This is a genomic window from Shimazuella sp. NTD248 (assembly GCF_059510395.1).
Map to the genome: position 1 here is coordinate 230,687 of NZ_JCAJZT010000003.1, position 57,671 is coordinate 288,357.

General features: G+C 37.6%; 58 protein-coding genes and 2 riboswitches (2 of these 60 running past the window's edge). Of the genes, 18 read left to right on the forward strand and 40 right to left on the reverse strand.

Annotated elements, in window-relative coordinates:
* The 12 genes from aroA to aroC form a co-directional block, all read right to left on the reverse strand.
* On the reverse strand, positions 1-658 hold the 5' portion of the coding sequence (gene aroA, locus AC5WOE_RS08405; RefSeq protein WP_496052348.1) for a 3-phosphoshikimate 1-carboxyvinyltransferase. The gene continues 626 nt to the left of window position 1, outside the view; the window shows 658 of its 1,284 coding nt (coding positions 1-658); it begins with the start codon at positions 656-658; the stop codon falls past the left edge of the window.
* Entirely contained in the window at positions 639-1,775 is a 1,137-nt protein-coding gene (locus AC5WOE_RS08410; protein WP_496052349.1) for a prephenate dehydrogenase, read from the reverse strand. The genes aroA and AC5WOE_RS08410 overlap by 20 nt, the downstream gene beginning before the upstream one ends.
* A complete protein-coding gene (hisC, locus tag AC5WOE_RS08415; RefSeq protein ID WP_496052495.1) occupies positions 1,772-2,878 on the reverse strand; it encodes a histidinol-phosphate transaminase in 1,107 nt (368 codons plus the stop codon). The genes AC5WOE_RS08410 and hisC overlap by 4 nt, the downstream gene beginning before the upstream one ends.
* A gap of 314 nt (positions 2,879-3,192) precedes the next feature.
* Positions 3,193-3,990, reverse strand: coding sequence for a tryptophan synthase subunit alpha (gene trpA / locus AC5WOE_RS08420; protein ID WP_496052350.1), 798 nt, complete (start codon positions 3,988-3,990; stop codon positions 3,193-3,195).
* Entirely contained in the window at positions 3,987-5,174 is a 1,188-nt protein-coding gene (gene trpB / locus AC5WOE_RS08425; RefSeq protein WP_496050557.1) for a tryptophan synthase subunit beta, read from the reverse strand. Before trpB ends, trpA begins: the two co-directional genes overlap by 4 nt.
* Entirely contained in the window at positions 5,155-5,778 is a 624-nt protein-coding gene (locus AC5WOE_RS08430) for a phosphoribosylanthranilate isomerase (RefSeq protein ID WP_496052351.1), read from the reverse strand. The genes trpB and AC5WOE_RS08430 overlap by 20 nt, the downstream gene beginning before the upstream one ends.
* Entirely contained in the window at positions 5,775-6,575 is an 801-nt protein-coding gene (trpC, locus tag AC5WOE_RS08435; protein WP_496052352.1) for an indole-3-glycerol phosphate synthase TrpC, read from the reverse strand. The genes AC5WOE_RS08430 and trpC overlap by 4 nt, the downstream gene beginning before the upstream one ends.
* Positions 6,565-7,593, reverse strand: coding sequence for an anthranilate phosphoribosyltransferase (gene trpD / locus AC5WOE_RS08440; protein WP_496052353.1), 1,029 nt, complete (start codon positions 7,591-7,593; stop codon positions 6,565-6,567). Before trpD ends, trpC begins: the two co-directional genes overlap by 11 nt.
* Before the next feature lie 21 nt (positions 7,594-7,614).
* Entirely contained in the window at positions 7,615-9,111 is a 1,497-nt protein-coding gene (gene trpE / locus AC5WOE_RS08445; protein ID WP_496052354.1) for an anthranilate synthase component I, read from the reverse strand.
* Between the two features lie 231 nt (positions 9,112-9,342).
* On the reverse strand, positions 9,343-9,705 hold the full coding sequence (gene aroH, locus AC5WOE_RS08450) for a chorismate mutase (RefSeq protein WP_496050562.1): 363 nt from the start codon (positions 9,703-9,705) through the stop codon (positions 9,343-9,345).
* Positions 9,706-10,806, reverse strand: a complete 1,101-nt coding sequence (gene aroB / locus AC5WOE_RS08455; RefSeq protein ID WP_496052355.1) for a 3-dehydroquinate synthase — start codon at positions 10,804-10,806, stop codon at positions 9,706-9,708. It lies immediately after the preceding gene.
* 3 nt (positions 10,807-10,809) lie between these two features.
* Positions 10,810-11,970, reverse strand: coding sequence for a chorismate synthase (aroC, locus tag AC5WOE_RS08460; RefSeq protein ID WP_496052356.1), 1,161 nt, complete (start codon positions 11,968-11,970; stop codon positions 10,810-10,812).
* A gap of 385 nt (positions 11,971-12,355) precedes the next feature.
* Between aroC and AC5WOE_RS08465 the strand changes: the two genes are divergently transcribed.
* From AC5WOE_RS08465 to AC5WOE_RS08485, 5 genes are read left to right on the forward strand one after another with little or no spacing between them, the layout of a single operon-like run.
* Positions 12,356-14,416: a carbon starvation CstA family protein gene (locus tag AC5WOE_RS08465; protein ID WP_496050565.1), complete on the forward strand. Its 2,061-nt coding sequence runs from the start codon at positions 12,356-12,358 to the stop codon at positions 14,414-14,416.
* Between the two features lie 2 nt (positions 14,417-14,418).
* Complete coding sequence (locus AC5WOE_RS08470; protein ID WP_496050566.1) at positions 14,419-14,601, forward strand: YbdD/YjiX family protein; 183 nt, start codon at positions 14,419-14,421, stop codon at positions 14,599-14,601.
* A gap of 34 nt (positions 14,602-14,635) precedes the next feature.
* A complete protein-coding gene (locus AC5WOE_RS08475) occupies positions 14,636-15,019 on the forward strand; it encodes a VOC family protein (RefSeq protein WP_496050567.1) in 384 nt (127 codons plus the stop codon).
* A gap of 57 nt (positions 15,020-15,076) precedes the next feature.
* Positions 15,077-15,994, forward strand: coding sequence for a L,D-transpeptidase family protein (locus tag AC5WOE_RS08480; RefSeq protein WP_496052357.1), 918 nt, complete (start codon positions 15,077-15,079; stop codon positions 15,992-15,994).
* Between the two features lie 11 nt (positions 15,995-16,005).
* Positions 16,006-16,395 (forward strand): VOC family protein, encoded by a 390-nt coding sequence (locus AC5WOE_RS08485; RefSeq protein ID WP_496050569.1) that lies wholly within the window; start codon positions 16,006-16,008, stop codon positions 16,393-16,395.
* A gap of 48 nt (positions 16,396-16,443) precedes the next feature.
* On the opposite strand, the gene AC5WOE_RS08490 is transcribed toward AC5WOE_RS08485, so the two are convergent.
* On the reverse strand, positions 16,444-17,223 hold the full coding sequence (locus tag AC5WOE_RS08490; RefSeq protein WP_496050570.1) for an alpha/beta fold hydrolase: 780 nt from the start codon (positions 17,221-17,223) through the stop codon (positions 16,444-16,446).
* A gap of 163 nt (positions 17,224-17,386) precedes the next feature.
* On the opposite strand from AC5WOE_RS08490, the gene panB reads away from it, so the two are divergent.
* On the forward strand, positions 17,387-18,229 hold the full coding sequence (gene panB, locus AC5WOE_RS08495) for a 3-methyl-2-oxobutanoate hydroxymethyltransferase (RefSeq protein WP_496052358.1): 843 nt from the start codon (positions 17,387-17,389) through the stop codon (positions 18,227-18,229).
* Positions 18,230-18,411: 182 nt separating this feature from the next.
* Here panB and AC5WOE_RS08500 read toward each other — a convergent pair whose 3' ends face one another.
* Together AC5WOE_RS08500 and AC5WOE_RS08505 are read right to left on the reverse strand one after the other, a co-directional pair.
* Complete coding sequence (locus tag AC5WOE_RS08500; RefSeq protein ID WP_496050572.1) at positions 18,412-18,933, reverse strand: contact-dependent growth inhibition system immunity protein; 522 nt, start codon at positions 18,931-18,933, stop codon at positions 18,412-18,414.
* Between the two features lie 148 nt (positions 18,934-19,081).
* A complete protein-coding gene (locus tag AC5WOE_RS08505; protein WP_496050573.1) occupies positions 19,082-20,308 on the reverse strand; it encodes an MFS transporter in 1,227 nt (408 codons plus the stop codon).
* A gap of 275 nt (positions 20,309-20,583) precedes the next feature.
* On the opposite strand from AC5WOE_RS08505, the gene AC5WOE_RS08510 reads away from it, so the two are divergent.
* Positions 20,584-21,411, forward strand: a complete 828-nt coding sequence (locus AC5WOE_RS08510) for a squalene/phytoene synthase family protein (RefSeq protein ID WP_496050574.1) — start codon at positions 20,584-20,586, stop codon at positions 21,409-21,411.
* Between the two features lie 29 nt (positions 21,412-21,440).
* Here AC5WOE_RS08510 and AC5WOE_RS08515 read toward each other — a convergent pair whose 3' ends face one another.
* The 3 genes from AC5WOE_RS08515 to AC5WOE_RS08525 form a co-directional block, all read right to left on the reverse strand.
* The gene (locus AC5WOE_RS08515; RefSeq protein ID WP_496050575.1) at positions 21,441-21,899 is read right to left on the reverse strand and encodes an SgcJ/EcaC family oxidoreductase; all 459 of its coding nucleotides are present in this window, start codon (positions 21,897-21,899) and stop codon (positions 21,441-21,443) included.
* Positions 21,900-22,071: 172 nt separating this feature from the next.
* Entirely contained in the window at positions 22,072-23,202 is a 1,131-nt protein-coding gene (locus tag AC5WOE_RS08520) for a P-loop nucleotide/nucleoside kinase family protein (protein ID WP_496050576.1), read from the reverse strand.
* A 143-nt stretch (positions 23,203-23,345) separates the two neighbouring features.
* Positions 23,346-24,506 (reverse strand): aminotransferase class I/II-fold pyridoxal phosphate-dependent enzyme, encoded by a 1,161-nt coding sequence (locus tag AC5WOE_RS08525; protein ID WP_496050577.1) that lies wholly within the window; start codon positions 24,504-24,506, stop codon positions 23,346-23,348.
* Positions 24,507-24,637: 131 nt separating this feature from the next.
* A riboswitch (SAM riboswitch) is annotated at positions 24,638-24,745 on the reverse strand.
* A 339-nt stretch (positions 24,746-25,084) separates the two neighbouring features.
* A riboswitch (SAM riboswitch) is annotated at positions 25,085-25,195 on the forward strand.
* A 75-nt stretch (positions 25,196-25,270) separates the two neighbouring features.
* Here AC5WOE_RS08525 and metH point away from each other — a divergent pair.
* Both metH and AC5WOE_RS08535 read left to right on the forward strand, forming a co-directional pair.
* Positions 25,271-28,723, forward strand: coding sequence for a methionine synthase (gene metH, locus AC5WOE_RS08530; RefSeq protein ID WP_496052359.1), 3,453 nt, complete (start codon positions 25,271-25,273; stop codon positions 28,721-28,723).
* Positions 28,724-28,759: 36 nt separating this feature from the next.
* A complete protein-coding gene (locus AC5WOE_RS08535) occupies positions 28,760-30,592 on the forward strand; it encodes a bifunctional homocysteine S-methyltransferase/methylenetetrahydrofolate reductase (protein WP_496052496.1) in 1,833 nt (610 codons plus the stop codon).
* A 70-nt stretch (positions 30,593-30,662) separates the two neighbouring features.
* On the opposite strand, the gene AC5WOE_RS08540 is transcribed toward AC5WOE_RS08535, so the two are convergent.
* From AC5WOE_RS08540 to AC5WOE_RS08560, 5 genes are all read right to left on the reverse strand, one after another.
* On the reverse strand, positions 30,663-31,553 hold the full coding sequence (locus AC5WOE_RS08540) for a L,D-transpeptidase family protein (protein WP_496050579.1): 891 nt from the start codon (positions 31,551-31,553) through the stop codon (positions 30,663-30,665).
* 165 nt (positions 31,554-31,718) lie between these two features.
* Positions 31,719-32,228, reverse strand: a complete 510-nt coding sequence (locus tag AC5WOE_RS08545) for a hypothetical protein (protein ID WP_496050580.1) — start codon at positions 32,226-32,228, stop codon at positions 31,719-31,721.
* 110 nt (positions 32,229-32,338) lie between these two features.
* Positions 32,339-33,169 carry an aldo/keto reductase gene (locus tag AC5WOE_RS08550; RefSeq protein ID WP_496050581.1) on the reverse strand — a complete coding sequence of 277 codons (831 nt, stop codon included), beginning with the start codon at positions 33,167-33,169 and terminating at the stop codon, positions 32,339-32,341.
* A gap of 83 nt (positions 33,170-33,252) precedes the next feature.
* Positions 33,253-33,906: a YdcF family protein gene (locus AC5WOE_RS08555; RefSeq protein ID WP_496050582.1), complete on the reverse strand. Its 654-nt coding sequence runs from the start codon at positions 33,904-33,906 to the stop codon at positions 33,253-33,255.
* Positions 33,907-34,031: 125 nt separating this feature from the next.
* Complete coding sequence (locus tag AC5WOE_RS08560; RefSeq protein WP_496050583.1) at positions 34,032-34,304, reverse strand: hypothetical protein; 273 nt, start codon at positions 34,302-34,304, stop codon at positions 34,032-34,034.
* Positions 34,305-34,464: 160 nt separating this feature from the next.
* Here AC5WOE_RS08560 and AC5WOE_RS08565 point away from each other — a divergent pair, with 160 nt between their 5' ends.
* The gene (locus AC5WOE_RS08565) at positions 34,465-34,614 is read left to right on the forward strand and encodes an SOS response-associated peptidase family protein (RefSeq protein ID WP_496050584.1); all 150 of its coding nucleotides are present in this window, start codon (positions 34,465-34,467) and stop codon (positions 34,612-34,614) included.
* A 34-nt stretch (positions 34,615-34,648) separates the two neighbouring features.
* Here AC5WOE_RS08565 and AC5WOE_RS08570 read toward each other — a convergent pair whose 3' ends face one another.
* Positions 34,649-35,278, reverse strand: a complete 630-nt coding sequence (locus AC5WOE_RS08570) for a YIP1 family protein (RefSeq protein ID WP_496052360.1) — start codon at positions 35,276-35,278, stop codon at positions 34,649-34,651.
* Positions 35,279-35,423: 145 nt separating this feature from the next.
* Between AC5WOE_RS08570 and AC5WOE_RS08575 the strand changes: the two genes are divergently transcribed.
* Positions 35,424-35,918: a DinB family protein gene (locus AC5WOE_RS08575; protein WP_496050586.1), complete on the forward strand. Its 495-nt coding sequence runs from the start codon at positions 35,424-35,426 to the stop codon at positions 35,916-35,918.
* 40 nt (positions 35,919-35,958) lie between these two features.
* Here the strand turns inward: AC5WOE_RS08575 and AC5WOE_RS08580 are convergent, their stop codons facing one another.
* The 8 genes from AC5WOE_RS08580 to AC5WOE_RS08615 all read right to left on the reverse strand — a co-directional run bounded on the left by AC5WOE_RS08580 (position 35,959) and on the right by AC5WOE_RS08615 (position 45,149).
* On the reverse strand, positions 35,959-36,717 hold the full coding sequence (locus AC5WOE_RS08580; protein ID WP_496052361.1) for a MerR family transcriptional regulator: 759 nt from the start codon (positions 36,715-36,717) through the stop codon (positions 35,959-35,961).
* 125 nt (positions 36,718-36,842) lie between these two features.
* The gene (locus AC5WOE_RS08585; protein WP_496050588.1) at positions 36,843-37,208 is read right to left on the reverse strand and encodes an MmcQ/YjbR family DNA-binding protein; all 366 of its coding nucleotides are present in this window, start codon (positions 37,206-37,208) and stop codon (positions 36,843-36,845) included.
* A gap of 27 nt (positions 37,209-37,235) precedes the next feature.
* Positions 37,236-37,457 (reverse strand): YdbC family protein, encoded by a 222-nt coding sequence (locus AC5WOE_RS08590; protein ID WP_496050589.1) that lies wholly within the window; start codon positions 37,455-37,457, stop codon positions 37,236-37,238.
* 22 nt (positions 37,458-37,479) lie between these two features.
* Entirely contained in the window at positions 37,480-37,878 is a 399-nt protein-coding gene (locus AC5WOE_RS08595; protein WP_496050590.1) for a GNAT family N-acetyltransferase, read from the reverse strand.
* A gap of 121 nt (positions 37,879-37,999) precedes the next feature.
* The gene (locus AC5WOE_RS08600) at positions 38,000-40,159 is read right to left on the reverse strand and encodes a DNA gyrase subunit A (protein WP_496052362.1); all 2,160 of its coding nucleotides are present in this window, start codon (positions 40,157-40,159) and stop codon (positions 38,000-38,002) included.
* A gap of 23 nt (positions 40,160-40,182) precedes the next feature.
* Entirely contained in the window at positions 40,183-42,138 is a 1,956-nt protein-coding gene (locus AC5WOE_RS08605) for a toprim domain-containing protein (RefSeq protein WP_496052363.1), read from the reverse strand.
* Positions 42,139-42,330: 192 nt separating this feature from the next.
* A complete protein-coding gene (locus tag AC5WOE_RS08610) occupies positions 42,331-42,831 on the reverse strand; it encodes an RrF2 family transcriptional regulator (protein WP_496052364.1) in 501 nt (166 codons plus the stop codon).
* A 485-nt stretch (positions 42,832-43,316) separates the two neighbouring features.
* Entirely contained in the window at positions 43,317-45,149 is a 1,833-nt protein-coding gene (locus tag AC5WOE_RS08615) for an ankyrin repeat domain-containing protein (RefSeq protein WP_496052365.1), read from the reverse strand.
* A 147-nt stretch (positions 45,150-45,296) separates the two neighbouring features.
* On the opposite strand from AC5WOE_RS08615, the gene AC5WOE_RS08620 reads away from it, so the two are divergent.
* The gene (locus AC5WOE_RS08620; protein WP_496052366.1) at positions 45,297-45,683 is read left to right on the forward strand and encodes a VOC family protein; all 387 of its coding nucleotides are present in this window, start codon (positions 45,297-45,299) and stop codon (positions 45,681-45,683) included.
* A gap of 40 nt (positions 45,684-45,723) precedes the next feature.
* On the opposite strand, the gene fabV is transcribed toward AC5WOE_RS08620, so the two are convergent.
* Entirely contained in the window at positions 45,724-46,914 is a 1,191-nt protein-coding gene (gene fabV / locus AC5WOE_RS08625; RefSeq protein ID WP_496052367.1) for an enoyl-ACP reductase FabV, read from the reverse strand.
* 281 nt (positions 46,915-47,195) lie between these two features.
* On the opposite strand from fabV, the gene AC5WOE_RS08630 reads away from it, so the two are divergent.
* Complete coding sequence (locus tag AC5WOE_RS08630; protein WP_496052368.1) at positions 47,196-48,353, forward strand: MFS transporter; 1,158 nt, start codon at positions 47,196-47,198, stop codon at positions 48,351-48,353.
* A 129-nt stretch (positions 48,354-48,482) separates the two neighbouring features.
* Here AC5WOE_RS08630 and AC5WOE_RS08635 read toward each other — a convergent pair whose 3' ends face one another.
* Positions 48,483-49,151, reverse strand: coding sequence for a serine/threonine protein kinase (locus tag AC5WOE_RS08635; protein WP_496052369.1), 669 nt, complete (start codon positions 49,149-49,151; stop codon positions 48,483-48,485).
* Positions 49,152-49,284: 133 nt separating this feature from the next.
* On the opposite strand from AC5WOE_RS08635, the gene AC5WOE_RS08640 reads away from it, so the two are divergent.
* Together AC5WOE_RS08640 and AC5WOE_RS08645 are read left to right on the forward strand one after the other, a co-directional pair.
* Positions 49,285-49,824 (forward strand): ribonuclease FAU-1 family protein, encoded by a 540-nt coding sequence (locus tag AC5WOE_RS08640; protein WP_496052370.1) that lies wholly within the window; start codon positions 49,285-49,287, stop codon positions 49,822-49,824.
* A 24-nt stretch (positions 49,825-49,848) separates the two neighbouring features.
* On the forward strand, positions 49,849-50,412 hold the full coding sequence (locus tag AC5WOE_RS08645) for a class I SAM-dependent methyltransferase (protein WP_496052371.1): 564 nt from the start codon (positions 49,849-49,851) through the stop codon (positions 50,410-50,412).
* Here the strand turns inward: AC5WOE_RS08645 and AC5WOE_RS08650 are convergent.
* Positions 50,402-51,163 carry an MBL fold metallo-hydrolase gene (locus AC5WOE_RS08650; protein ID WP_496052372.1) on the reverse strand — a complete coding sequence of 254 codons (762 nt, stop codon included), beginning with the start codon at positions 51,161-51,163 and terminating at the stop codon, positions 50,402-50,404. The two genes, AC5WOE_RS08645 and AC5WOE_RS08650, sit on opposite strands and share 11 nt — an antisense overlap.
* An 84-nt stretch (positions 51,164-51,247) precedes the next feature.
* Between AC5WOE_RS08650 and AC5WOE_RS08655 the strand changes: the two genes are divergently transcribed.
* Complete coding sequence (locus AC5WOE_RS08655) at positions 51,248-51,442, forward strand: helix-hairpin-helix domain-containing protein (protein WP_496050601.1); 195 nt, start codon at positions 51,248-51,250, stop codon at positions 51,440-51,442.
* Here AC5WOE_RS08655 and AC5WOE_RS08660 read toward each other — a convergent pair.
* The gene (locus AC5WOE_RS08660) at positions 51,439-51,966 is read right to left on the reverse strand and encodes an HAD-IIIA family hydrolase (RefSeq protein WP_496052373.1); all 528 of its coding nucleotides are present in this window, start codon (positions 51,964-51,966) and stop codon (positions 51,439-51,441) included. The two genes, AC5WOE_RS08655 and AC5WOE_RS08660, sit on opposite strands and share 4 nt — an antisense overlap.
* Before the next feature lie 437 nt (positions 51,967-52,403).
* Between AC5WOE_RS08660 and AC5WOE_RS08665 the strand changes: the two genes are divergently transcribed.
* Positions 52,404-52,619, forward strand: coding sequence for a helix-turn-helix domain-containing protein (locus AC5WOE_RS08665; protein ID WP_496050603.1), 216 nt, complete (start codon positions 52,404-52,406; stop codon positions 52,617-52,619).
* Positions 52,620-53,207: 588 nt separating this feature from the next.
* On the opposite strand, the gene AC5WOE_RS08670 is transcribed toward AC5WOE_RS08665, so the two are convergent.
* The 3 genes from AC5WOE_RS08670 to AC5WOE_RS08680 all read right to left on the reverse strand — a co-directional run bounded on the left by AC5WOE_RS08670 (position 53,208) and on the right by AC5WOE_RS08680 (position 55,792).
* On the reverse strand, positions 53,208-53,678 hold the full coding sequence (locus tag AC5WOE_RS08670) for a Cif family virulence factor (RefSeq protein ID WP_496050604.1): 471 nt from the start codon (positions 53,676-53,678) through the stop codon (positions 53,208-53,210).
* Between the two features lie 142 nt (positions 53,679-53,820).
* Complete coding sequence (locus AC5WOE_RS08675; RefSeq protein WP_496052374.1) at positions 53,821-55,188, reverse strand: MFS transporter; 1,368 nt, start codon at positions 55,186-55,188, stop codon at positions 53,821-53,823.
* Between the two features lie 172 nt (positions 55,189-55,360).
* Entirely contained in the window at positions 55,361-55,792 is a 432-nt protein-coding gene (locus AC5WOE_RS08680) for a MarR family winged helix-turn-helix transcriptional regulator (RefSeq protein ID WP_496050606.1), read from the reverse strand.
* A gap of 165 nt (positions 55,793-55,957) precedes the next feature.
* Here AC5WOE_RS08680 and AC5WOE_RS08685 point away from each other — a divergent pair, with 165 nt between their 5' ends.
* Positions 55,958-57,286: a hemolysin family protein gene (locus AC5WOE_RS08685; RefSeq protein WP_496052375.1), complete on the forward strand. Its 1,329-nt coding sequence runs from the start codon at positions 55,958-55,960 to the stop codon at positions 57,284-57,286.
* A gap of 371 nt (positions 57,287-57,657) precedes the next feature.
* On the opposite strand, the gene AC5WOE_RS08690 is transcribed toward AC5WOE_RS08685, so the two are convergent.
* Positions 57,658-57,671, reverse strand: the 3' portion of a protein-coding gene (locus AC5WOE_RS08690) for an SDR family NAD(P)-dependent oxidoreductase (protein WP_496052376.1). Its footprint extends 769 nt past the window's final position; only the last 14 of its 783 coding nucleotides appear in the window; its start codon lies beyond the right edge, outside the window; its stop codon occupies positions 57,658-57,660.

Below are 57,671 nucleotides of genomic sequence, written 5' to 3' on the forward strand. Positions count from 1 at the left end.
CTTCGATACTTGCACCATTATCGAAGCGATCTACTTTCACCCCAAAAGCACCTAACATTCTCTCGGTATGATCGCGGGAAGTCGCAGGTTCCAACACTGTTGTTTTTCCAGATGCTGATAAACCAGCTAACAAAATTGCTGATTTTACTTGAGCACTAGAAACAGGGCTTTCATATGTAATTCCTTGGAGTGATGTACCTTCAATCGTCAGAGGCGTAAACTTTCCATTATCTTTTCCACTAATTTTTGCCCCCATCATACGCAATGGTTTGGCAACTCGATCCATTGGTCGTTTTCCAATCGAGGCATCCCCTTCAAGTGTGCTCGTAAAAGAGGTACCAGCTAATATCCCCATCATGAGACGGATCGTTGTACCAGAGTTACCAACATCGAGTGTAGATATTGGTGCTTGTAAACCATCGATTGATTTTCCTATGACTCTTACACTAGTAGCAGAAATTTTCTCTACCTGTACTCCTAGCTTTTTAAAACAAGCAATGGTTGAGAGGCAGTCTGCTCCAGGAAGAAAACCTTCGACTGTAGTAATACCTTTTGCTAATGAACCGAACATGATAGCCCGATGTGAAATAGACTTATCACCAGGAACGGTAATCACCTTTCGAAACGGTTTGATTCGATTACTTGTTAAGGTTGACATGCTGAGCCTCCTTTTCATTTTCCGTATACGTGGCATACCCTGCTTCATCTAAAACCGGAAGTGCTCGTTCATAGTCATCCAAACGGCGAAAAGTCAACCGAAGAATACCGTGCACTTCTTCTCTATTTTCCATGATACTAATATTACTCAAATTTATTTGATGTGCTCCGAGTAATGTAGCTATTTTTCCAATCAATCCTGGTTCATCGGGAATATTAATATAACATTCATAGATCGGAGCAAGTAAACCACGTTTCTTTTCCGGAAGCCTTTGACGGAGGTCACGAGAGCGAGCAAAAATTTTTTCAATCCACTTTGCATCCTCTTTTTCGATCGCATGTTGAAAATCAGTCATTTGTTTAATCCAATCCTTTAACAGCATAGACATCTCTTTTCGATTGCTTAGAAGAATATCTCTCCACATGATGGGATGACTCGCGGCAATCCGTGTTAAATCGCGAAATCCACCTGCTGCTAAGCGATGAAACCAACCATTTTCATCATTATAATTTCCTACTTGAGCAACAAGTCCAGTTGCGATGACATGAGGCAAATGGCTGATAGCTCCAACGACTTTATCATGATATTCAGCGTCCATTATCACTAATTGAGCATGAGTTGCACGCTCGAGCAGATGACTCAATCGCTCTACATCTGTAAGTGATGTATCTGGTTCTGGAGTCAATACATAATAAGCATTTTCAAACAAAAGAGAATGTGCGGCTTGTACTCCGGATCGGTGCGACCCCGCCATTGGATGTCCACCGATAAAGGTGTAACCCTGTTCCTTAAGAATTTTGCCATATGTTGTGATCTCTGCTTTTGTACTGCCTACATCGCTAATAATTACCCCAGGTTTTAATTTCAAGTTTGCAAGCTGATTGATATAAATTCCGATCTGACCTACAGGCACAGCAATGAAAATATAATCTGCATTTATAACTGCATGAGAAAGTGTGGTAACTCCTTCATCGATAACTCCCAAGTTTAAAGCTTGTTGTACAATATCAATATGTGAATCAAAACCGATTACATGATGATTGGTTCTTTCTTTAAAAGACAAGGCGAGAGATCCTCCAATTAATCCGACGCCTAAGACAGCTACTTGCTTTCTCATTGTGACACCCTACTCTTTTTTTCCTGTAAAAAATTACTTAATCCAGAGAGAAATGCTTCATTTTCTTCCTTTTTTCCTATTGTAACTCGTAAATAAGTCGGAAAACCTAGTGCCCTTCCTGAACGAACAATAACTCCTTGCTTCAGCAAGTAAGAAAAGGCTTCATCTCCATCGATTCCAGTATCAATCAACAGAAAGTTGGCTTGAGATGGATAGTACGCAATCCCCCACTCGTCCAAACGTTCCATTATTTGCTTCATACCCATTCGATTTTGATTTCGACAATAAAGTACAAAAGTTTCATCCGAAACAGCAGCTAATGTAGCCGCTTGTGCTAGACGATTTAAATTAAATGGTTCACGAACTCGAGATAATTGCTGCACTATTTCTGGATGAGCAATTCCATATCCAGCACGAAAAGAAGCTAATCCATAAATCTTAGAAAAAGTACGTAGAACAATAATTCTTGGATTGTAATCTATCAGAGAAAGAGAATCTGGAAATGTATCGTCTGTTACATACTCTACATAAGCTTCATCCAAAACCACAAGGACATGTTCCGGTAACTGATCAAGGAAGTTGCTCAATGTCTCATGATCAACAAATGTTCCAGAAGGATTATTAGGATTGCAAACCCAAACCAATTTTGTATTTTCATTAACTGCTTCTAACATTGCATCTAAATCATGTTTCCCTTCTCGCAATGGAACCTCTACAGGAACTGCTCCTTCGATTTTCGTCGCTGTTTCATATCGGGGAAAAGTAGGAGTAGCCATCATAGATTCTGTACCTGGTTCTAAGTATGCACGTGCTATCATTTGGATGACTTCATCCGAGCCATTTCCAAATATTAATCTGCGCTCATCAACTTCTAATGACTCTGCTAATTTTTGACGTAATAAAGGAGCATCGTCCTCTGGGTATAAATGAAATTGATCTTTTATTTGAGTGAGAGATTCCCATACTTTAGGTGAACAACCAAATGGATTCTCATTCGATGCTAATTTGATAACTTGTCCTAATCCAAGCTCCCGTTTCACTGCTTCCAACGATTTACCTGGTTGATAAATTGGTAAGCCTTGGATAGATTTTTTGGCTGATATCATAATAATCCCCCAACATTTTTACTTTCTATCTTACAACAATTATCGGCTGAAAGCCCACAATTTAGACGATATTGCTCGAAAAACCCCAAAAAAAAAGGGTGGCAAATGGATACGCCTTCCACCGAATAAAACCTTTAGAGGTAGGAAAAGAACTAGAACGCTGGTAAAAGGCGTTCGCCCATGTTCGTACACTTCTAACTGCATGGGACGGGGGTGATGGCACACCCCTTAACTTAAGCGTTATTCAAAACGGAAACGGATTTCGGACGCTAACGACTCAAGAATCCCACTGGCTTTAGCCTTGTGGAGTTTCAATAGCTCAATAGCCCCTTGATAAATATGCGGATCTGATCAAGTGATTTTTGTTTCTCTTCTTCCTTGCAAAGCCCTTGCTCCAACTCCATCACTTGTTTTACTAGTGCACTGCCAACGATGACGCCATCTGCTTTTTTCTGTAATTCTTGTACTTGAGATGCCTTGGAAACACCAAATCCAACCGCTGTTGGTACAGGGCTGTTCGATCGAACTTGCTGTAGAAATGAATCTAGATTTGAAGCAAATGACTGTCTAACTCCTGTTGTACCTAATGAGGATACGCAATATACAAATCCTTTTGCTGTAGCAGCAATCTTTGCTACCCGTTCTTCAGAAGTAGGTGCTACTAATGGTACTAGATCAATATTCAGTTGTTCCAATTGATTACGAAGTTCACCACTTTCTTCATAAGGCAAATCCGGGACAATAAATCCCGCAAAACCTGCTTTAGCTGCATCGCGAGCTACTTGATCCAATCCATAAGAAAGCAACGGGTTGTAATAAGAAAATAAGACTAGCGGAATATGATTTCCTTGCTCACGTACAGTTTGGGCAATCGAAAAAACATCTGCTAAAGTGACACCATTAGCCAAAGCCTTTTCGGCAGCTTGTTGGATGACAGGCCCATCTGCTACAGGGTCAGAAAATGGAACACCTAACTCAATAGCTGTAACACCTTCTTCGGAGAGAAGATGAATAAGATCAATAGTCGCTTGCTTTGATGGATATCCTGCGACTAAATAAGGAATTAAATTCGTTTTATTAGACTGAAAAGACTTTGCTAATGTAGTCACTCGGATACCCCCTGAAAATATTCTCGGATTGTGTCCATATCTTTATCTCCACGACCAGAAAGGCATACCAGTATTTTCTCTGCTGCGCTACCGTTTGAAGCTAAACGGATGGCTTCTGAAAGGGCATGTGCTGATTCAATAGCTGGAATAATTCCTTCTAATTCACATAGTTGCTTCACTGCTACCATCGCTTCTTCGTCCGTAACTGCGGTATACCGCACTCGTCCAATTTCTTTTAGATGAGCATGTTCGGGTCCCACACCTGGGTAATCCAGACCTGCTGAAATCGAGTGCGCAGGAATAATCTGACCATGCTCATCATGAAGAATATAACTATAAGATCCATGCAATACCCCAGGTCTTCCTAAACTAAGACTCGCAGCGTGTTCTTTCGTATCCAACCCTTTTCCTGCTGCTTCTACCCCATGAATTTTTACAGCTTGATCATCGATAAATGCAGTAAACATCCCTATTGCATTGCTTCCACCGCCGACACAAGCGACTACATCTGTTGGCAGACTACCTGTTCGTTCTAACATTTGCGCACGTGCTTCATCACCGATGACACGTTGAAAATATTTAACCATTTGCGGATAGGGATGTGGTCCAACAGCAGATCCAATAAGATAAAAGGAGTCTTCCACAGCAGCAACCCATGCACGCATCGCTTCGTTTGTTGCATCTTTTAGTGTTCGAGAGCCAGATGTAACAGGAATAACCTCTGCTCCTAGTAATTCCATTCGAAAGACATTTGGTGCTTGTCGACGTACATCTTCTTCCCCCATATAAACTTTGCACTCCATACCAAGTAAAGCTGCAATCGTGGCAGAAGCGACACCATGCTGACCTGCGCCAGTCTCTGCAATCAATTTTCTTTTGCCCATTCGTTTTGCTAATAGAGCTTGACCAATCGTATTGTTAATTTTGTGTGCTCCAGTATGATTTAAATCTTCTCTTTTTAGATAAATCTCTGCTCCTCCAGCATACTCAGTCAATCTCTTTGCAAACGTAAGCGGTGTAGGTCTTCCTGAATAATTCACTAAAAGATCACGCATCTCTAGCTCAAAAGTTGGGTCATCTAAAATTGCTTCAAATCCTTTTTCCAGTTCTAGTACAGCATTCATCAACGTTTCTGGTACAAATCTACCACCAAAAGAACCAAATCTACCATTCGACTTTGTCATGCTTTTTCATCCTCTCTACTAAACTGATCATCTTCTGATTATCTTTTCTTCCATTACTTTCTATTCCTGAAGAGAGGTCCACTCCATCTAATTCATAACTACTGCACAGGCTATCAATATTGGATTCATTCAAGCCACCTGCGATCCACAAAGGAAGATGAAGAGATTCTGTTATCTGTTTTGCCTGAGGGATATAGCTCCAATCGATTGGCTCACCCATCCCACCAGCAGCATGATCCAATAAAACGATATCTATTACATCTTTATAAGATGGTACCTCTTGTAACTGAGTTTCCGAAAATACTTTGATAATGGGGATCTGCCAACTTTCCTTTATTTGTTTGCAAAACGCTGGCGATTCATGTCCATGTAGTTGTACCATGGATAAACCTAGAGATACAGCATTACCTACTTCCTCCAGGCTAGGATTTTGAAAAACGCCAACCCGCCAAATAGAATCAGGAATAATAGGTAATAGGGATGCCAATTGCTCCAATGAAACTGTCCGCTTACGGTTCGGAACAAGAATAAAACCAATTGCTTGTATAGGTAAAGTAGAAGCGAACTTCACTTCTTCTATCGCTTTAAATCCACAAAATTTCATTGCGATTTGGTTAATTGTTGTTCACCTACCCTCTTTAATTCGGCGACTGCTTTCGCTGGTTCCGGATGACGCATGAGAAATTCACCCACTAACACACCATTGATGCTTGCATCTGCCATTACTTTCGCATCTTCTAAAGTGAGTATCCCACTTTCACCAATTACAGGAACAGGAGAGGTTATCATGGGCCTTAACTTGGCTGTAGTTTCTAAATCTACTGCTAAAGTGTGGAGGTTACGATTGTTTATTCCAATAACATCAGCATTTACCTGTAAAGCTGCTTCCACCTCGGATTCTTCATGAACCTCAACCAAAACTTCCATCCCCAATTGGTGAGCTAAGTTGGAAAGTTGTGTACATCTTTCCTGATCCAGAAAAGCAACAATAAGCAAAATTACATCAGCACCTAGAAATTTGCTTTCTAATACTTGTAGAGGATGTAAAATGAAATCTTTTCGCAAAACTGGGATAGACACTGCTTTTTTGACCTTTATGAGAGACTCAGGACTTCCATGAAAGTATTCTGTCTCCGTCAAAACCGATATGACATTTGCCCCGCCTTTTTCATAATTTAAACCTTGTTCAACCGGATTTACATTACTTGCAATAACACCTTTTGATGGGGAAGCCGGCTTTACTTCCGCTATCACAGCAAACGGTGATGATTCAACAGCAGCACGAAATGTACGACCTTTTGGCATAGAAGTAGCAGAATCCCAGTAAGAAACATTGTTGTACTTTTGTTCTAAAAGGGCAATTTCTTTTTCCTTAATAGCCTTCATTTTTTCAAGAAACATTTGCTTTCACCTCTTGGGAACTTTTCGCTACTTGTTCTAATTTTTGCAGTGCCAAACCAGTATCAATAACCTCTGAAGCCAGTTGAACTCCCGTTTGCAAGCTGTCTGTTTTTCCAGCAACATAGAGAACAGCTGCGGCATTTATTTCCACAATAGAACGTTTTGCACTTTTCTTCCCTTGTAAAATATCTCGAATAATAGCTGCATTTTCTTTTGGTGATCCACCTTCTAAATCTTCGATCGTGCAAGGGGATAATCCAAAATCTTGAGGAGAGATAGTGTAAGTATTGACCTGTCCAGCCTTTAGTTCGCTTACTTGTGTTGGTGAAGTGAGGGAGATTTCATCCAATCCATCTAGTCCAGAAACAATAAGTGCATGATTGCTACCTAGAGCCTGTAATACTTTTGCCATCTTCTCTGTGTACTTAGGTGAGAATACCCCTATCAATTGACGTTTTACACCTGCAGGGCTAGCCAATGGACCTAGTAAATTAAAACAAGTACGAAATCCTAAAGCTTTACGTGTTGGATTGACATATTTCATCGCAGGATGATACTGAGGGGCGAACAAAAAACAAACTCCTGTATCATGCAGCTGTTTGCTAGATTCATCTGGAGTTAAATCCAGGGTTATACCAAGTTCCTCTAATACATCCACACTCCCGCTTTTGCTAGATATAGCCCGATTTCCATGTTTGGCAACGGATACCCCCGCTGCTGCGGCAACAAAAGTCGTAGCAGTAGAGATATTAAATGTTTTCCCTCCATCTCCACCTGTTCCACACGTATCCACACTGTCCACTACTACATGAGGCAGAGGAGTTGCATGTGCTCTCATCCCCTCTACTAATCCAATCAATTCTTCCACTGTTTCTCCCTTAATACGCAGTGCCGTGAGTAGGGACGCAATCTGTACATCATTGAGTGAACCACTCATCATCTGTTCCATTAAATAAAAGGTGTCTTTTTGCGTCAGGTCTTTCCCCTCTAGTAATTGATTGAGTAAAGTTAAAAACATCTGTTTACTCCTCCCCTTCCCCTAATTCTTTTTCTGAGGTGATTTGGCTAATTGGATCGCAAGTAACATCGCACTTGCTTTATGACGTGTTTCTTCATATTCCTTATTCGGATCAGAATCATAGACAATCCCTGCGCCTGCTTGCACAAATGCCTTATTATCTCGAAAATAGATCGTTCGAATAGCAATACATGTATCTATGTTCCCAGCAAAATCAAAATAACCTACTGCTCCCGCATAAATCCCACGTGCTTCAGGCTCTAATTCTGCTATGATTTCCATCGCTCTAATTTTCGGTGAACCAGACACAGTTCCTGCTGGAAAACATGCTCGAAATGCATCCAATGGTGTATGTTCTTTTGATAATTCTCCCGTTACTTGCGAGACCAAATGCATGACATGGGAATATCGCTCAACGTTTTTAAATGCTGTTACTTGAACAGTCCCATAGGTAGATACACGACCAACATCGTTTCTTCCTAAATCCACCAACATGAGATGCTCGGCATTTTCTTTTGGATCTGCAAGCAATTCCTTTGCTAACTCCTCATCCTCTACAGCGTCTTGACTTCTCGGCCTAGAACCTGCTATCGGCCTTGTCTCAACTAAGCGATCTTGAACCCGAACCAGAATTTCCGGAGATGTACCAACAATCTGCTCTTCACCCATTTGTAAATAATACATATAAGGAGAAGGATTTAAATATCGTAAAATGCGATAAACCATCATGGGATCCGCAGTGCCCTCAACGGTATACTTTTGAGAAGGAACCACTTGAAAAATATCACCTGCACGGATATAATCCTTCGCATTTTCCACTGCCCTGCAAAAAGTATCACGTGTAAAATTAGAGGTAATATGGCTGAAATCCACTTCTTCACGAACTAAATTGGGCAATGGCTCAATGAGGGGATGTGTCTTTTGCAGACGATCCTTCCATTTATCCAATTGATCAACTACTTTATCGTAATCCATCACTTTCCCATTTTTTGCTTTCACATGCATAACCAAGTATAAGACTTGTTCTAGGTGATCAAATACGATCAGACGATCGTAAAAAGCAAGATGTGTATCATATGCTTTCGTCTTACCTGCCGAATTGACAAGTAAAGCGTTTGGTTCGAATGCTTGAACCAATTCATAACTAAAGTATCCTACAGCTCCCCCAAGAAAAGGTGGAAAACCATCATATTTAGGAGAAGTACTTTCATCCATTAAATCTTGTAGAAAAGGCAATGAATCATCTGCTGGGAAAACTTTAATTTTATCGGCAGCAGTGACGGTAAGCATACCTTCTTTACCAGTTAATATACGATAAGGCTGAGATCCCATAAAGGAATAACGAGAAAATTTTTGATTTCCTTCTACACTTTCCAATAAAAAAGAGTACTCATCTTTATCTAACGCATGGAATAACTGAATTGGTGTTACAGTATCTATTTGGATTTTTTTACAAATGGGAATATGGGAATATTGTTTGGCTAAAGCCTCTACTTCTATTTTGGTTGGATAGATCAATTGACTTTTTCCCTCCTAATGAGGTAGGAGAGAGAAGGATATAGAGGGATAATAAATATAAAAAACCAAAGCACCGGATGCTTTGGCTGTGGTTTGTCATCTGTAAACTCAGCTCTACTCCGCTAACTATATCCTTATCTCTACTCTACTCATCTACTCATTCTCAATCTCGCTAAAATAACTACTAATTCATACTCTATATGAGGACAATCTTCCCTGTCAATGATAACTTTATGATTCCAAATCTGGTCGTAACTTTACCGCTTCATTCAAATAAACATGTCGAATCTTATTTGCTGATTTATCGGTATTTACGAGGAGCATCATACGAATGCAAAGGGCTAATCCATTTGGGACATCTACTTCACTAGCCCCCATCAAAGGTACCAATTCCCAACCTTTCAGAGCACGTATGGCGGCAGCAGGAAAAGCAGCATTTAAGTCAGGCGTACTTGTTATCAAAATACTGGCAACATCATCTGCTTGTAAATCATTACGTTCGATAAGAGCTAAAGATAGCTCTTTTGTCGCTGCTAATATTTCCTCTTTTGTGTTTGTTGAAACTGTCGTAGCCCCACGAATCCCTCGAACCACTTAAGTACTCACCTCTTTAAGCTTTTTTAATACTTTTCTGATCTTTGCTTCTGGAATCTCATTTACTACTTCCACGTGTCCCAGTCCTCTACTCAATACAAAGGTGTAGTTCCCCTGTTTGGCCTTCTTATCTCGCTTCATTATTTGCAGCAAAGTTTCATCTGACCAAGACTCTTCTATTCGAATCGGCAAAGAAAAACTTTGCAGCAAAGACTCCGTATCTTGGATTAATTGAGCAGGAGCATCCAACATCTCTACACTTAGCATAGCTGCCCCCACCATACCAATCGATATCGCTTCTCCATGGGTATAATGGGTGTAATTCGAAATAGACTCTAGGGCATGGCCGATAGTATGACCATAATTTAAAATAGCACGCTTTCCTTTTTCCGTTTCATCCTCGGAAACCACATTAATTTTCACTTTACAACCACGGTAGATCGCTTCTTCCAAGATAGGAAGAGTTCTCGCTATTAATGCCTGATTATTTTCCACTAACCAAGAAACAAATGCTTTGTCCCAAATCAATGCATGTTTCACTACCTCAGCAAATCCAGAAGTAAGTTCTCTAACAGGCAAAGAAGATAAAAGACTGACATCAAATAAAACAAACAACGGCTGGTGGAAAGCACCCATATAATTTTTGCCCAATCTATGATTGATACCAACTTTCCCACCAATACTGCTATCATGAGCTAATAAAGTTGTTGGCAGTTGAATAAATGAGATGCCTCTCATGAAACTAGCAGCAAAAAAACCAGCTAGGTCTCCTACTACCCCTCCCCCGAGTGCTAGTACTACACTCGATCGATCTAAACCAGCTTTAATCCCTTCTTCATAAAGCTGATCAAGGGTCTCCAAAGATTTACTGCTCTCTCCAGCTGGAATGACCGCGAGTGTAACATCATATCCAGTCGAACGAAGCGATTCTAATAATGGCTTGGCATATAAGGCAGAGACACAGCTATCTGTTACCAGAAACAGCTTTTGAGTTGTTTCGATCTTATGTTGAATAAGTAACGATGGTAATTTAGTTAATAACTCAACTCCGACATAAACCGAATAAGTTCGAGTTTTCGTTTGAACTTGTAGTTCTCTCATTACTTAAAACCTCTTCGTTTTTTCTCTGTATTGAGTAACTTGTTCGATCAATTCGTCAATCGTATCAGCTGGAAACTTCTCCAGTAATGCTTGTGCTACTTCCCACGCTACTACATTTTCAGCTACTACGCTTGCAGCTGGCACCGCACAACTATCGGAACGTTCTATGCTTGCAGCAAAAGGTTCTTTGGTGTCTATATCCACACTCATCAATGGTTTGTACAATGTGGGAATTGGTTTCATCACTCCGCGAATAACAAGCGGTTGTCCTGTTGTCATCCCACCTTCAAAGCCACCTAAACGATTAGTTGCTCGACCGAACCCTTGTTTTTCGGACCAAGTAATTTCGTCATGTACCAGAGAACCGGGACGTTTGGCTGCTTCAAAACCGATTCCGAACTCTACACCTTTAAAAGCATTGATGCTGACTATCGCTCCAGCAATTCGCGAGTCTAACTTGCGATCCCAATGCACATAGCTTCCAAGTCCAATAGGAACGCCTTCGACAATTACCTCAACAATACCACCTAAAGAATCTCCTTCTTTCTTTGCTCGATCAATCAAATCTTTCATTGGCTGCTCTGCATTTGGATCAACACAGCGAACCGAAGATTGCTCTGAACGGGTTATTAATTCATCTAAACTGAGATCTATTCTCTCTGCTTCAACTTCTCCAATCCGAACCACATGACCACCAATACGAATTCCACATAGCTCTAAAATCTGCTTCGCTACTGCACCAACTGCTACCCGTGATGCTGTCTCTCTTGCACTCGAACGTTCCAAAACATCACGCATATCATGATGATTGTATTTGATTGCTCCATTTAAGTCTGCATGACCTGGACGTGGACGGGAAATCCGACGTTTACCGGCCTCCTCAGGATCAGCTAGTGGATTCATGATTTTTTGCCAATGAGTCCAGTCTTTGTTTTCAATTACTAGGGTAACTGGAGCTCCAGTTGTTTTGCCAAAACGAACACCAGCTAGGATTTGAGCTTGATCTGTCTCAATTTGCATCCTTCGACCACGACCGTGTCCTAACTGCCTTCTATGTAATTCATTGTCCAATTTTTCTTTGGAAAATGGTAATTGACTTGGTAAGCCTTCAATAATAATTGTCAATTGGGGTCCATGTGACTCTCCCGCTGTTAAATACCTCATCCTATACTCTCCTCATCTATACATATAAAAAATCGTTACCTGTAAGTGTAACAAATAAACTGCTGTTTGGGCTAGAGCTGAAACAAAAAAGAGTTTCCTAACTTTTTAGTACAGAGGAAATCAATATTAATAAGAGGATTGGCGGCTTTTAATGCTCTTTCTTCTTATTCTTTCCCTTCTAAATCATTTTTTCTTTCTGTTTTTCCTCCCAATAATGTACTCATCATAGACATTACTATGAATGTAATGGATTGATATTACATCTCATGATAAGTGCAAAAAGCTTTTCCTCATTTGTATATGTATCCAAAAATGAATAATTTGTATTAAAATAGGATTTCATAAATAATTTTTTGAATAATGGTAATAAGAAAGGAATGAAATGATGAAAAAACACTGGAAATCTTATCTTATTTGGACTTTCATTTCTATACTCGGTGCAGGATGTTTTGCAGTCCTTGCCTTAAATCGAGGAGAAACCGTCAATTCCATCTGGCTTTTAACTGCTGCTGTATGTACATATGCAATCGCTTATCGATTTTATAGTCTGTATATAGCCAAAAGAGTACTACATCTTGATGATCAACGGAAAACACCTGCTGAAGTCTATAATGATGGAAAAGACTTTGTGCCTACTAATAAATGGGTTTTATTTGGTCACCATTTTGCTGCAATTGCCGGTGCAGGTCCTTTAGTTGGTCCAATCCTTGCCTCACAAATGGGGTATTTACCCGGAACACTCTGGATTATTATTGGAGTAGTGATTGGTGGAGCAGTCCAAGATTTTATTATCTTATTTGGCTCCATACGGAGAAACGGAAAATCGCTTGGTGATATCGCTCGTGAAGAAATAGGTCCTGTTGCGGGATTTACTTCTCTTATTGCAATTATTGGAATTATGACCATTTTACTTGCAGTTTTAGGATTAGTTGTAGTCAAGGCGCTCGCAGAAAGTCCTTGGGGAATGTTTACGATTGTATCGACTATTCCAATTGCTTTATTCATGGGAATCTATATGCGTTATCTTCGTCCCGGAAAAATACTCGAGTCATCTCTAATCGGATTTTTTCTTCTCTGTATCTGCCTTTGGAGCGGTTCATTCATTGCAAATCATCCAGCATTAGGTCCCTTGTTCACTTTTGAAGGAACATCCATCGCTTGGATGTTGATTTTATATGGATTTATTGCTTCCGTCATTCCTGTATGGCTACTCCTTGCTCCTCGCGATTATTTGAGTACTTTTCTTAAGATCGGTACTATTTTAGGATTAGCAATCGGGATTTTACTGGTAATGCCGGAACTGCAAATGCCTGCTCTAACCAAATTCATCAATGGGACAGGCCCAGTATTTTCAGGAAATCTATTTCCTTTTGTTTTTATTACTATCGCCTGCGGATCTATTTCTGGTTTCCATGCACTCGTATCTTCTGGAACAACCCCAAAAATGATCATGCGTGAGTCGCAAGCACGATTGATCGGTTATGGTGGTATGATTACAGAATCCTTCGTTGCCATCATGGCGCTGATCGCTGCCTGCATTATTACGCCCGGAACATACTTTGCCATCAACAGTCCTGCTGCCATAATTGGTACAGATGTGAACAGTGCAGCGAAAGTTGTGTCTGAGTTAGGCTTTTCCATAACTCCTCATGATCTATCGAATCTAGCAAATCAAATTGGTGAGAAATCCATTTTATCACGGACAGGTGGAGCACCAACTCTTGCAATTGGAATGGCTACTATATTTTCATCTGTCATAGGTGGAAAAACGTGGATGTCTTTATGGTATCACTTTGCCATCCTATTTGAAGCAGTCTTTATTTTAACAACAATCGATGCTGGAACAAGGGTGGGTCGATTTGTATTGCAAGGTTTACTTGGCAGAATATCTCCAAAACTAGGGAAAACAGATTGGTACCCTGCCAATATTTTAACAAGTGCAATTATAGTTGGAATGTGGGGCTATTTTCTCTATCAAGGGGTAGTAGACCCACTTGGGGGAATTAACACGCTATGGCCTTTGTTTGGAATTGCCAACCAAATGTTAGCGGTTATCGCTTTAGCTGTAGGAACAACGATATTGATCAAAATGGGAAAAGCCATTTATGCTTGGATTACTACTGTGCCTCTCATTTGGTTAACTATCATCACCATGACTGCAGGTTGGCAAAAAATATTTGATCCAAGCCCAGCAATTGGCTTTTTGGCAGCAGCCGACAAATATCAGACTGCCGTGTACAGCGGTAAACTTCTAGGCCTTGCCAAAAATATGGATCAAATGAAACAAATTGTTTTCAACAACAGAATTGATGCAGTGTTAACAGGCATCTTTATTCTCTTTATCTTGATTATTCTGTTTGATTCTCTACGTGTATGGTACATCGTACTAATCAAGCGAGAGTCCCTTCAGCTCCACGAATCAAAGTATATAAAAAATGAGGTGTAACCATGAAATGGCTGAAAGTAATTGCAAATTACCTAAATGAAATAGCGGGTGTACCGAATTATAAACGCTATCTGGTTCATTTTCAAAAACACCATCCTGATGGAACACCTCTTCCTGAAAAGAAATTTTACCAAAAAGCAATAGATGAAAAATATGGGAATGGTAGTATCCGGCGTTGTTGCTAGTCTATATCAATTCACTCAGAAAGGAAGGCATGAGATGAAAGGCTTTAATCACCTTACCTTACGTATTAGCGATCTTCAAAAAAGTCTTCCTTTTTATTGCGATGTACTCGGAATGACATTGATCCATCTAGCTCGTACCGATGCTTACCTTGAATGGGGAACGGCTTGGATATGTCTATTGGAAAAGAGAGATCAAAAATCCCCTAATGAAGGCTGGGGAATGGATCATGTCGCATTTACCGTAGAGGAACCTGATTTTCATCGATTAGTAGATCATATTAAAAATAAAGGAATCCCTATTATAAGAGAACCTATAAATCGCGGAGGTGGACTATCCTTTCAATTCCAAGATCCAGATGGTATTGTATTAGAAATTTTTACTGGCTCACTAAAAGAGCGAATGAAAAATTGGCAATAACAGTACTTTTCCCTTTTCCGTATGGATAATTCACATAATTAACTATATAGTGAATAAATGGAAAGGGGTGTTACTATTAAATTTTTACTTTCTTTATCTTTATTATTGACAACTTGGCTAACTTTGTCTTCGAACGACTCCTATGCAACTCAAGAAGAACCTATCTACTATCAAATTGAAATAAACAAAGAGACGAACAAACTTTATTTGTACGCTGATGGAAAAGTAAAAAAAACGTATCCCATTGCAACAGGACGATCAAATGATTTAACCCCAGAGGGAACTTTTCCTTTGGTAGTGAAAATAGTTGATCCTAAATGGAAGGATACTCCAGGCGGTGATCCAAAAAATCCCTTAGGACCAAGATGGCATGGCCTAGAAGTAAATGGAGATCGCGGCCGCACCTATGGTATTCATGGAACTAACGATCCAGATTCCATCGGTAAACATGCATCGAGTGGATGTGTTCGTATGCATAATGAGGATGTCAAAGAACTCTATCAAATTGTGAACGAAGGCACTGCTGTATGGATACATAGCGGAAAAAGTGATAATCATTGGCGAGGCGATGCATCGGTGGGGTTACAAAAAGAAACAGGAACGGTGACCATACCTCGAACCAAAGTGATGCTATGGACAGGTCCTAATATTGGTTCGTTTATCACTACGACAAAAAACAAATCTACTACACTTGAAAAAACAGGAATATCCGGAGATTGGATGCAGGTAAAACTAGGGAATAACAAATACGCTTTTATTCAAAAAAACTTCCTTAGTCCAGCAGAGAAGTCTACTATTATTGTAGATGTTGACTTGGCAAACATCCGCACAGAACCAAATACCTCATCTACAGTTCTACAGAAAGTAAAATATGGGACTATTTTAACTTACAAAAGTCTGAAGGACGATTTCTATCAACTGCAATTAAAAGACCGAAAAACAGGATATATCAGTAAAACTACTGTACAAGAATAGGGGCAGATATAATGGCTATTCAAAAAATAGAACATGTAGGGATTATGGTTCGAGATCTAGAACACTCTATTGCATTTTATCGTGATGTGATCGGAATGGAACTTCGAGGCACATTGGTGCATACTGATCCAAGCATCACACTGGCATTCTTTTCTTTTCCAGGTTCTTTGGAAACAGAAGTAGAGCTTATACATGGCTTTAGAAGTGATCTCCCAAAAGAAGGAGTCGTAAATCATCTAGCATTTGCAGTTGACAACATAGAGAAAGAAATAGAGCGTTTAAAACAACTTAAAGTACCTTTTGCCGATGAAGAAATTACGATTCTACCTAATGGAGCAAAATATATCTTTTTTTATGGACCTGATAAGGAATCCCTTGAGTTATTCGAATCCCCTAAATAAAGTCGTATGCCCCCTTTATATATACAAGGGGGCAATTTTTAAACGAAATTATCCTAGAAACTCTTGTAACTCACGGATTAATTCCTCAGGAGCCTCATACATACTCATATGACCTACTGATGGAATAACTACTTGTTTAATATGATCTCCTTTTATTGCAAATGCTCGTTCAGCTGGAACCACTTTATCATCACTTCCAGCCACAATAAGAACAGGAACAGTTGCGGTTGCTAACACAGCTGATAAATCCGGTCTGTTGCGCATTGCTTCCAAAGCTACTATTGCACCTTCTGTTGAAGTTTGATAACCAATCTTTTTCGTAATTTGTTCGTGTTCCATAAGATGATTAGGAGCAAATAATTTAGGAACAAGACCATCGACAAATATTCGCAAACCATCTGATTTGATTTTTTCCATTCCAGCAAGTCTACCTGCTTTTGCTTCTTCCGTATCTGGAAGAGCAGTAGAATGAACAAGTGCAAAACGATCTAACAAAGAAGCATACTTTTTGGCAAAAGCCACAGTAATATACCCACCTAATGAGTGTCCAATTAACGATATTTTCGTAAGGTTCAGTTGCTGAACAAGGCTTGCAACCTCGTCGGCATAATCTTCTGTAGTAAAAGTTTCATCAGATAAAGAAGAACTCCCATGTCCGGGTAAATCTATTACGATTACTCGATAATGTTGTGAGAGTGGCTCTATCACATGATCCCAGTAATGCAGATCCCCTACAAAACCATGAATCAAAACTACTGGCTTTCCCTGTCCTTTATCTGTAAAGGAAATCGTTGTCTCTTTATTGGTTTTTATTGTTTTTATCGTCATATATATACCTCCCATTAATAGAATCAAACACTCTTAATAAAATACGCTATAATTAACTATAAGGGGATATCCAAAATGGAATCTCACTTATTTTTTGTTTCTCATAATGTAAGTACACCACAACACTTGGATCCTTTTAAGGACTGAGATGGAGGAATGAATTATGGTGAAGGATTTAAAATATTTACAAGCACAAAAATCAAAAAGAAAGATTTCAATGCTAACTTGTTATGACTATCCCACAGCAGTTTTGCTCGATCAAGCAGATATTGATGCTGTATTGATTGGGGACAGTGTAGGTACCAACGTGTTAGGATATTACAGTGAAAAAGAAGTTACGATTGAGGACATTCTTCATCATGTGAAAGCAGTCCGTCGTGGTATTTCCAAAGCATATGTTGTTGCTGACCTACCTTATCAAACCTACCAAAACCCAGAAATAGCACTTAAGAATGCAAAAAAATTGCAATCAGCAGGGGCTGATGGCATTAAATTAGAAGGAGCTCACGAAGAAATTATTCGCCATCTAACTTCAAATGGAGTAGAAGTATGGGCTCATCTTGGATATAATGCACAATTTCAGCCAAAAGCAGCAATTCAAGGAAAAATATTTTCCGAAGCTAAACAATTGATATTAGACTCCATACGAGTGCAACAAGCAGGTGCTAAAACATTAGTTTTGGAATTAGTTCCTGAAGAAGTTTCAACCGAAATAACGAAAAAACTAAGGATTCCTACTATTGGCATTGGTGCTGGACGTTATACGGATGGTCAAGTTTTGGTCGTACATGATTTATTGGGCATAACTCCGCACTCATTCCGACATGCAAAAAAATACGCCAATTTGCGAATAGATATATTCGGGTCCTTTCAACGATACATCCAAGATCTTCAGATTGAAAAATTTCCTACAGAAGCAAATTTTAAACATATGCATCCTGATGAGCTACAACAATTTAAGATGTGGCTTGAAGAAGGGATAGAGCTTGACCAATTTAAAAAATAACTAAGACTTGAAAACCTATTGAGACTCCACATGGCTCAGGTACTGGGATGACTATCGCTCATGCGTTCTAAGATGCAAAATATTTGTTGCTCTTTCAACACTTTTTTGGAGTTTCGAGCAATGCCACCTTTCAGCCCACGATTCAAATCGTGGGCTTTCAGTCAGCAAAAATCTGTAAACTATCACCTCCATAATCTCATCCGCAATCCTTTTTTCCTAGGCTCTTCCATGATCTTATTCCCTAGTTCCAATTCTTGAATCAAAGGATACAACGAATCCAATATGTATTTGTAATCATTTGAAGTTATTTTGTTAGATTTTAAAGCCTTTAAAAGGAGCTTTTTTTGAAAAGTTTTAGAAAGTAACTTCTTCACTTCTTCTTTTAATGCTAGATCTTGTTCCCAATGTTTTTGTAACAAACCAATCCCGGTTAATAACTCTCCATTTCGAAAATAACCTAACAAGATATCGTTATCCAATCGATAAAGTATTTCCCAGCCTATGTAGTCCAAAAAAATATCTTGTCTTAACCCTCTGGACAAGTCAGAAACCGTTAATTCAGCCAATGTTTTATTTCTAATTCGGTTATACCATTGTGGTAAAGGATATTTATTTGATTCTTCATTATTGAATTCATCATAGTTAAATCCTTTAATTTTTTCTATTTCTTCAAGTGTTAATCGACATATTTCTTCTCTTGTCATCTTTTCACCCCCTTGACCCATAAGAACATTTATATACTAATAGAAATTATACAAGAATCATCTTCTCATAGGTTATAAAAAGGGAATAAATATAATAATCTGATTTTTTAACCGTTCCATGTTAAAAAGGATGCTATGTGCATCCTTTTTAATGTTTGTGTACTTCCGCTAATTTTTTTTCAGAAGGTAGAAAGAATCCTAGAACACCTAATATAGGCAAAAATCCAACGATCGTTATGGTTTTCGTTATACCGATCAAGTCTGCTAGATTTCCAAATAAAACTGAACCGATTGCACCTAATCCAAAAATAAAACCAACTGTTAATCCTGACATGGTTCCAATCTTACTTGGAACTAATTCTTGTGCATAGACAACAGATACAGAAAAACTGGTCATCATAATAAATCCTATTAAAAGCAATAAAATAAAACTACTGATAGGTCCAGCATAAGGAAGTAAAACAGTAAAAGGCGTACTTCCTAAAAGAGAATACAAAATTACATTTTTCTTCCCAAAACGATCTCCAAGTGGTCCACCAAAAAATGTTCCTACTGCACCACTGATGAGAAACGCAAATAGATATGCTTGTGCAGTAGTAATGGAAAAGTGATACGTTTTTATAATATAAAAACTGTAATAATTGGTCATACAAACAATGTACAACGAACGAGCCAATAAAATAAACATCGTCAATATAAGGGCAATCCATACCGTTTTACTTAAATTAGTTGATCCTATTGTCACTTTTTTCTTTGTCATCACACGTACTTGAAGTTCTTTTCGATACCATCTTGCAATATATGCTAATAATAAGACAGCCAATGCAGCTGCAAAAGTAAACCAGATAGCACCAAACTGCCCAAATGGAACTAAAATAAGAGCTGTAATCAAAGGGGCTAAAGCTTGGCCTGAGTTTCCTCCCACTTGATATATGGATTGAGCCAGACCTTTTTTGGAACCAGCTGCTAAATGTGCTACTCGGGAACCTTCAGGATGGAATACAGCAGATCCCATGCCTACAAGTGCCACACTAAAAATAATCCAGCCATATTGGGGGATAAGTGCCAGCATCAACATTCCTAACAAAGAACACGCTAGTCCGAGCGGTAATGCATAGGGTCTTGGTTTCTTATCAGAAAACCAACCAATCACAGGTTGAAATAAGGAGGAAACGATATTTAAAACTGCTGCAATCACCCCTAATTGGGTAAAAGTAAGGCCCATCTCCTTTTCTAAAATAGGAAACATTGCTGGAACCACTGCTTGGAGGGTGTCATTTAAAAGATGACAAATACTAATGATAAACAATATTTTATAGGTAGTCAGTGCAATATTGTTAGATTCAGTTGTAGTTACTGAGACGGGAGAAGACATCATTTATACTTCCTTTCTTTCCTTCATCCATTTTGTATAATAACATTTATAAATAAAATTAGAAAGGTTTCAAAATAACATTTTTTGTTTTATTAACCTGAAGATGGTCAATACTAGCAAGAAGAAATTTCCACCAGATCGTTTTATATTATTTATGGGAATCTCCTTTCGTGTCTCGGTGAATAAAGTATAATGAAAGAAGTTATGCTTCTTTCTAAATAACTTGTATATAAAAGATGTTTGAAAATACAGATACAAAGGGTGACCATGGCATTATGATTAAACCAAGCGCAAGCGCTTTATATAAGGAAGCATTTGAAGTTTTAGAAAAAACAAGTCGAACATTTTCTATTCCCATTAGTTATTTAACAGACGGATTAAAAGAAGCTGTAGCATCTGCTTATTTATGTATGAGAGCTATTGACGAAATCGAAGACCATCCTGACCTTCCATCTGCTACAAAACATGATCTTCTAGTGAAAATTAGTAAATTATTACATGCTGGAGACATGGATATGTGCGCTTTGAACGACCTCTATAAGCCTTATGAATCGAGACTTCCTGAAGTAACCCTTCGATTGGCAGATTGGCTGAAAATATGTCCTCCAGCACTCCAAACACGCATTAAAGAAGCGACATCCATCATGGCTCAAGGGATGGCAGAATGGGTAATGAAAGATTGGCAGATCAAAACCGAAAAAGATTTAGATGACTATACATACTATGTTGCTGGGTTAGTTGGTGTCATGCTCTCAGACATATGGGAATGGCATGATGAAACGAAAACGGATAGAGATTTAGCCATTGCTTTTGGAAGAGGCTTACAATCGGTGAACATACTAAGAAATCGTTCAGAAGACAAAGATCGTGGAGTCAATTTTTTCCCAGATGGTTGGGGGGAAAAAGAAATGTTCGATTATGCAAAACGTAATCTCGAATTAGGAGATACATACATCGAAAGCTTAAATCCAGGATCGATCCTCCACTTTTGTGAAATTCCCCTAGCTCTTGCTCATGGTACATTGGATGGTCTGGCTCATGGAAGAGAAAAAATTAGTAGAGCTGAAGTAAAAGAAATTGTTAGCAGAGTAGTCACGGAATAAGAAAAATAAAAATAATAAAAGAGTGTCTCTCAATAGGCACTCTTTTCTATTCTCTGGTTCTCCAATTCTGCTGTCATCTGTTCTACTAACTCTGGTCTTCCATGAAATTGAGCAGGTGTATTTTGAAACAGGGCTACTTCCCACTGTCCTTTTGTCTGTTTCGCTACTAATGTCTGTACTGCATTTAATGCAGGATTTAACGTTGACTCTCCTTCTGGAACCATCCCTGCAATCGCCCGTAAAATTGCAATTTCGGATTGCAAAAAACGAATATTTTTGATGATACAAGTAAAAGGCGGGGTTGGATGATGAGCAAAAATCTCATCTAAGTGTACCAATATAAGTTGACGTCCAGAGATGCAGCTTCCATCAAAACCAATCATCTCACCTGCTGGTTCAAAGACAGATGACATCTGCTTCGCATCGCGATCGTTCCATGCTTGTATTAACTTTAGATAGAGTCCACTTACTGATTCTTCACTTTTCATTTAGATTGCTCCTCTCATGCTCGGATGAGCAAGAATAAAATATATCATGTATAATCTAATTTTCTGCAAAAAAGCTGTTTCTTTATTCATGTTTGGATATTTGTCCTAAAACAGCTGTGGCGACAACAGAAAGTAATGTTGCCGCCACTGATCTCCTCAGACACAGGGATATTTACTTCCATTCCCATCTACGCTTCGGAGAATGGTCAGAGCAGAGAAAGCCAAGATGAGACTGTTGATGAAAATAGTCCATCCGTGGCAAAGTCACTCTCTTACAACACTCTATCTCACGTGGAGTACATTGATGAGAGCAGCGAATCCCAAATGGAGAGACATAGGAACAGCGATATAGCTCGCTCTCTAGTCCTCGATACAAAGAAGAGCTAACATCTACAATCTCCCAAGTACCAGAAGGAGGAATTCCTTCGGTAGATTCATCTTCGTTCAAGCTCCTAACGTATCGAGACATCGACTGGAAGGTTTCTTCCACCTTGTTGGAGCATTCCAGCCAATTTTCAAGGGAGACTTTCCGCTTCCGAGTCTGGTTACGTGCAAGAGCTTCCAAAGGAGGACAATCGACTAGTGCATAATGGATATGACAAGTAGAACGAAGCTGACCAATTAGCCGAATCATCGCTTCACGTTGACCTCTGTTGTCACCAGCATCTGTAATGATGACCCAACCACGATTATTTAGAACCCTTCTAAGTTTATCAAGGGCTTGTCTCATCGTTGGATCGATCAACTCGATAGGGACTTCTCCAATCCATTCTCCCCCTTGGAGAAACTCATCAGGGTCAATTTCATAAATCTCAGCTAGAGGTTCATAGACAAGACCTGCTCTACTCGCCCTCAATAGTTGGTGCTCTGCCATAGCAGAACGAACTGCCTTGATCAGGGTACTTTTTCCTGCACCGCATCGACCTGTCAAGAAGACGACAATACTTTCACCAAAAAGATAAAACATCTTGTCTGGTGAGGAAAGTAGGTTGAGCTCCCATCCTTCTCTAGCTATTTCTTCTTTGGTTGTTAGAGCCCAAATGCGACGCTTCTCTGCAATAGCTACTGCTTCTTCACACATGTCAAGCATCTCTACTGAGTTCGGAAACTCAATCGATACCCTTAGTACCTCAGACATATAACGGTACGCGCTTTTAAAGGGAATCTCGCAATTGTTTCTGAGATCATCCGGAAAATAAGCGTTACTGTTAGGCCTAAGCTTCCCTAGTCGCTGATCCAACAGAAACCGAATGGCAGTCTGTCGTATTATCTTATGCTCTTCTAGGCTAGCTACTCTCGTCATCTCTCCCTCTCTTCATAGAAATGCTGTATAGTGTAATTATATTAATATATCTTAATAAAAAACAGCAGGTTTAAACGTTAAAATTTACTTATAGCGAGAAAGACCATTGTATATAATGGTCTTTCATGTCAACACTTTTCTTTTTATCTCACAGCAGCAAAAGAAATTCTCGAATCCAACGCTTGGGACAGATCGTCCATAAGGTCTTCTACGTTTTCCAAGCCTACGGAAAAACGGAGCAATCCATCTGTTATCCCATGTTTTAATCTAACTTCTTGTGGCATTGCCGCATGGGACATCAATGCAGGATAAGATAGAATACTTTCTACAGAACCTAAACTAACTGCAACGATAGGCAGTCGAATCTTTTGAAGTAGTTTCCTTACTTTTGTTCCACTTCCTACATCAAAAGATAATACTGCGCCATGACCACTAGCTTGTTTACATTGTATACGATGACCTTCATGTTCCTCTAAACCGGTATAATATACTTTCTCCACCTCTTTATGCTCTTGTAACCACACTGCTAACTTTTCTGCATTTTTGGAAGATATGTCCAACCTCGCTTGCAGGGTTTTCAATCCCCGTAGAATTAGCCATGAATCCTGCACTCCTAGTACTGCTCCAAACGCATTTTGAAGAGTCTTGATTTGATTTGCTAATTGTTCATCTCTTACCGCTACAAGTCCTGCCACCACATCACTATGTCCGCCCAAAAACTTCGTTGCGCTATGCACAACGATATCGAATCCAAATGCTAATGGACGCTGATAATAAGGTGTTAAAAATGTATTATCGACAATAGATAATAATTTATTTTCTTTTGCTACTTTTACTATCTCGCCTAGATCTGTTACTTTTAGGGTTGGATTGGAAGGAGTTTCGATATAGATTGCTTTCGTATTTGGACGAAGTGCTTGAGTGATAGCTTCTGTTCTGGTTGTATCGACAAAAGTACTGTCAATCCCAAATCGACTTAGCACTTGCGTTAAAATACGATACGTACCACCATAAACATCCTGCGAAACAATGATATGGTCTCCTTTGGACAATAACAGAAACACAGTAGATATTGCTGCCATTCCGGAAGCAAAAGCGAAGCCTCGACAACCACTCTCTAGCTTTGCAATGGTATCTTCCAATGCTTGGCGTGTTGGATTTCCACTTCGGGAATAATCGAATTGCCCCGGATTATCGATATCAAACTGATGGAAGGTAGAAGCTTGATAGATGGGGACACTTGAAGCCCCTGTCTGTGGATCTAACTCATTTCCATTATGCAATAACAATGTCTCTATTCTCATCCAAATCACTCCCCGTTTCGTTTTACTAGGCACGTATTCGTATAAACTACTGAAGTTCTTGTCCTATTTTTTTGCATCAAAAAACCTCTTCTCCTAAGAGAAGAGGCCAGTTTTATCCATCGTTTCCTCTTCCCTTATCTATCAGGAATATACTTCCTGCAGGAATTGGCACCTTATTGATTAAATCAATTGGTTGCCGGGCTTCATCGGGCCAGTCCCTCCGCCGCTCTCGATAAGAGAATTATCAAAATATTATTTTATTCAAGATTTGCACTAGTTATTTTTAGGTTATCCTACATCTGAATAGAAGTCAAACACGAAAACAAAATTATCCGATATTATTTTAAATTGGGGTTCTATACTGGTTGACACCAAATGTAAGTTAATATAACTCCTAAGCAAAAATAATTGCAACTTTTCATAGATTATTATATATTCATCCAAAAGAAAATCCTTAAATCCAAAAGCAAGTACTCGAAAATATCCTGTAACAAATAAACAATCTTCTTTTTCTCCTAACCTTGTAGTATAATCAATAATTGGGAGTAACAATATTAACCAAATACAAATGAATCTTTCTCTTATCAAGAGTGGTGGAGGGACTGGCCCGATGAAACCCGGCAACCAATTGATCTATGGATCAATATGGTGCCAATTCCTGCGGATTATTGGATTCCGCGAGATGAGAGTTGACGATACAATCGTTCACCTTTCATCTTACCCAGATGAAAGGTTTTTTTGATCTTACACAAAGGATGATAGCAATGAACAGAACACCCATTGAAGAGCGACTGAAAGAAAAAATACTTATCATTGATGGAGCGATGGGAACAATGCTTCAACGTGCTCAGTTAACCGCAAAAGATTTTGATGGTGAAGAATATGAAGGGTGTAATGAAATTTTAAATCTAACCCGTCCGGATGTAATTCTTAATATTCACAAATCATATTTAGATGCTGGTGCCGATATCATTGAAACCAATACATTTGGGGCAACTTCTGTTGTTTTAGCGGAGTATGATTTACAAAACCGAACAACAGAAATCAACCAAGCAGCAGCACGCATCGCTTGTACAGCGCGGGATCATTTTAGTACAACAAATCATCCTCGTTATGTAGCTGGCTCTATCGGTCCCACGACCAAAACCCTTACCGTGACAGGCGGAATTACTTTTCATGAGTTAGCCCACTCATACTACGAACAAGTTGAAGCACTTTTGATGGAAAACATTGATCTTCTTTTATTGGAAACCTCACAAGACACCTTGAATGTAAAGGCTGCTTGTATCGGAATGGAACGCGCTTTTAAAGCGAGTAAAAGACGTGTTCCGATTATTATCTCTGGAACAATAGAACCAATGGGTACCATGCTGGCTGGTCAAAATATTGAGGCTTTTTATTTGTCGATCGAACATCTAAATCCTCTTGCAATTGGATTAAACTGTGCAACAGGGCCAGAATTTATGAAAGATCATATCCGCACATTATCCACTCTTGCTACTTGCGCTGTCTCATGTTATCCAAATGCTGGTCTACCAGATGAAGATGGTAATTACTTGGAAACTCCATCGGCTCTGGCAAAAAAATTAAGCGAATTTGCTGCGGCTGGGTGGCTTAATCTAGTTGGTGGTTGTTGTGGCACGACACCTGAGCACATTCGTGCTATTGAACAAGCTGTTGCCGCCTTTCAGCCACGTACCCCTGCCCCCTCACACCTTCCTGCTGTTTCTGGTATAGAATCTGTCTATGTTGAGGAAGACAATCGACCCTTACTTGTTGGAGAACGCACCAATGTGATTGGATCACGTTTATTTAAATCATGGATTGCAGAAGAAAAATACGAGGATGCATCTGAAGTTGCTCGCAAACAAGTAAAAGGCGGGGCACAAATCATCGATATTTGCCTTGCAGATCCTGATCGTGATGAGCTAGAAGATATGGAACGATTTTTGAAATTTGTGACAAAAAAAGTGAAAGTACCACTGATGATAGATTCTACAGATCCAAAAGTTATCGAAATGGCTCTATCCTACTCCCAAGGTAAAGCGATTATTAATTCCATTAACCTTGAAGATGGAGAAGAACGTTTCGCAGAAGTTGTCCCATTGCTTCATCGTTTTGGAGCTTCTGTAGTAGTTGGTACCATTGACGAGGAAGGAATGGCTGTGTCAAGAGAACGAAAATTGGCAGTAGCCCAGCGATCCTTTCAGTTGTTAACAGAGAAATATGGAGTAAATCCCCAAGATATAATTTTTGATCCACTCGTTTTTCCTGTTGGTACTGGTGATGAACAATATATTGGCTCTGCTTTAGAAACAGTAGAAGGAATTCGCCTTATAAAAGAAAGCTTACCAACATGCACCACTATACTCGGAGTTTCTAATGTCTCATTTGGTTTACCTATTGCTGGTCGTGAAGTTTTAAATGCGGTTTACCTTTATGAATGCACCAAAGCCGGACTCGATTATGCCATTGTAAACTCCGAGCGCCTTGAACGATATGCTTCTATTCCTGACGAAGAAAAACAACTAGCAAAAAAATTGTTATTTGATACGAATGAAACGAACTATGGTGAAGTATTAGCTGCATTTACTGAATTTTATCGTGAGAAAAAAATAGAAAAGAAACAATCTGCTCAAACCTTAACCCTAGAAGAACGCTTGGCCAATTATGTTATAGAAGGTTTCAAAGATGGGTTAATTGCCGATCTCAATTTGGCTCTACAAAAAACCTCTCCATTAGATATCATCAATGGACCACTTATGACTGGAATGGATGAAGTTGGACGACTCTTTAATGATAACCAATTAATCGTAGCGGAAGTACTGCAAAGTGCAGAAGTCATGAAAGCCTCTGTTGCACATCTAGAACCTCATATGGATAAGGAAGAAACTACTTCTAAAGGGAAAATCATTTTAGCTACCGTAAAAGGAGATGTTCACGATATTGGAAAAAATCTAGTAGAAATCATTCTTTCCAATAATGGTTATAACATTGTAAATCTTGGAATCAAAGTAACTCCAGAACAATTAATTGCTGCTTGTCGTGAAGAACTACCAGATGCAATTGGTTTATCGGGACTTTTAGTAAAATCAGCACAACAGATGGTTATCACCGCCCAAGATCTACAATCAGTTGGAATCAACATCCCTCTATTAGTAGGCGGGGCTGCCTTATCTAGAAAATTTACCGAAAACCGAATCACTCCAGCTTATGAAGGACTTGTTCTTTATGCCAAAGATGCCATGCATGGCTTGGATTTAGCAAATCAACTAAGCTCTCCCATTAAAAGAAAGGCTATTGTTGAAGAAATGCAACAGAGAAAAGAACAGATAATAGCAAAACAAGAAACCATTGAATCAGCAGTTCCCATCACTCGAACACCTGTGACTCGTTCACCGATCGATCGAAAAGCAAAGTTATTTGCCGCTCCTGACTATGCACGTCACGTTTTACGAGATTATCCCCTTCACCATTTGAAAACCTATATCAATGAACAGATGCTATTAGGAAAACACTTAGGAATAAAAGGAAATGTAGCAAATTTATTAGAAAGTGGTGATCCAAAAACGGTTGAACTAAAAGGACAATTGGATCACCTTTGGAATGAAGTTATAACCAATTCTTATTTATCGCCTCAGGGCTTATATCAATTTTACCCAGCACAATCCGATGGAAACACTGTACTAATTTATGACCCTACCAATACATCGCAAATAGTAGAACAGTTCCATTTTCCAAGACAACAAGTAGAACCTCATTTATGTTTAGCTGACTTCCTTCGTCCAGTAACTTCAGGAGAGATGGATACCGTTGGATTTTTTGCAGTCACAGCTGGAAAAGGGGTGCGAGAGCTCGCGGAAAACTGGAAAAATAGTGGAGCCTATTTATATTCTCATATGATCCAAGCTTTAGCTTTAGAGTTAGCCGAGGCCTTTGCAGAACGGATACATCAAATCATGCGAAACGCATGGGGCTTCCCAGATCCTCTAGAAATGACCATGAAAGAACGGTTTGGAGCACGTTATCAAGGAATTCGAGTCTCTTTTGGTTATCCTGCTTGTCCTAACTTAGAAGATCAAAGTAAATTATTTCATCTCTTAAAACCAGAAGATATCGGAATAGAGCTGACAGAGGGATTTATGATGGAACCAGAAGCATCTGTCTCTGCAATGGTATTTGCCCACCCACAAGCTCGTTATTTCAACGCAAATTAGGAGGGATATAACTTGAAGATACCTTTTCGAACTTACATGAAAGACCATGTTCTATTAGGTGATGGAGCAATGGCGACTTACTTATTCCAACAAGGCATATCCGTTCACACCTGTCAAGAAGAACTAAATTTAAGCGAACCAACACTCATTGAAAGTGTGCATCGTGAATACGTAAAAGCAGGTTCCAAGATGATCGAGACTAACACTTATGGTGCAAATCGAGAACGTCTTTCACGTTATGGTTTGGAAAATAAAGTAGCAAAGATCAACCGAGAAGCCGTTTCTATCGCCAAAACAGCTGCTAGAGAGGAGGCATATGTCTTTGGATCTATTGGTTCCATACTAGCTGGACGAGTGATGGAGTATGATCCAGAGGAATATCTAGATTTGTTTGAAGAGCAAGCCACCGCCCTTTTATATGGGGGTGTAGATGGGATTTTGTTAGAAACTTTTTTAGATGTACACGAGTTAAAATTAGCTGTAAATGCTATTCGTAATCTCACAGATTTACCCTTATTCGCTCAATTTTCCTTGATTGAAGTTGGACGGACACGAGATGCTTATTCCTTATCAGAAGCTTTTAAAGAAATCGCAGAAAAAGTCGATGGAGTAGGATTAAATTGCCGACTTGGGCCTGTAGAAACCTTACGCAGTTTGGAAAAATCAATTGTACCAGATTCCCTTCTGCTCTCTGCCTTCCCAAATGCCGGTAGGTTAGGGATTACAGATGGAGAGGTTAAACATAAGTCTCATCCTGCTTACTTTTCTGAGATATCAAAGCTGCTGATCAACCAAGGTGTCAATCTCATCGGCGGCTGTTGTGGGACAGCGCCTGAACATATCGCACAAATGAAAGATATTGTAGAGAGTGTAAAACCTATCAGACGCATTAACCCATCAATTGATGAACTTTCCATTCATTCTACTCGACACGTGTTGGTTCATCGCCAGAATCAAGACTCCATTCTTTCCAAGGTCAACCAGAAACGAACGATCATCTGCGAGTTTGATACACCTAAAGATTTAGATACAACTGATTTTTTAGTCGGAGCGCAAAAATTGCACGAAGCTGGGGTCGATTCTATCACCATGGCTGATAATGCACTTGCAACAACACGAATGAGCAATTTAGCTCTTGGAGCAATCCTAAAATCTCAGCTCGGATTGAATCCGCTTCTTCATATCGCTTGTCGTGATCGTAATCTAATTGGTCAACAATCACATTTGATGGGGTTACATGCGTTAGGAATTGATCAAATACTTGTGATTACAGGTGATCCATCCAGAATCGGTGATTTACCTGGTGCTAGTTCCATCTATGATGTTACTTCTTTTGAATTAATCCGTATGGTAAAACAGTTAAATCAAGGGCTCTCTTTTTCAGGAAAACGATTGAATCAAACTGCCAATTTTATCGTAGGTACTGCTTTTAACCCACATGTACGGAAAATTGAAAAAGCAGTAGAACGATTAGAAAAAAAGGTAGAAGCTGGAGCCGATTTTGTGATGACACAACCGCTGTATGACCATCAAAGTATCCATCGTTTATATGAAGCGACCAAACACATTCCCATTCCCATTTTTATCGGGATAATGCCCATCACTAGTTATCGAAACGCTTTATTTTTGCACAATGAAATTCCAGGAATTAAAATTACAGATCACGTTTTAGCTCTAATGGAAAAAACAACAGAGCCAGAAAAAGCAAAACAACTAGGTATCGATATCACAAAAGATTTACTGGATGGTGCAATGGAGAAATTCCGAGGTATTTACTTAATTACACCATTTTCCTTTTGGCAGATGAGCGTAGAGCTCACTTATTATATCCGTGATCAAGACGAACAACTGAAAAAAGCGATTCCTTAAACCTAAACAGAAAAATGTTATTATTAAGCACAAAAAAACAACTACCTTTTTATGGTAGTTGTTTTTCCAATTAGTTATTAGGAGTATTTACTTCTAAAATCTTACTTTGTTTGACAAGGCGATTCCACGTTTCTGGACCAGGATAACCATCCGCATCTTGTCCAGGTTTTGTCCCTTTAAAGCCTTGAGATAATTGATATTCTTGTACATTCAGACGATCTGCTTCCGTAAATTGATTGGATGGGCCAACACGATAATGTTTCCCTTTCCCTACTCTTTGCAGCATAACGCCTAGCTGATAGACATATTTATTGTTTGCACCTTTTTTAAAATATTGCTTGCCAGGAAAGGATGCGCTATAGCTGTTTGCTGAAGTTTTTGCTCCTACTTTCGGATCACCTTTCCAAACACCTATACTAGGACCCGTATGAATCCAGACCGGGGTTCCGAGTGGAACGATGTTAAACAACTCTACTACATCTTTGTTTAGCATCCGAATACATCCGTGGGAAACATGTTTTCCAATTGAGCTAGGGTTATTGGTACCATGAATACCATAATATCTCCCCCCATCTCCATTTACATTCAACCCATTCCAGCGAACACCCAAAGGATTATTTGGATTTGGTTTACCGTTGATCGTACCAGGAACATTTTTCCATTGTGGATTAACTGTTTTCATCACAATCGGAAAAGTTCCTTCTGGTGTAGCAGAAGCTGGAATTACTTTGGAGCCAGCTGGAATTTTTGCCGTATTTGCCCCAGTTGCCACTGGATAAACCTTTATGACTTTTCCATTACGGTATAGATATAACTTGCTGGGTGTTTTATCAGTGGTTTTGCTGATCTCTATTTTATAAGAGACAGGAGCAGCATTTGTTTGAGTTGGAAGAGTAATTCCAACTAACATTGCAAACGCCAAAATAAAAGTAAAGAAAACATACCCCTTCAATTGTTGCATTTTTTCTCCTCTTTCTATTTAAATATCATACTCAGCATAACGAAAAATGCAACAATTGAAAAGAGAATATCTATGTCGATTATTTTAATTTTAAATAAGAAATATCCCTGAAGATCAGAGATATTTGGTGTTTCCAAACAACCTCGAATGAGATGGAGTACTATATTATGTTCGATTTATTTTCATATATTTTTCTATTTCTTCTAATACTTCCTCTATGTTGGCATCTAACATGTTTATAGGAACATTAGCTAAAGGAGTATCATCGATATCTTTAATGAACAAACTTTTTCGACGTCGCCCATAATGCCTCATATAAAAACGATATTCAATTTCTCCAATTTCGTCCCAAGATTTCACTATTTTATCATGAAAAGAATGATATATTTCTAACCCTCTATTCGTAACAGTCAAAATCGGTTCTTTTAACTTTAGAAAATTCCAATGCTTGCGAACGCTATAAAAAGAGAGTAACCCTGATAATCCAAATAAGAAAATCGGAGCAAGTAACACAAAATCATGGCGATTTATAATCGAATCCCTTACAAAATCTACTGCAATTGAGCCAAGGAAAATAAAAAAAAGAAAAAGGGTAATTGCTAAGAAAAGAACAAATAGGAAGATATTTATGCCTAACATCTGTAATCTTCTTTTTCGATTTTGATATATTTCCATCTGCCTATCTCCCTAAATCTCTTAAAAATTAATGTTTTTTGTATCGTACCACCTATCGGACATTTCCATCAAGCACCAAAAATACCATGTCGATCGACATGGTATTTTTATCAAAAGTTAAAGTTGTCTGGGTCTGGACCAAATCGATGATCTTTATTTAACTGATTTAGTACCAGAATATCTTCAGTTTCCAATTGAAAATCAAAGATGTTTGCATTTTCCTCGATCCGACTGGGGGTAATGGATTTTGGTATGGTCACTACTGCGTTTTCAATGTCCCAACGAAGAATAATCTGCGCTGGAGTTCGCTTATATTTTTGAGCCAATTGAAGGATTGTTTCATTCTCTAAAAAATGCCCTTGCATCAATGGACTCCATGCTTCTACTTGAATTTGGTGTTCATTGCAGTATGTTCTTATTTTCTCTTGTGTTAGATAGGGATGGAATTCAACCTGATTTACCATTGGAACTATTTCTGCATGCTCTAGTAATGTATCCAGATGATGAGAATGAAAATTACTAACTCCAATCGCTCTAACTTTTTTCTCTTTATATAGTTTTTCTAACGCCCGCCAAGTTTCAGTGTACTTACCAGTTACAGGCCAATGAATCAAATATAAATCAAGGTAATCGAGTTGTAACCGCTCAAGACTTGCTTCAAAAGCTGTAAGAGTAGATTCATAACCTTGATCGCCGTTCCAAACTTTTGTAGTAATAAAAAGTTCTTCCCTTTTTACATCACTTTGAACAATTCCTTTGCCCACACCTACTTCATTTTGATAAATCTTAGCTGTATCAATACTACGATAACCAGAACGGATCGCATACTCAACTGCTTGTTCTACCACTGAACCTTCAGGAGTCTTCCAAACACCTAGACCCAACAAAGGCATTTTAACACCATTATGTAGTTTAACAACTTGATTTACATTAGCAGTCATGCAAAGGCCTCCTTGTGTGATATCTCCAGCAACAAAATAAATCTACCACTGGTATAATGATAGATTTATCTTTTTCTATTTTATCACAGACCAGATATTTTTTTGGATAAAGGTGACAGGTGACCTTTCTGACCATAATGCAAAATACGCAAATATTCACCATAAACATAGGATCGGCCTTCTGGGGTATTCATCCAATTGAATCGAGAAATACGTCGATTTTCCCATGGGGAAGTATCAAATGGATAAGGAATGTAGGAAAGGTTTGCTGGCAACTGTTTCTGTAAAGTTCTCCATTGCCTTCCTGCTCCATAGCTTTTACAAACAAATCCTAGTGTTTGAATAGAGGTAAAGTCGAACAATGCCTTTGCAAATCTAATATTTTCAAGTGTATCAGTAGACCGGTCTTCGATCAGTACTATGTTGTCTGGAACTCCTAATCCTAGTAATTTTTCACGAATTACATGAGCTTCTGGACGATCCCCATATATCCAAGTTGAATGTCGAATTGCTCCAGGCTTAATCCCACCTGTCACAATTATTCGTTCTACTTTTTTTGCTTGATATAATTCAAATGCTGTTTCCCAACATCCTGGATGGGTTCCGCCAAAAACTAATAAAAGATCACAATTTTTATTTGTAGGGAAAACTTGATCTTCATCAAGAAAGACGATTTTGGTGAGAAGACCTATTTGTTTCTGTGTAAGAAGGGGCACATCTGGACACTTTGGAATCATTCCATCATACTCCTATCTTCAAACGAGGAGATTAAATCATTAACTTTTTAGATAACATTTATTCTTAAATTTATTAAAGTAATTTGCCCTGCTGTACACTGGAAGCTCCAGCGCACAGCGTGGTCTCACTCTTCAATAAAATCACCTTCGCCTTCCCAGATCCAGTAACTATACCAGGATCGGCAAAACACATCCAGTTCCGATGCTAGCAACGGATATTTTTTTGTGGACTCTACGAACACCTTCCCGCCATCCGCGCGTAACTTTGCGTTACGAATCTTCACAGATTGTGGGGATGTTTTACTACGCGGGTAGATGCGAATCAATACATGTCCATCCAGCTTGGGGAACTGGTAGGTGGTCTTGAGAGCATGACCATCTACGATCAGTGTCTCCATGACGGTCCAGCACCTTGCTGTCTCCTCAACAGAGGATTCCATTACGGACACAGCATACTCCCTCATCCTGAGATCGACGATCTTATGTTATATTATAAATATAATTTTATTTTCTGTCCTTTCATTTACATCATCATTACAATTACGAGGGGTGTATGAGATGTGTGGCAGATTTACCCTTTCTACAGAGGAAAATGATATCGAAGAAAGATTTCAAATTACACTAGATATACCTATTTCCAAGCATTATAACGTTTCCCCTACTCAATCTGTTCTTTCTCTAACACAAGAGACGACAGTCTCTATTTAAAAAGCTGACCCAACGTAAACAGGTCTGCTTTTATCTATCCTTGAGGAATCACAAAAAAACTGCTGATCCATACAGGTAAATACCACAACACAATGGTAAGGACAATAGCTATAAAGGATGGAAAGTCGGTAACTTTCCGAAGTCCGATTACTGTTATCACCCAATTCCAAATGATAAAAATAGTAACAAGGCCAAATACAAATGAAAAATGACCGGAAGTTAAATGTAACAGATCTTGAAGACTATAGCTAAAAATCTTTTCTCCCCATTCCAACATATGAGCAGCTGCTTGTAGGAGTAAGCCTAATGTAGGGATGACTTGTAGAAAGACAGATAAAGATAATACCTGTTTGAGGGTCACTGATTTGCGAAACGATTTTGCAATTCCAAAAACTAGGAGTGAAACGATACATATGGATAAAAGAAAGGTTATGAAATCATAGAGTAGAAGATCAATTGACATATACGAATACGTAATGGTTGGAGGTGTTTGCACAGAATTAAGTGGCCATTCTTCTGTTTTTACTCTCGTTATTCCTAACATACCTATTACATGTACGATAGAAATTACCGCTAATGGAAGCCAAACTACTGGATGTAACTCAACTCGTTCAAGCTCTACTTGAGGTCTCCAGATCATCCCCAAAATAGATGGTTTCTTCACTATTATCTACCTCCTTTGTTTAGTTAGACTAAAAAATGTAAAATAAATAATTAATATTCATTTAGGTATATTTTACACTTTGTCGAGTTCTATATTTTATGAAATAATAATACCATAATTCGAAGTTTATTTTGAGGTGTAGAAAATGGATCAAAACCATTATGAATGGGTGAAACAAACTAGAAATATTCTATTAGATTTTTGTGAGGAAATAGAGCCAAATGACTTTACTCGACAGATGACAGGATTTGGATTCTCATCCATTCGTAATTTACTTGTTCATGTTGCAGATTGTTACATAGCTTGGCTAGGATCATTTATACTCCTAAAAACAAAAAAACCACTTACTCCAAAAGAATTCCTCCAACAAATGGATGTCCAAGCAGTTCGGGAGAGATTTTTTTTAGCTGACAAATATGTATACGATTTTTATACAACATTATCTTCTGACAAAAGAAACATTACCATTGAAAGAGAAGCTCCATGGAGAAATAATGAAGAAGTTATTACTACAACACCAAACAAACTCCTCCTCCATGCCGTCACCCATGAATTCCATCATAAAGGACAAATCGTAACAATGGCTCGACAGATGGGGTACGATGAAATCCCAAATACCGATATATCCGGCGTCGAGTAAAAACCTCAGCTATGTATGAAACCATAGCTGAGGTTTTGTTTTAATTGGTTGTAAATATTTGAACGGCATTTCTTAAAAATAATGCTAATCCAGGTTGATGTTTGTCGTAATAGGCAGCAAACCTTTCGTCATCTACAAACATCTGAGCTAACCCCTTATGGGCTTCTAAACTGTAATCATGCCAATAATACATAAGCCATTGTTTATGCAAATCAGCCGCTTTTTGAGCAATTGGACTAGCAGGATCTCCACCATGAAAAGCTTCAACCAATGTTGCCATCATTTCTTTCTCCAAAAGTGTGATCGCCTCATAATCCGCTTGAGTCATGTTCTTTACTTTTTCATTGGATTGATTAACTGCTTCGTCACCATATTTTTTACGGATTTCTTTGCCATACTTTTTTTCGTTTTCATCTATCATATTTTGCTTAAATCCTTCAAACTTTTCCTTGGCTGACATTTTTATTCTCCCTTCCTGAGCAGCAATGGACTTTTCTACATTGAAAATCAATGTTTCCAATTGCCTCTTTTTGCCTAGGAGTTGAATACGATGTCTTATTAAAGCTTGGCTTTTATCAAATTCTGGAGCATGCACAATCTCTTTAATCTGATCTAAGGAAAATCCAAGCTCTCGGTAAAAGAGGATTTGTTGAAGCTCATCTACTTGATTTTCTCCATAAATCCGATAACCTGATGAGTTAATCCTAGCCGGCTTTAAAAGATCAATCTCATCGTAAAATCGTAAAGTTCTTGTGCTAATACCTGCTAAGTGTGCTAGTTTTTGCACCGTATATTCCATCTCATCTCCTCCTGACAATTTATACGGTACACCTTGACGTAACGGCAAGGTCAATACTTATTTTGGCCAAATATTTATAGCTATTTAAACAAAAAGAAATGATCCACGCCGAGGATCATTTTTCTTCAACCATCTTTCTGATGTAATTTTCTCCACTCTTGCCCTAAACGCTTTGGAGCTGCACGTAAATATGCTTCCTGAATCAAATCCGTCAGTCCAATCCAGTCTTTTTCTTGTGGATTTCGAATGGAAACCCAACCATGACGACCAATATACGGAGTTATGAAAAACTTCGTTTCTTGTATGAGTAGTTCTTGCATTTCTCGATTGGACTTAAAACAAAGACCTGCTCGATCCGTTATTTTTACAAATGATTTGCCATGAACTTGGAAAGTAACATAACCAAAACCATCTATATGCTCCATGACTTCTGAAAGCTCCGAACAAATTTTTCGTACATAATGGATGATATTTGTATTATGTGACTGCATATCTGTTACATCCTATCCTTTTAAATATCATAAATCCAAACTATTTAATAAATCTCGTAAAACCTTCAATTCTTCTGTTGTTAATGTAACACCTTTACCCATTTTTTCATGGTCTGGAGCCCATTCCCGAAGATCATATTTTTCTTTTTTTCCGTTCCAACTGATCAGATTTAATTCCTTTTTCCATCCTTTTGGTGATTCTGATAATTCACCTAAAGTTCTTTTAATTTCATATCGTATGTCCGCCATTTTTCTACTCCTTTGTGTAAAACTATCTTTCCACATAAATCAGCCCATCTGCAAAGGACTGAAAACCTAATCGCTGATAAAAGGAAATACAATCATTAATTGCTAAAAGCTGAATAGTCAAATAAGATTGATTACATTTTGCTATGAGCTTTTGCATTATATCCCTTCCTATTCCCCGATTACGATAATCAGGATGAACAATTAAACCAGTGATATAGCCAATGATTATTCCGTCAGATACGACTCTACCTGTACCTATCAACTTATCGTCATGATATACACTAAGTATGTACCAACTATTTTTCATTGCTGTGTATAACTGATCTTTTGACAATTGAAGAAAATCATTCCAATGTTCGTATTCATAAAGGTTATATAGATCAGTGGAATTTGGAATTCTTTCTACAAAAGAAATCTTCATAGGATTCCTACTTTCGTTTTATCATCACCTTTATGTTGTGTAATTATATCAAAAAAACCATGGCCTTATCACAGACCATGATAGATTTCACATGATATACCGTACCATTGTGTTGTTAAAATTAAAACAATAAGCCCTGATCGAGAAGAAAAGCAAAATCGTTTCCTTTTAAATATTTGCCAATCCCTGCACCTTTGGTCAAATAATACGATTTTTCTTCAAATTCTCTACCACCGAGATCATAGTACCCTATTACCACACTATTTTTCTTTGATTTCATCGCTTGGACTCCAATAGTGGTTTTACTAGTTTTGGGGTTTATCATAGAAGTATGGAAGACAAGTGCTTTTTTGATCGTAGATACTGCCAAAATTTCTTTATCTTCAAAAATGTGATCCCAATAGAGAGCTTTCTTATTAGCATAAGCATTTTTCAACATGGAACGATTTTGTTTGGTATAGTAAGCAGACAATGCTATTTTTGCAACTTTACCGTCTTCATACCCAATAAGGAGATCTCCCTTGTAGTCATTGGTAACAGTCACAAAGAGAATGGTTTCATCTTGTAAATTCAGTAACGTTGGCAGATACTCTCCAAGACTTGATAATTTATGACCTTCTATCTCATACGTTTTATATTTGTAACAATTGTATTTGTCCGTGAAAATTAAGAGGTCAGAATTATTAGTAGTGCTGTACTGATGAATAATTTCATCTCCGTCTTTTACTTTCATCGCATTTCCACCTCGAAGTGAGGTCAAAGGCACTTTTTTCAAATACCCCTCTTTGGTAACACTGATTCGAACATTATAGTTATCAATAGTTATCTCTTCTGGTGCCACAACAGGTAAATCGTCAGCAAATATGATCTTTGATTTTCGTTCTATCCCATGTGTTTTTTTTACATTTTTCAATTGTTGGATCATCTTTTTATTCAATTTTGTTTTGTTATGAATGATATCATGCAAATCCGCGATTTCTTTTTCTAATGTTTCTATTTCTTCGATACGATGTAGAAGATATTCCTTATTCAAATGTCGCAACTTAATTTCCGCCACATACTCAGCTTGCAGTTCATCTATGTGAAACGCTTCCATCAAGTTTGCAACAACTTGGCTATTTTTGTTTGTTTCACGAATAATAGCGACTGCTCTATCGATATCAAGTAACACTTGCTTTAGAGCCAGTAAAAGATGTCTTTTTTGTTCCTTTTTTGTTTTCTCGTATTGAGCCCCTCTTTTGATAGCATTGCCTCGAAAAATAACCCATTCTTGAATGATTTGTTTTATTCCCAACGTTTGTGGTCTACCATTTACAATTAAATTAAAATTACAAGAAAAGGTATCTTGTAGCGGAGTCATCTTAAATAACTTTTCTACTAACAGTTCCTTATTAGTGCTATTTTTTACAGTAATCTCTATTCCTTTTGTATGAATCCCATATATATCATCAATATCTACAATATCTTTTATTTTTCCTTCTTTTACTAACGAACTTATCTTTTCAATAATCGCTTCAAAGGTAGTAGTATAAGGAATTTCCTCAAATATAATCGAATTCCCATCTATACGGTAAGAAGAACGAATTTTGAAAGAGCCTTTACCAGTGTGATAGATATGCTTCATCTCTTTGTCATGATAAATAATGTTTCCACCAGTAGGGAAATCAGGAGCCTGAATATATTCACCCACTTCTGTGTCCGGATTTTTAATACTAGCAATCGTATAATCAATCACTTCATTCAAATTAAATGGTGCGATGCTACTTGCCATCCCTACTGCTGTACCACTTGATGTATTTACTAAAATTGATGGAAAAGTCACTGGCAGAAGACGCGGCTCTTGGAGCGTACCATCATAGTTTTCAATCATATCTACTGTATCTTTATCGATATCTCGAAACAATTCTGCTGCAATGGCTGCTAACTTTACTTCCGTATAACGGGCTGATGCATACTTCATATCACGAGAATACTGTTTTCCAAAGTTACCTTTGGAATCAATATAGGGCAGGAGTAGCGATTCGTTGTCTTTGGTTAACCTCACCAAAGTCTCATAGATCGCCATATCACCATGAGGATGTAAAAACATGGTTTGCCCCACTACCCCTTGAGATTTTTTTCGACCACTTTTTAATAACCCCATTTGGAACATTGTATAAAGAATTCTCCGCTGACTGGGCTTTAAGCCATCAATTTCTGGTAGAGCCCGATGCATAATAACATGTGCGGTATAAGGCATGTAATTATCTTTCAAACTTTGCGTTATATTTTGTAAAATCATACAATAATACCCTCCTATTCACGCTAATCTAACGCGACATCGATATATTCATGTAAGTTTTTCTCGATATACTGTTTCCTTCCTTGTAGATCATCACCAAGAAATAATTCAAAATAACGCCCTGTCGATTCAACATCTTCTTTTACAATTTGGATCAGCTTACGAGTTACTGGGTTCATCGTAGTCTCCCACATCATTTCTGCAGTGTTCTCTCCCAATCCTTTGGATCGTTGAATCATTACTTTTCCTTTTAACTTCTTAACAATGGCATCTTTTTCTTTATCACTGTAGGCAAAATAAGATTTTTCTTTGTGTGTAATCTCATAAAGAGGAGACTCCGCTATATATATTTTCCCTGATTCGATTAAAGTGGGCATCAATCGATAAATTACAGTTAACAATAAAGTACGAATATGGAAGCCATCGATATCTGCATCTGTTGTGATAATGATTTTAGACCAACGCAGGTTTTGGAGGTCAAACGTATGTAAGTCTTTATTATACTTAGATTTCACTTCGATTCCACAGCCTAAAAGTTTCACCATATCCACAATAATATCGTTCTTGAAAATCTTGTCATAGTCCGCCTTTAAGCAATTTAAAATTTTCCCTCGAAGTGCATAAATGGCTTGAAATTCAGCATCCCTTCCCTGCTTAGTTGAACCTAGAGCCGATTTTCCTTCCACGATATATAATTCCGTTTGATTTCTATCTTTTGATTTACAATTGATAAAACCATCAATACGATTGGTGATATTGTTTACAGAGGACTGGAGCTTCTTTTTCACATCTAACCGTGTCTTCTCTGCCTTTTCTCTACTGCGTTTATTGATGAGAATTTGATCAGCAATCTTTTGACCTTCCAATGGATTTTCAATAAAGTATACTTCTAATTTCTCACGCAAATATTGGGTCATATACTCTTGGACAAACTTAGACTCCATTTTTTTCTTTGTTTGATCCGTATATAACGAAACAGTAGAGTAAGAATTGCTTATAACAATTAGACTCTCTCTCACATCATCAAAACTGATCTTTTTCTCCCCTTTGGTATACTTATCTTTAAGAAGATTATCAACTGCTTTCGTAAATCCGTTTTTGATGTAATTTTCTGGGGTACCACCATGCTCTAATAAAGAAGAGTTGTGGAAATACTGCATTTTTTTTACCTCATTATGAAACACAAATGTAATTTCTGCTTTAAACTTAAACTCTGATTCCTCATTCTTCTCTTTTCCTTGTGTCTCTGTTCGAAATTGAACGATTTCCGTAAAGTTTTTCCCATCACTTAACTCTGCGATATAATCTTTCACACCGTTTTCATAAAGGAACACATCTGTTGTCCCATCCATCTCATTATGAAAGATAAACTTTAACCCACTATTGACAATGGATTGATTTTTTAGTGTTTCTTTAATAAAGTCGGTACACACTTCATTTTCACCACGAAACACTTCAGCAGAAGGCAGCCAGTGAATAAGCGTTCCGCGATAGTCAAGTTTGTGTTTTTCTTTGACCAAGTCTCCAACTTGTAAGCCTTTTTCAAAGCGAATGTAATACTTGTAACCATTTGGATTGATAGCAGTACATTCAAAAAAATCACTTGTATAGTTAGTTCCTGTAGCTCCAACCCCATTGGTTCCCAATGAAAATTGGTAGTTTCCAGTTGTATCATTGTTGTTATACTTTCCACCTGACCACAATTCATCAAAGACTTTTTTGTAAGCGTATTCTCCTTCTTTGTTTTTATCCATTGGAACAGAACGGCCAAAATCTTGGATCATAATAGACTTATCTAGATATTTGGTGATGATAATTTCTCTCCCAAATCCTTCTCGATATTCATCTATCGCGTTTGCTAATATTTCAATAAAAGTATGGTTATGATTTTCTAGTCCAATCGATGCTGGCTTAGCACGTACTCCACCTAGAATCCCTAGTGATTGAATAGAATCAGAATTATATGTATCTATACTCAACAGGTGAACCTCCTTTAAATTTGTGCATGATGAACTAATAATCTAAAAATAGATAATTATATATCACTAATTTTGTCAAGTTTAAGCGAACAAACCTACCCCTTACTATTTGAAAATAAGGGTAAGTTTGTTCGCTTATCTACTGATTTCTTACATTATTCAAAAGGTTCATTTCTGAAGTCCCTTTCAAATTTAATTTTGTGCTAATTTTTTTTGAAACCACTCCCTATTTTTCTCTTGAATATCCGATGATAATTCATTGTCTAATGTTTCTCTTAGCCACATCAACGTTTTTCCCTTTAAAAAGTTATACAACTCCTGTTCCGCTTCTAACATGGTGCGATTGATTAAACATGGGACTATATCCTCATTCTCTTCGACGTCAATTGCTTCATTTGTAACCGCTTTTGCGATGATATTTTTGCACTGGAAAATCGGTTGTGAACCTTCAATTGCAATTACGACATCATAAAATGTAATTTTTTTAGGAGATTTGGTTAACTCATATCCACCTCTTACTCCTGGTGTGGATTGCACAATTCCACCTTTAACTAATTTGGTGAAGATTTTGGATAGGTAAGATTCGGAAACACCTTGAAACTCTGCCAGATCTTTTATACCAATAGGTCGATTCAGAGGAATAATATTAACAAGACAATGCAATGCGTATTCAACACCTACACTAAAATTCATCATCCATCCCACCTCTATCAAAGATACTCATTATCTATAATATATGTGACAATCTATTAAAATACAATCAACCTATATATTTCATCCAACATCCCTTATAATGAAATTTATCTGACTCCAAAGAGAGGTACTCATGCCGCTTTATCTTCCCGAAACACGTAACCGGAAGAACTTTGAAGTCATCGGCACATTGGGTCCATATCAAGTACAGGGAATATGTGCATCGCAGTCAAATAAGTGCGAACTCTACTTTCCGGATTTGATTTTTACCCATCTCACCTCAGGGGATGAATACCATCTCGTTCCAGCTAGTGGTCTCCGAAGCTTTTTGATAATCGACCCCACCAGAAAGGAACATTGTACCCTTCGAGGCATGACTTTCTGTACCTGTTCAAAGGAGCACATCGTAGGACAGTATTAATAAGCTGTCATACGCAACGACCGTGACCAATTACTGGCCACGGTCGCCCACTCTTTTCAACTACTTATTTTCTTTCCATTAAGATGGTATGTGATTCAACTAATTGTTTATCTGCTTCTATCCGTTTTTTGCTCATTTCTGAAATCTCATTTCCATCATCCTGACGAGATTTATAAATTATCTTTTCTCCAGCTTCTTCAGAATCAAACATCTGATGGACTGCTTTCTCTACCTTTTTTACATCGTTTGGATGACAACGAACATAAAAATCGTAAGAATAAGCATAATTGAATTCATCATAATACATTGCTATCAAAATAAAATATCTCGGATCGTGAGAATCAAAAGAGACATCAAAAGACATCAGAGGAGGTTTATAAGTCTCTTCGTCAAAATCTTCTTCATAATCTACTTCATTTGAAGTATACATTTGTCTGGGCAATACACGGGCGGAATATCCTAATTTCTTCATTATTGCTATTATCCATTTATCCGCATCATAAGTACCGGCAGAATGATACCAAGTTAACTGTACAACTTCATTATACCCTTCCTGTAAAATCTCTTTTATTGAAGGAATTTCTTCATAAGTTGGCAATGGTTTATTATTTTCTTTACAAAATTCAGTAATATGGATGATAGCACGATTATTTCCTCTTATCAGAGCAAATTCATAAGGACGATATCCTTGGTCATTCCTTATATCCAAATCCGCACAGTAATGAAGAAGAAAAGGAATGAGATCTGATTTATCATACGAGATTACTTTAAATAAAACAGAAGGATCGAATTGCAATGGTAAGTTGACATCTAAACCTGCTTCTAAAAATACTTTGCATATCTTATAGCTATTTCTACCACTAATAACCATATCCCATAAATGCCCCGAATCAATCGGCACTCCTATTTCGATAAACCTTTCTACAACCTCCACCAATCCACGATCAACAGGCCATGTAAAAAAACTAAAGTTCCCCATTAATTCTGGATTTACTTCTGCTCCATACCGTATCAGTAAATCAACTGCTTCTTTGGATTGTGCCTCCCGAAGCGGCGGATGATAGAAATAATGACCTCTCACCTGGGCTTCCGTATCAGCACCTGCTTTTAAAAGAAGTTCCATGATTTCTAGCTGATTATTTTTAGTCGCTTTATGTAATAAACTTAGTGAGCCCCTATATTGGTTTGGGTCTGCACCGTATTCGAGTAACAACTCCACAATCTCTGTATGCCCCAGGGCTAGTTCTAAAAAATTATTAGAATAAGACAGATCAGCCCCATATTCTAGTAACAGTTTTACAATCTGTCTATTTCCAATTTCAATTGCATCATGTAATGGTAATTTATATTCCAATTGATACCCCTTGTAATTCAGCATATCAGGATGTACTCCCATTTCTAGCAAATCTATTACAATTGAGACATTTTGTTCGCGGATTGCTTCTTGTAAGGAATAGGGAGGTATGAACTTAACACTTTGCTTTGTTTCTTGATCTATTAACAGCTTTAATAGCTCTCCTGAAACAGCAACTTGCCATGGCATCTGCTCCAAAGCATTTTGATTGAACTTATTTGCCCCTTTTTTTAGTAAGAAGTCTACTGCTTTTTTATTACCTGATAATGCAGCAAAATGCAAAGGGGTATTCCCCAAAAAATCCGTATTATCTACAGCTATTCCTTTTTCCTTTATAAGATACTTCAGTACTTCTGGTTCTGCCGTTGTTGCTGCCATATGAAGTATGGATACTTTTGTAGATGGATCAACCGTATCACTACCCGAATCAAATTCGACTTGAAGTAACGTTACATTTTCCTTCATGGCTACTTCACATAAATGATAAAAAAGCATGTTTTCTCGATGAAAATAATTTACTAGTACTTGAAATGGATAGGACATGTATTTCCTTCCTTTCTATTTCCAGCTGAAGTGCCATTTCAAACTGCCTGACAGGAATTGTCAAGATGAAAAAATAAATCAGTGACAATAGTTGACACTATCAGATATTAAACTATAGTTGTAGAACAAACAGAGGAGATGAAAGATATGAGTTTAGAAATGATCCCTTTTATTATGTTAAATGGAAATGCAAAAGGAGCGATTTCTTTTTATCAAAAAACGTTAGATGCAGAAGTTCTTTTTATTCAAGCAGATGAAAATAGAGTAGATCATTCCGTTTTAAAAATCGGGGATAACAAAGTGATGATATCAGATCGTATTCCTCAAATCCCACATCAAACAGGTACACAAGTCAATATTTGTATTACCATTCCAGATAAAAAAAGAGCAGAAAAAATATATGCCTCACTAATAGAAGAAGGTGTAGAACATCTGCCGATGGGGGAAATGCCCTTTAGCCCAGCTTATGGAATTGTGACAGATAAATATGGTGTTTGTTTTCAGGTGTTTACGCAACGAAATAAATCGGTTTAAAATTCAAAGACTCCCTATTTACGGGAGTCTTTTGGCATAATCACTCAGCAATACTTGGAATACTTTTCACAACATCTATTTCAGCTTCATAGTCAACTTCGGGTTGATCAAAACCGAACAACTGGAAAAATTCTTTGCGATATCCTTCAATATCAGAGATTTCCTTAAGCTTATCTGTCGTCAGTTGACCCCATAGCTTGGAAATTTGTTCTTGCACAGAATCTTTCATTTCCCAATCATCCAAACGAATACGACCTTCTTCATCTACCGGTATCTCACCAGCAAATAAGCGATCATCAAAGAGTCGATACATCTGCTCAATACACCCTTCATGCAAATGCTGATTCTTCATCACTTTATAGAGCAAGGAAATATATAGTGGTACCACAGGAATTGCAGAACTAGATTGGGTTACTAGCGCTTTATTAATTGATACATAAGCATGTCCACCAATCTGATTTAATTCTTCTTGAATCGTCTTTGCAGTTGCTTCCAAATCATTCTTAGCCTGCCCGATTGTACCTTCTCGATAAATTGCTTGCGTCACTTTCGGTCCGATGTAAGAATAAGCGACTGTTTTCGCACCAGAGGCCAATACTCCAGCTTCTTGCAAAGCCTGCATCCAAAAATGCCAATCTTCTCCACCCATCACAGTAATCGTATGATTAATTTCCTCTTCTGTAGCTGGATCGATTGTGATTTCAGATACTTCCCCGTTATGGAAATCAACTGTTTTGTTTGTAAATGGCTCTCCAATTGGTTTGATAACAGAATTAAACTTTTCCCCTGTTTTTGGGTGTACTCGTACTGGGGAAGCAAGACTGTATACAACTAAATCTACTTGCCCCAAATCCCGTTTAATCAGGTCGATGGTTTGTTGCTTGATCTCATCAGAAAAAGCATCTCCATTAATACTTTTTGCATAAATTCCAGCTTCATTTGCTGCTTCTTCAAATGCAATCGTATTGTACCAACCCGCGGTTGCAGTACGTTTCCCTGATGCTGGACGCTCAAAAAATACTCCTATTGTACTTGCACCTGAGCCAAAAGCAGCAGTGATACGGGATGCTAAACCGTAGCCTGTAGAAGCGCCAATTACCAGTACATTTTTGGGGCCTTCTATTTTATTTTGTTTTTTCACATAGCTAATTTGTTCTTGCACATTTCTTGCGCACCCTTCAGGATGTGCAGTGGTACAAATAAACCCACGAAATTTTGGTTTTACGATCATCTTATTTAATCCTCTCTCATTTAATTTTGATATGTAGATAAAATTAAGACCTAGTACTAATTCTACTATAGTATACCGAAAAACCATCAAGTTGACAGCAAAAACATCGTACCTTGAATTCATAATAGATTCAAGTTTCCACCAAATGATAGGATGAACATAGTACGAAAGGAGAAAAACATGAGAAACATACGTCCACCCAACTAAAAATTAATCCCTTATCTACCACGTCCTCCTCCCTTTTGAATGGTTTATCCATCATTTAAAAGGAGGGTAAAGGAATGCAAAATGTTTGGAAACTAAGATTTTTTTGTTTTTTTCAATCATTAATACCAGCTTATGTTATCGAACGGTTGTTTTGGGAGCAAAGAGGAGTAACTGTTCAACAAGTCATCTATACAGAAATTCTCTATGCTCTAACTATTTTAATCTTGGAAATACCAACAGGAGTTTTAGCAGACCTGTGGGGTCGAAAAAAGATGCTTGTGGTTGGTGCTCTATTATATAGCTTTGAATTTTTTCTCTTCATTTATGCTACACAGTTTTGGCATTTTGTTATTGTCATAATATTAGCAGGAGTTAGTTACTCTTTTCAAAGTGGATCGGAAAATGCGCTTTTATATGAATCCCTACAGGAGAGCAAACAAGAACACTCATTCGAAAAAGAAATAGGTATGATAGAAGTGTGTCAGCTTATAGGGGCAATTTTAGGGGCCTTGAGTGGTAGTTGGTTAGCAGACACCCATCCTCTGGAGATAAATTACTGGATTTCTCTCGTAAGTAGCCTATTTGCTTTTGGATTCTCTTGCTTGCTAATCGAACCAGAGAGGAAACAACCCGCTTCTCTACCACCATCTGTATGGATTTATACAAAAACAGCTTTGCTCTTTCTTCGAGATAAACCACATGTGATCGTGATTACATCTGCTGGCATGGTATTGGGAGCAAGCATCAATTTTATTCATGAATTTTGGCAACTTTATCTGTCCGAATTACAAATTCCAATCACTTATTTCGGTTTATTCTCCGCCAGTTGTATGCTTTTACAAATACCAGGATACTTATTTGTTCCTCTGATACAAAAACATTTTCATCCAACATCCTTCTTAATCTTTATTCAATTCGTATTTATTTTGGGATTATCCTATATTTCACTTGTCCATCATGTCTCAAGTCTATTCGTTTTTGGCTTCTTATTCCTAGTTTCCAGCATGGTCATCCCACTTGTTTCTGGATATCTCCATCATCGTATAGATGGTAATATGCGAGCCACACTTGATTCATTTCAATCATTAGGTTCAAATATTGCAGTGATGGGAATAGGACTAGGATTTGGTCATTTCACTTCTACTTCAAATATTTTTGGTGGATTTGGCTTTATGGCTTATTTTTGTTTGCTTTTTCTATTTGTTTTTTCGTTTGTCACCCTAAAAAAATAGAAGAAAAAGCATCAATTTATCATCGATCCCAGATGCAAGAAGAGCCATTCTGACCTATAATAAAGTTAATTCAGCATGAATCCAACACTAAAAACCGAAGCTGCCCGATAATGAGCAACTTCGGTTTTCTTAGAAAGGTGAAAGATCTTTTAATTTTGCAAAAAACTTAAGAAGGTCTTCTTCTTGCTTGTACAACTTTTTCACGGTTTCTATTAAAAACGTTGGAATTTGTCGTCCTTCTATTAAGGAATAGAATAGATGGTATCCTTCGACCAAGTGTTCCCACCGATAGTCATTTCCAGATTTCCGATATTCAGCAACATCAATTATTTTCGCATGACCTTCTTGAAATATCACATTTTCTAAATGAATATCTCTTGGATTTAACCCTTGTTTCCTTGCATATTCACGGGCTTGTTCCACTTCTTCAATAACTTTTGGACTTATCACAATGCCTTGTTCTAAACATTGGTAAAGGGTAAGTCCTTCTTCATAAGATAGTTTTAAAAAATTTGATCCCATTTCATAGCAGGTTGCATATGTCGAACAACCTTTTAATTGCTCATAAATCGAAAACTCAACTTCACACTTCCACTCTGCCTCTTCTACATAAATCTTGTAAACTGTATTTGAATCCGATTCATGCTGTACTACAGCCGCATCTGTACCTGTTCCTATCACCTTGAAGGATTCAGGGATCTGTAGAATATTTATTTTTGGTGAATCGACCTTCTTTTCTAATTGTATTTCATAAATTTCTTTGATGAGTATATCTCCCTCTATTGGGTCAGATTCCATACTAATTTTCATTCTCCCTTTTGGTTTAAAATAGGTATGGATCTTTCCAAACCTATTGTCCACTTTTTATTGCTATACTTATCATAACATTAATCGAATAATTACTTAAAGCGTTAGAAAGGAAGACATTTTATTGGTCAAAAGAAAATACGCAAATAGACCTAACTGGTATCGAATAAAAGAAAAAATATATTTCTCAAAGTCATCCAATGAATTTGAAGGTACAATTGCCTATTTAGGTTTCAAACAAGTATCCCCTCCATTGTGGAAACAATATTCCAATACATGGGTAAAGATATTAGACAAAAAATATTGGTGGATTCAATTTTTCCCAATTGATCAAAGATATACTGTAACGGTAATGATAGATGAAAAGAAATCTATCATACAATGGTACCTTGATATTTGCAAAGCACATGGAATCGGCAATAATGGTATCCCTTGGTACGATGATCTTTATTTGGATATCGTCGTGCTGCCAAATAAAAAAATAGAACTCCTTGATCATGATGAGCTTATCGCCGCTCAGAAAGATGGCTACGTATCTGAATCAGAGTATCAGATGGCTTTACATACTTCCTCTAGACTATTAAAAAATATCGACGAACACCTCTTATCCTACCAAAAGATATTAATGGAAGTACGAGAAGTAATAGATACTATTCCCCTCTGAAAATCTTCCCATGAGGTGAGGAAAATGAAATCTTCTTTTATCCGTATTGTTATCGGAGCTAATACTTACCAAAATAATCCTGATTGGATACATACTCAAAAAAATGATTTAAATCTACTCAATCGAAGTCATTGGCTGGAACAGTTTGAAAAAAATAGTATTTCAGCTATTTTAGCAGAACATGTATGGGAGCATCTAACATATGAACAAGGAATACAAGCAGCTACTACTTGTTTGGAGTTTTTAAAACCTGGCGGCTACATCCGATGTGCTGTTCCCGATGGGAATTTTCCGGATCAAATGTATCAACAACTTGTCCAAATAGGTGGACCTGGATCAGTAGACCACCCTGCTGCTACGCACCAAATCGTATATACCTATCGAACATTACAAAAAATGTTTCATACAGTTGGATTCCAAACCGAATTATTGGAATATTGCGACGAAAATGGTCAATTTCATCATCACCCTTGGAATCCGAACGATGGAGTTATCTATCGGTCTTTTCCATTTGATCACCGGAATCGAAAGGGTAGATTGGGTTTTGTATCCTTAATCTTAGACGCCATAAAGCCACTTAGATCGTAATACACATTCCATCTTTCCCAAACCAAACACCTTCTGGCAAAATATTTTTTGTTATATCTATATTGTGTGACATATGTGTGAATATCAATTTCTCCGGTTGTAGCTTCTCTCTTAGTAACAAAGCCTCTCTTACATCATAAATAGAACGTTTATGTTGAAATGGATAATTAGATTCATCTAGGTAGGAAGCACCTAAAATTAATAGGGAGAGGTGGTAGAATGGCTCCATTTGCTCAGAAGTCATGTGTATAACATCAGACACATATGCCCAACTACTTGCTTGATCGGAGAATCTTATGCCATAGGAGTAACCATTATTCCCATGATTCACACGATGAAAAGAAATATACACCTCATCTACATCCATTTGATGAAGAGGGGTAAAAAAAATATTTCTTTTTGGAGTAAGATAAGGGTATCGCTGTTTCAAAATATTTATGACATCAGGCGGACTGATAACTGTCAACTTTGATTCGTGCCAAAAACATAAATCCGCTAGATCACCTAACCCAGCTATGTGATCATTATGTGCATGGGTTATACAAAGGATATCGGGAATAAAGAGATCACCATCAATAAATTGCTGGCGAAAATCTGGTGAAACATCAACTAATATTTTTTTGCTCGCATGAATAAAAACACTAGGCCTGCTTCTTGTATTGGCTATGCTTTTGCATACATCACAACTACACAACATTCTCGGTACTCCTTGAGAATCACTAGTTCCTAAAAATTGTATCTTGGTTTCCATAGTTCTCCCCTTAGTTAAGGTGCACTGGTCAGCACTGCGACATCAATTATCCCCTTTAATAGAAAAAATGGAAGGAAAAAATACATGATACACGATGACATTAAATTAGCAAAACCAGCACAACGCGCACTTATAAACGCTGGATACACACATCTTGAACAACTCACAGAAGTTACAGAATCGAAGCTTAGCCAACTACATGGGATGGGGCCAAAAGCGATAACTAGGCTGCGCCAAGCATTAACAGCAAAAGGAATGTTCTTTGCAAAAGAGGATTAATCTTGTTCTAAAATCCATTGCACAGCATCTTTTAAACTATCAGCTATATAATCAGGTTCTATTTCCACCCATTTAAATCGATATTCCCTTAATGCCTCCATTCCAGCACCAGTCCTTACAAGAATACAACGACACCCCATTCGATTCCCTGCTACCATATCTGACCAACGATCTCCAATAACAAAAGATTCATCCCAGTTCAATTGGTGATCTTTCGCTGCCCGCTCTAATAACCCTATACCTGGTTTCCGACATGTACATCCTTCTTCTGGTTTATGCGGGCAAATATATACGGCATCAAATCCAAATGATATTAATTCTTTCTCAAACATCTCAAGCTGTGCCTCACCTCTTGCAATTCCAGGTTGATTTGTAAAAGTAAAGACAAAGAAACCTGCTTGTTTAAGAGAATGTATACACTTGAGAGTATGTGGAAATAAGATAAACTCACCTGGATATTGAACAGTTTTTCCTCCTCCTATTGTCCCATCACGATCCAAGAAGACTGCCTTATGACCTTTCATATCATCACTTCTCTTCATTTTTTGTCACAAAGCAGAAAAACTACTCTTTCTGAGTAGTTTTTCTGCTTTCATTCATTACGGATTAACCATTCAACTCGTGAAAAATCGAATTTCTGTTCCATTACTGAGAAGAGTTATTTTTATACCTATGAGAACATATAACAAACATGTATAATCAATTTTAATTCGCAAAGATGCAAGTAAAACTATATCTAGAAGGGAGTTGAATAACAGCATATCATTAGCCATCCGTAGTCAGTCACTCTTACTTTGGGTAGATTAAGTTCCCCATGGCTCAATGTCTTTCAAAATATTCTCATCCTTTCGTTGATTCTGATCTCAGATTATACTATATAGTATGCAATAATCAACGCTCCAGCACTTATTTTTTGCACTATTACACAAAAAAATGTTCTTCAGAACAAAGGAGAGTACATATGATTTCATTTAAACCCCTTCGTATGTGGATGGCAGGTGAAGGGAAAGAAAAAACAGACCTAGCAAAAGATTTAGGCCTCAACGCCCGCACATACCAACGTATCTGGAAAGACGGGAATGTAACTACGGAAACAATCGATCGCATTTGTGAACACTATAACTTACCCATTGAAAAAGTTGTTATCCGAATTCCAAATAAAAAAAATGAACAATAAAAATGAGCGAATACCCTTAGAATCTGATCAGCTAGAGGTTACATAGCCATATATTGGTATATTATCTTCTAGATATAGAATTCATACTTACCACACTTCTCTATTATACCTAAAATATGGATGCTAGTAAAATCTCTTTTATTATAATACATAAAAGAGATTGGAGGCTGACTTTCCACTCTGAAAAAGCCTTAGGATTGGAGGATTCCCACCAATGGATAGGATTTCTTTCAGGTTTCACCACATCCAATGCCGCAATCACTCTCACCCCTTCCAGCAAAATGTTTTTCAGAGCATCGCTGTCTCAATCCTAGTATTCCTCACAGATTTTTCTCATCTAAAAAATTTGCTAACAAAAGACAATCCCATAACAACGGCAATGATCATACAAGTCCAGAATAATATTTTATCTTGTTTGTCGAATTGCTTTTTATCCAATTTCATTCACCTATTTCTTATCAAGCCGAATGTATTGCTGGTACCTATAGTATAAAATATATCACTAATCGAATAAGATAATCAGGACAGTATTTCATTTTCAAACCAAAAAACTGACCTTACTCAGAATAGAGAGGTCAATTTTTGTTTTTATTGTAATTCTCCAATTACTTCTCCAGATTTATCAATCTGTTTTGCTGATCGTATAACGGTAGATTTAAATTTCCATTGACCATCTTCTTTTTTAAGCGTATGTTCTGCAATGATGCGATTATTTTTAAACCGGGGATCATCATTGCTATTAATTGTATCTTGTTCCACTTCAATAACAGCAGTATCGCCATCAATTGAAATAACTTTAAACCTTTTCAGAGTTGCATGAAGATCAAAATTTTCAAACGCATTTTTCATCGTATTTTCGGTCTGAGTAATGACATTTGGATCAGCCTCTTTCGACAACATGCTCATATACTTCGTAAGATCCTTGTCATTCATAGCTTGAAAATTATCTTCAACTGTTTGCTTTAATGTTGTCTCTTCAGAAGGCTTTCCACAAGCAGTAGATAGAAATAATAACATCAAAATGAGTACGATACTTAGTCTTCTAATCTGTTTTGTCATGATGACATCCTTTCTTGTTCATAAAAAAATCATTTTTGATCGTATTCATTTTATATTATAAAATATTATTTTTATATACTAGATTGTGAATTGTCATCTATTTCAACCTCTATTTTATCCTATGCCTTTTTTATTCAACCTCTCACATATAATTTCCCCTTACTTTTCCAAACATAAAATAGTAAAAGAGGAAGATAACGAAATGTAAAATAGCGAGTGCTAAATAAATATTACTAAATACAATTCCTTTAGAACTCGTGAACACTAGATTCCAATGTGTGTAAGACCCTGCATCCAACACTTTACTATAAATAGCAACACCAACAGATTGGGAAATGAAACTTAACATTTGTAGAATACCCATCCCTACACCTCCCTGTTCTTTTGGTAGTGTTTGTGAGGTTGAATTTTGTAATACAATAAGCATAAATGACTGGCCAATATAACCAAAAACCAAAAAAATTGCGATTACCCACATTGGACTCCCAACAAATGTTGATAGCAAAATAAAACAGATGAATAATAAACTAAAAGACAAAAAATATAAATTAGAGTTCCCTTTTAAATCTGCTAATTTTCCTCCTTTTCTTCCGAAATAAGCTGAAGCTGTTGCTGCCGGAACCATTGCAAGTCCAATCCATGATGTAGGTAGCTTCTGTACTTGGGATAATAAAAGAGGAGTTAAAAAATATAAACTTGTTCCAATACCATTAATAACAAAGGAAAGCCCTAAATAAACCACATAATTTCTATTTGAAAATAATCGAGTTGGAAAGAAAGGATTTTTTACTGACTTAATCCGAATGACAAAAAAACAAATTGCAACACATGCACATATAAATAACCATCCTATTCCATTCGTAACACCTAATAAGACTGATATCACTGTTATTGCAAATAGCATTGCACCAATTCCATCAAATGTCCCTGTAGCCGCCTGCCGTTCTTCATCTAAGTATTTACGATAAATAGGCAATGTTGCCAATATAAGTACAGGAACAGCAAACAACCACCTCCAATTCACAATACTTGCTATAAGAGCTGAAACAACTGGCCCAAGTGCACTTCCTAAAGCCAAACCTGTAGCCATCATTCCTAGTGCCTTTCCTCTATTCTCTGGAGGAAAGTACCGCACTGGGATTAAGGTTGCTACTGCTGGTATCACAGATGCCCCGATGGCTTGCAAACACCTTGCAAAAAGAGCTACCCAAAACGTATGGGAAGATAAACCTACAAAAGAACCTATTGTTAGAATAATCAATCCAAAAGTGAGTAGATTTTTTAATTTATACTGATCGGCAAGTTTTCCGTAGGTAACAGTGCCAATTGCATAAATAATTACATATGAAGTGGAAAGCCAACTTACTTGAGAAAAAGAAAGTTTAAATTCCTTACTGATTTCAGGTAGAACATAATTAAATATGAGCACACTTATCGACGATAGAGTTAAGGTGAACATTACAATACGCATTAATATTTCACCTTTTTGTTGAGAATATTCCGAATTCATCGGTAGTAACCTCCGCTCCTAGTTTTTATCATTATGAAACAAAAGAAAATAGTAAAGATATCCTTCCTACCCTATCTACTGTTTTGAAATTAGTGAGAGGTTCGTAGGTTATTTCCCATCACATTATCCCTAGTCTTTGAATAACGTGATGGGAAACTACATTCATACAGTTTTACTTGCATTTCGTTTCTTCTAACGCATTTCTAGACATCTGTTTAATCAACTGAAGAAATAAATCCGTCTGCTCCTCTGTAAATCCTTTGGAAAGTGTTTTCGACCAGTAAGCCAGTTTTGTTTTGATAAAGTTTTGCATCTTTAATCCTTTGTCGGTTAAAGTCACTAAATATGCTCTGCTGTCTACAGGTGAACGTGTTCTTTTTACATACCCTAATTTCTCCAAACGACTAATCGCACGAGCAGTAGCCGCCTTATTGATAAAGAGATTCGCAGACAATTGCTCTTGTGATATCCCATCTTCTTCATACAAATTAACCAAAAAAATGTACTCAGAGGAATTGATATCATACTCTTTTAATTCTCGATTGAGATAAATTTGAAATTGGCGATGGATTACGGAAATCCATCTTGCTATGCTTTCATTCAATACAATCTTCTCCTTTTCTATGGTTGACTAATCAACTATAGAAAATATATACCATTTAAGTTGATTAGTCAACCATTGATTTTAACTAATTTTATTTTCTACCATTCTTGTGTAAGATAGAGATAAATGTAAATGAAATAAACCGAGGAGAGACAAACTCAGAAAATGGACACAGTCACATCTACCATCATTAATTTCGTTTTAGTTTTAGTACTGGTGCTACTAAATGGCTTTTTTGTCGCAGCAGAATTTGCATTGGTAAAAGTACGAACAACCCGTATTGCACAAATCATGACCAAACGTGGAAAAATGGCCCAAACTGTTTTGAAAAACTTAGATGCTTATCTCTCTGCTACTCAACTAGGTATCACGCTCGCATCACTCGGATTAGGTTGGGTTGGAGAACCCACACTTGCAAAAATATTGGAACCTATCCTTCACTATTTTCATCTACCCGAATGGTTAAACCACACCATATCTTTCGTCATAGCCTTTTCAGTCATTACATTTTTGCATATTGTTATAGGAGAAATGGCTCCAAAATCATTAGCTATTCGACGTTCTGAAACAACAACTTTATGGACAGTTACCCCATTACATTGGTTTTATATTGTATTTAAACCTTTCATTATCGCTTTAAATAGCTCAGCCAACTTTGTTCTTAAATGGCTTGGAATAGAACTACAAGATGATCATCAACAAGTACATACAGAAGAAGAAATTCGAATGGTAATCAAAGAGAGCCATAAAAGCGGTATTATTGATAAAGCAGAACTCACCCTTTTTGATAATGTCTTTGAATTTACGGACCGCGTCGTACGTGAGATCATGGTACCTCGCATCAAAATAATTGGATTAGATATACAGGATTCCTCCGAAAAACATTTAGAAACCATACTTAATACCAAATTAACGCGGTTCCCTATTTATGACGGAAATAAAGACCAAATTTTAGGGGTTATTCTTCTTAGAGATTTCTTTGAAACAATAGTCAAAGAGAAAAAAAATATCCCAATCCAGTCACTTATGCGCTCTATACACTTCATTCCAGAAACAATTGAAATAAAAGATGCCTTTATACAAATGCAAAAAGCAAAAAGTCACATGGCAATTGTAGTAGATGAATATGGTGGTATATCTGGATTAATAACGATAGAGGATATCATCGAAGAAATATTTGGAGAAATTCAAGATGAATTCGATAACGAACGCCCTTTCTTTCAAGATACGGAAAAGGGAGTTTCCATTGAGGCTCGATTATTAATTGAAGATGTGAACAAATACTTTCACCTTCAGATAAACGATGAGGAAAATGATACTATTGGAGGCTGGCTATTCTCTCAATTTGAAAGGATACCCAATGTTGGCGAAGAATTAAACTGGAGAGATACGACATTTATCATCGAGAAAGTAAACAAACAGAGCATCGAACGTATTTTGGTGAAAAAAACAGAGAAAAAAATAAAAAGCAAAACTCTTGAAGAAAGAAGCTAGCAATTGCTTGCTTCTTTCTATATTTATATAGAGCTACAAAGAGCTAATTCTCTGCGGCCAAACTCTACACGAGTTGGCCTGGCTTCTAACTCGGAAGGGTAAAAAAGAAGTAAATAAACCCCACCGAAAAGAAACCCGCGAAGATGTATCCCCAAATTCGAGACACATTGGCGCGCTCCAAGAGCACAGCCAGTGCCAAAAGCACCAAAAGCACACCTATTTTAAAAATCATCATGGCACCATTCTTAATGTGGACAGCATCTCGTATTGTTATATTACAATAAATAACTTCAAAAAATGAAGTTTTTTAATAAAAATATAATGCATCTTTTTCTTTATGATCTGCTCTCCCATATTTAATTTATTGAAAATTATAAAATCCCTG

Bases quoted from the DNA above. Each gene is read 5' to 3' on its own strand.
- AC5WOE_RS08410 (WP_496052349.1), bottom strand. From the start codon at position 1,775: ATGAGAAAGCAAGTAGCTGTCTTAGGCGTCGGATTAATTGGAGGATCT.
- trpB (WP_496050557.1), bottom strand. From the start codon at position 5,174: ATGACAAAGTCGAATGGTAGATTTGGTTCTTTTGGTGGTAGATTTGTA.
- AC5WOE_RS08430 (WP_496052351.1), bottom strand. From the start codon at position 5,778: ATGAAATTTTGTGGATTTAAAGCGATAGAAGAAGTGAAGTTCGCTTCT.
- trpC (WP_496052352.1), bottom strand. From the start codon at position 6,575: ATGTTTCTTGAAAAAATGAAGGCTATTAAGGAAAAAGAAATTGCCCTT.
- trpD (WP_496052353.1), bottom strand. From the start codon at position 7,593: ATGTTTTTAACTTTACTCAATCAATTACTAGAGGGGAAAGACCTGACG.
- aroB (WP_496052355.1), bottom strand. From the start codon at position 10,806: ATGAGAGAACTACAAGTTCAAACGAAAACTCGAACTTATTCGGTTTAT.
- aroC (WP_496052356.1), bottom strand. From the start codon at position 11,970: ATGAGGTATTTAACAGCGGGAGAGTCACATGGACCCCAATTGACAATT.
- AC5WOE_RS08465 (WP_496050565.1), top strand. From the start codon at position 12,356: ATGAAAAAACACTGGAAATCTTATCTTATTTGGACTTTCATTTCTATA.
- AC5WOE_RS08470 (WP_496050566.1), top strand. From the start codon at position 14,419: ATGAAATGGCTGAAAGTAATTGCAAATTACCTAAATGAAATAGCGGGT.
- AC5WOE_RS08475 (WP_496050567.1), top strand. From the start codon at position 14,636: ATGAAAGGCTTTAATCACCTTACCTTACGTATTAGCGATCTTCAAAAA.
- AC5WOE_RS08480 (WP_496052357.1), top strand. From the start codon at position 15,077: ATGGAAAGGGGTGTTACTATTAAATTTTTACTTTCTTTATCTTTATTA.
- AC5WOE_RS08485 (WP_496050569.1), top strand. From the start codon at position 16,006: ATGGCTATTCAAAAAATAGAACATGTAGGGATTATGGTTCGAGATCTA.
- AC5WOE_RS08490 (WP_496050570.1), bottom strand. From the start codon at position 17,223: ATGACGATAAAAACAATAAAAACCAATAAAGAGACAACGATTTCCTTT.
- panB (WP_496052358.1), top strand. From the start codon at position 17,387: ATGGTGAAGGATTTAAAATATTTACAAGCACAAAAATCAAAAAGAAAG.
- AC5WOE_RS08500 (WP_496050572.1), bottom strand. From the start codon at position 18,933: ATGACAAGAGAAGAAATATGTCGATTAACACTTGAAGAAATAGAAAAA.
- AC5WOE_RS08505 (WP_496050573.1), bottom strand. From the start codon at position 20,308: ATGTCTTCTCCCGTCTCAGTAACTACAACTGAATCTAACAATATTGCA.
- AC5WOE_RS08510 (WP_496050574.1), top strand. From the start codon at position 20,584: ATGATTAAACCAAGCGCAAGCGCTTTATATAAGGAAGCATTTGAAGTT.
- AC5WOE_RS08515 (WP_496050575.1), bottom strand. From the start codon at position 21,899: ATGAAAAGTGAAGAATCAGTAAGTGGACTCTATCTAAAGTTAATACAA.
- AC5WOE_RS08520 (WP_496050576.1), bottom strand. From the start codon at position 23,202: ATGACGAGAGTAGCTAGCCTAGAAGAGCATAAGATAATACGACAGACT.
- AC5WOE_RS08525 (WP_496050577.1), bottom strand. From the start codon at position 24,506: ATGAGAATAGAGACATTGTTATTGCATAATGGAAATGAGTTAGATCCA.
- metH (WP_496052359.1), top strand. From the start codon at position 25,271: ATGAACAGAACACCCATTGAAGAGCGACTGAAAGAAAAAATACTTATC.
- AC5WOE_RS08535 (WP_496052496.1), top strand. From the start codon at position 28,760: ATGAAAGACCATGTTCTATTAGGTGATGGAGCAATGGCGACTTACTTA.
- AC5WOE_RS08540 (WP_496050579.1), bottom strand. From the start codon at position 31,553: ATGCAACAATTGAAGGGGTATGTTTTCTTTACTTTTATTTTGGCGTTT.
- AC5WOE_RS08545 (WP_496050580.1), bottom strand. From the start codon at position 32,228: ATGGAAATATATCAAAATCGAAAAAGAAGATTACAGATGTTAGGCATA.
- AC5WOE_RS08550 (WP_496050581.1), bottom strand. From the start codon at position 33,169: ATGACTGCTAATGTAAATCAAGTTGTTAAACTACATAATGGTGTTAAA.
- AC5WOE_RS08555 (WP_496050582.1), bottom strand. From the start codon at position 33,906: ATGATTCCAAAGTGTCCAGATGTGCCCCTTCTTACACAGAAACAAATA.
- AC5WOE_RS08560 (WP_496050583.1), bottom strand. From the start codon at position 34,304: ATGGAGACACTGATCGTAGATGGTCATGCTCTCAAGACCACCTACCAG.
- AC5WOE_RS08565 (WP_496050584.1), top strand. From the start codon at position 34,465: ATGTGTGGCAGATTTACCCTTTCTACAGAGGAAAATGATATCGAAGAA.
- AC5WOE_RS08575 (WP_496050586.1), top strand. From the start codon at position 35,424: ATGGATCAAAACCATTATGAATGGGTGAAACAAACTAGAAATATTCTA.
- AC5WOE_RS08580 (WP_496052361.1), bottom strand. From the start codon at position 36,717: ATGGAATATACGGTGCAAAAACTAGCACACTTAGCAGGTATTAGCACA.
- AC5WOE_RS08585 (WP_496050588.1), bottom strand. From the start codon at position 37,208: ATGCAGTCACATAATACAAATATCATCCATTATGTACGAAAAATTTGT.
- AC5WOE_RS08590 (WP_496050589.1), bottom strand. From the start codon at position 37,457: ATGGCGGACATACGATATGAAATTAAAAGAACTTTAGGTGAATTATCA.
- AC5WOE_RS08595 (WP_496050590.1), bottom strand. From the start codon at position 37,878: ATGAAGATTTCTTTTGTAGAAAGAATTCCAAATTCCACTGATCTATAT.
- AC5WOE_RS08600 (WP_496052362.1), bottom strand. From the start codon at position 40,159: ATGATTTTACAAAATATAACGCAAAGTTTGAAAGATAATTACATGCCT.
- AC5WOE_RS08610 (WP_496052364.1), bottom strand. From the start codon at position 42,831: ATGAATTTTAGTGTAGGTGTTGAATACGCATTGCATTGTCTTGTTAAT.
- AC5WOE_RS08615 (WP_496052365.1), bottom strand. From the start codon at position 45,149: ATGTCCTATCCATTTCAAGTACTAGTAAATTATTTTCATCGAGAAAAC.
- AC5WOE_RS08620 (WP_496052366.1), top strand. From the start codon at position 45,297: ATGAGTTTAGAAATGATCCCTTTTATTATGTTAAATGGAAATGCAAAA.
- fabV (WP_496052367.1), bottom strand. From the start codon at position 46,914: ATGATCGTAAAACCAAAATTTCGTGGGTTTATTTGTACCACTGCACAT.
- AC5WOE_RS08630 (WP_496052368.1), top strand. From the start codon at position 47,196: ATGCAAAATGTTTGGAAACTAAGATTTTTTTGTTTTTTTCAATCATTA.
- AC5WOE_RS08635 (WP_496052369.1), bottom strand. From the start codon at position 49,151: ATGGAATCTGACCCAATAGAGGGAGATATACTCATCAAAGAAATTTAT.
- AC5WOE_RS08645 (WP_496052371.1), top strand. From the start codon at position 49,849: ATGAAATCTTCTTTTATCCGTATTGTTATCGGAGCTAATACTTACCAA.
- AC5WOE_RS08650 (WP_496052372.1), bottom strand. From the start codon at position 51,163: ATGGAAACCAAGATACAATTTTTAGGAACTAGTGATTCTCAAGGAGTA.
- AC5WOE_RS08655 (WP_496050601.1), top strand. From the start codon at position 51,248: ATGATACACGATGACATTAAATTAGCAAAACCAGCACAACGCGCACTT.
- AC5WOE_RS08660 (WP_496052373.1), bottom strand. From the start codon at position 51,966: ATGAAAGGTCATAAGGCAGTCTTCTTGGATCGTGATGGGACAATAGGA.
- AC5WOE_RS08665 (WP_496050603.1), top strand. From the start codon at position 52,404: ATGATTTCATTTAAACCCCTTCGTATGTGGATGGCAGGTGAAGGGAAA.
- AC5WOE_RS08670 (WP_496050604.1), bottom strand. From the start codon at position 53,678: ATGACAAAACAGATTAGAAGACTAAGTATCGTACTCATTTTGATGTTA.
- AC5WOE_RS08675 (WP_496052374.1), bottom strand. From the start codon at position 55,188: ATGAATTCGGAATATTCTCAACAAAAAGGTGAAATATTAATGCGTATT.
- AC5WOE_RS08685 (WP_496052375.1), top strand. From the start codon at position 55,958: ATGGACACAGTCACATCTACCATCATTAATTTCGTTTTAGTTTTAGTA.